The sequence below is a fragment of the Microcoleus sp. AR_TQ3_B6 genome (genome assembly GCF_036702785.1).
GTDB lineage: Bacteria > Cyanobacteriota > Cyanobacteriia > Cyanobacteriales > Microcoleaceae > Microcoleus.
In genome coordinates, this window is record NZ_JAUBVJ010000073.1 from 1 (window position 1) to 42,085 (window position 42,085).

A 42,085-nucleotide genomic window follows, 5' to 3' on the forward strand; every position below is an offset into this window, starting at 1 on the left:
GTAGGGAGGGGGCGATTCTTAAATTATTTAGTAAAAAAATCACAGTTTGGGAGTATTGTTGGTAATTCGATCGCACAAATGTCTGTCCTCCTCCTTGACATCGGCATTAGTTCGCAGGTAATCCCGGACGCGCGAGCACGCATAAGCCAGTTCATCGAGTTTGAGAATTCGCTCCACATCCCACAAAATCACAGTGCGATCGTCCCCAACAGAAGCAATCTGTTTACCGTCGGGAGTAAACGCCACCCCCCAAACGTTCCCTTCATGTCCGGTTAGCGTCGTTATTTCTGTACCGTCAGTTTTCCAGAGTTTGAGTGCGCCAGTTGAGCCTCCAGTCACCAGCATTTGACCGTCAGGACTGAAATCAACTGCCATCACGCCTCTAGTATTTCCCTTGAGAGTTTTGAGCAACGTGCCCTCGCTTGTCCAGAGTTTAATCGTGTCATCCCTGCTGGCAGTTGCCAAAGTGCGACCGTCTGGACTGATAGCAACTTCCCAAATCGGGCTGCGATGGCCCTTGAGAGTCTTGGAAAACTTACCGTCAAGACTCCACAACCGAGCAGTGCTGTCGCTACTGGCGGAAACCAGCCTCTTTCCGTCAGGAGTAAAGTCCACATCGTAAACCCTAGCCTGATGCCCTTGGAAGGTTTTCAACAAAGCGCCACCCTTGTTCCACAGTTTCACCGTTTTATCGTTGCTGGCAGAAGCGAATAGCCGATTATCTGGACTGATTGCGATATCCCAGACTCCTGCCCCAAGCCCTGTTATGGTTTTCAGCAACGTCCCGTCAAACTGCCAGAATTTAATCGTTTTATCTTCACCGGCAGCAGCAAGGATGGGGGCGTTCTCCGTATTGGTAACGTTAGTAGCAGCAACGAAAGCAACAGAGTAAACAGCAGCCTTGTCTCCGGCAAAAGACTTCAGCAACGTGCCGTCTCGCGCCCAAACTTTGAAGCTGCCATCGGAACTGGCTGAAGCTAGCATCTTGCCGTCCGGGCTGAAATCCACATCCCAAATCGTGCCGCGATGTCCGTGAAGAACTTTCGAGAAAGGGTTTGTCGGGTTCCAGACTCGTGCGGTATTGTCGTCGCTAGCCGAGACAACCATTGGACTGTTGGGAATAAAGGCAAGACCGCGAATTCCAGATTGATGCCCTTTGAGAGTTTTCAGAAGTGTCCCGTCCGGCTTCCAGAGGTTGATGGTTCCGTCGGCGCTGGCGGAAGCAATCACATCGCCTGCTGTGGTGACGGCAAGTTCAAACACTTCCGAACTGTGACCGCTAAGAGTTTGTAGCAGCGTTCCGTCGAGTTGCCAGATTTTGACAGTGTTGTCAGCGCTGGCAGAGACAATGGCGGGACGTTTGGTGCCGCTATTGTCTGCAAGTAAGGCGAACTCAACATCCCAAACGGCAGCGCTGTGTCCTTCCAGCGTTCTCACCAGTTCACCGTCTAAAGTCCAAACCTTGACCGTACCGTCGGCGCTGCTAGAGGCGAGGAGGTTTCCATCCGGACTAAAGGCAACACCCCAAGCCCCACCTTGATGTCCCTTCAGAGTCTTGAGTGGTTTGCCCTCGGCACTCCACAGGCGAATGGTGCTGTCTTCGCTGGCGGAGGCGATGCGCTCACCGTCAGGACTCACCGCGATCGCCCAAATAGCTGCGCTGTGTCCCTGAAAGGTTTTGAGCAGCTTGCCGAACCGACTCCACAGATAAATGCTGCCGTCCACGCTGGATGTCACGATGCGCTGGCTGTCGGGAGTAAAACCGAGGGCGTAGACGCTGCTGACCTTATGCTGGAGAGTGTGCAGCAAGGTGCCATCGGGCTGCCAAAGTTTGACCGTTTGGTCGCCGCTGCCGGTAGCGATTAGCTGACCGTCTGGACTGGCATCAACTGCCAGAACCGGGCTGGAATGCGCCGACAGGCGATTGAATTCAGCCGTTCCGTAGATAGCTTGTTGCAGCACTTGTTGAACTTGCGATCGCAACTGGGGGCTGGAATTAGCGAGACTGCAGAGCCTGCGTCTTGCTTTGATGGCGCTTACGAGGGCGTCTAACCGCTGTTGGGAGGCGAATTGTCCGGAGGAGGAGGAGGTGAGGGCTTGAACTTCGCTGATGCGGGCTTGCTGTTCGCTGGTGACGGCGCGGTGATATTGCCACAGGGCGAGAATCCCGAATGCGATCGCAACTATCAGCAACCCACTCAACGCTGCAATAAACTTGCGCTGTCGCTTTGCTGTCTTTCTTTCATAAGCTACGCGCTTGCGTTCTTCTACCAGTCGCGCTTCGACTTCTTTAACTCTTTCTGCTTCCATTGCTTGCTGCATTTCCAGCCTGTCTAATTCACCCGAAGCAGCTAAAAATTGATAGTCCAAATCGCTCAAACTTTTCCCCTGCGCCCAAGCTTGAGCGTCTTTCAAGGCTTGTCCTCGCAACAGTCGGGAATAATCTGTTTGTTTGGAAGCGATCCAAGTTTCAAAAGTTTGGGAGTAGGGACGTAGTTTTCCTAATTGTTTTTCTACCCATTCGAGGTTAAAAACTTCTGCATAAATGCGGTTTTTAACTTTGAGTAATCCTGCTTTTTTTTCGACTAATCCAGATAGCACCAGTTCGATTTGTTCGCGGCTGTCGTCGGCACCGAGCCCCCCTGCCTCCCTTAATAAGGGGGGTTCTGATTGCCCCCCCTGTTGATCGGGGGGGGTTAGGGGGGGTTCTGATTGCAAGATTTGCTGGTAAATGCCTAGCAATCTTCCGGCGCGTTGTTCGTTTCGCAAGATGCGATCGCGTATCGTTTTGAGATGCTCTGGCTCGTCTTGCGATTCCCAGTTATTGACGATGTGCGATCGCACCAAACTATCGACCCAAAATGCCTCTGTTCCCGGGGGAATATTTACAAATCCGTCCGCCGTTTCCCGGCTGGCTCTATAGGCCAAATAGCAAATTTTCTGGGTGAGGAATGGCTGTCCTGAACTCCAAGCTAATATTTGTTTGAGAACGGCAGGAGGATTACTGACTGCACTCTCTAATCCTTTAACTAATAGTTGGGCTTGGGCCAGTTCAAAACCCTGCAAATCTATAGCCTGACCGATATTAAAAGGAGTTCGCTTTTTGTCAGCTATTAAATCGCTCGGCGTCGCTACTCCAAAAATTGCAAAACTAATGCGGTTATACTCGGGATTAATCGCTCGCTGATTGTAGCAAAACCGAATCAGGGCGAAAAAATCATCCACCGCGAAATCTAAACTGAGAATGCTATCGATTTCATCGATGAATATAAAGATGCGATCTTGGGGAAATTGAACCAGTAGGATATCTTCTATAAAATGACTCAATCTTTGCAGAAACGAGACATCTTCAGAGTCGCGCCACCAGGTTTTTAAATTAACTTGTCCTAAAAGATTGAAGCCGCGCCACAGTTCCCCAATCATACCTTTATACCACTGTAAAGGAGTGATGTTTTCGCTGCCGATGCGGGTCATGTCGATCGTACTGCATTGAAAACCTTCTGCTTGCAGTCGGTGCAGGGTGCGGACCAAGAGAGAAGATTTGCCCATTTGCCGCGAGTTGAGGACGTAACAAAAATCGCCGTTTTTTAAGGCTTGGTAGATTTGGTCGTCAGCTTTTCGCTTGACATAAGTGGGTGCATCTGTATTGAGACTGCCGCCAATTTGATAGGTGATTTCGGTCATAGGTAATAGTAATATCGTTTCCGGTTGCAGGGAAATGATAAAGTCAAGGTCAATAATTCCACATTCCCCCACGGACGACGGACAAATCCCAACGGATCGTCCCGACCAGTGTAACCGGAATTGATATAAGTTTGGAGCCGGCGAATTTTTAATTATTTAGTAAAAACAATCACTGTTTTGAAGTATTGTTGGTAATTCGATCGCACAAATGTCTGTCCTCCTCGTTCACTTGAGCATTAGTTCGCAAATAATCGCGGACGCGCGAGCACGCATAAGCCAGTTCATCGAGTTTGAGAATTCGCTCCACATCCCACAAAATGACAGTGCGATCGTCCCCAACAGAAGCAATCTGTTTGCCGTCCGGACTAAACACCACCGCCCAAACATTCCCCTCATGTTGGGTTAGCGTCGTTATTTCCGTGCCGTCAATTTTCCAGAGTTTGACTGCGCCAGATGCGCCTCCGGCCACCAGCATTTGACCGTCTGGACTGAAATCAACCGCCATCATGCCTCTAGTATTTCCCTTGATGGTTTTGAGCAACGTGCCATCGATCGTCCAAAGTTTAATCGTGTCATCCATGCTCGCACTTGCCAAAGTCCGACCGTCTGGACTGACAGCCACTTCCCAAATTCCACTTTGATGACCTTTCAAAGTCTTGTTCAAGCGACCGTCCAAACTCCACAACCGAACTGTGCCATCTGCACTGACAGAAACCAGCCTGTTTCCGTCGGGGGTAAAGTCCACATCGTAAACCCTAGCCTGATGTCCTGTGAACGTTCGTAGGGGCGGTGCCCCCGTGCCCGCCCTGCCGTCTCGCTTCCACAGTTTCACGGTTTTGTCGTCGCTGGCAGAAGCGAGGAACTGACCGTCTGGACTGACGGAGACATCCCAAACGCTCGCCCCATGTCCTGTTATGGTTTTCAGCAGTGTCCCGTCGAACTGCCAGAGTTTAATCGTTTTATCTGTACCAGCAAAAGCGAGTACAGGGGAGATATCTTCTTTGGCAAAGCTAGCAGGAGAGACGAAAGCAACCGAGTAAACGGGGGCCTTGTCTCCCGCAAAAGACTTCAGCAACGTACCGTCTTTTGTCCACACTTTGAAGCTGCCATCCGAACTAGCTGAAGCTAACATCTGACTGTCCTGGCTGAAGTCCACATCCCAAATGATGCCGCTATGTCCGTACAAGACTTTCGAGAAAGGGTTTGTCGGGTTCCACAGCCGAACGGTATTGTCGTCGCTGGCGGAGACAGCGATTTGAGTGTTGGGAATAAAGATAACGCCGCGAATTCCAGATAGATGCCCTTTGAGGACTTTCAAAAGCGTCCCGTCCGGCTTCCAGAGGTTGATGGTTCCGTCGGCGCTGGCGGAAGCAATGACCTCGCCTGTATCGCTGACGGCAATTTCCAACACTTCCGAACTGTGACCCCTGAGAGTTCGTAGCAGGGTTCCGTCGAGTTGCCAGATTTTAACCGTGTTGTCAGCGCTGGCAGAGAGAATGGCGAGACGTTTTGTGCCGTCACTGTCTGCGAGTCCGGCGAACTTAACGTCCCAAACGGCAGCCGCGTGCCCTTCCAGAGTTCTCACCAGTTTGCCGTCCTTAGTCCATACCTTGACCGTACCGTCGGTGCTGCTAGAGGCGAGCAGGTTTCCATCGGAACTGAAGGCAAGACCCCAAACCCCACCTTGATGTCCGCTTAGTGTCTTGAGCAGTTTGCCATTAAAGTCCCACAGGCGAATCGTGCTGTCTTCGCTGCCAGTGGCAATGCGCGAGCCCTCCGGACTGACGGCAATGTCCCATATCGCAGCGCTGTGTCCCTGAAAGGTTTTGAGGATCTTGCCGTCTCGATCCCACAGATAAATGCTGCCGTTGAGACTGGATGTGACCAGGCGCTGGCTGTCGGGACTGAATTTGAGCCCGAAGACAGCAGCCGGGTGTTGCAGGTTGTGGATCAGCGCACCGTCCCGCTGCCACAGCTTGACTGTGCGATCGCCGCCGCCGGTGGCGATGAGTTGGGCGTCTGGGCTGACATCAAGGCCTAGAACCACGCTGGAATGCCCCGTCAGGCGATTGAATTCTGCTGTTCCGTAGATGGCCTGTTGCAGCACTTGTCGAACTTGCGATCGCAACTGGGGGTGGGAATTAGGGAGACCCTCGAGCCTGCGTCTGGCAATGATTGCAGTGACGAGGGCGTCTAATCGCTGCTGGGAGGCGAATTGCCCTGTGGAGGAGATGCTGAGGGCTTGTATTTCGCTTTTGGCGGCGCGGTAATATTGCCAGAGGGCGAAAATGGCGGATGCGATCGCAACCATCAGCAACCCACTCAACGCTGCAATAAACTTGCGCTGTCGCTGTGCTGTCTTTCTTTCATAAGCTAGGCGCTTGCGTTCTTCTACCAGTCGTGCTTCGACTTCTTTTACTCGTTCTGCTTCCAGTGCTTGCTGCATTTCCAACTTATCTAATTCACCAGAAGCCGCTAAAAATTGATAGTCCAAATCGCTCAAACTTTTACCGGGCGCCCAGGATTGAGCGTCTTTCAGCGCTTGTCCGCGCAACAGTCGCGATTCGTCTTGTTGTTTGGCAGCGATCCAAGCATCAAATAGTTGGGAGTAAGGGCGCAGTTGCCCTAATTGTTTTTCTACCCATTCGAGATTAAATACTTCTTGATAAATTCTGTTTTTTACCTGCAAATACCCATGTTTTTTTACCGCTAAACCCGATAGCAATAGTTCGACTTGTTCTCGGCTGTCATCTGTGGGGACGGGCGGGCAGGCGGGCACCGCCCCTAGGCTTTGTAAGATTTGCTGGTAAATGCCTAGCAATCTTCCGGCGCGTTGTCCGTCACGGAGGAGGCGATCGCGTATCGTTTTCAGATGCTCGGGCTCGTCTTGCGATTCCCAGTTATTGACGATGTGCGAGCGCACCAAACTATCGACCCAAAATGCCTCTGTTCCCGGAGGAATATTTACTAATCCGTCCGCCGTTTCAAGGCTGGCTCTATAGGCCAAATAGCAAATTTTCTGGGTGAGGAATGGCTGTCCTGAAGTCCAAGCTAATATTTGTTTGAGAACGGCAGGAGGATTACTGACTGCACTCTCTAATCCTTTAACTAATAGTTGGGCTTGGGCCAGTTCAAAACCAGGCAAATCTATAGCCCGACCTATATTAAAAGGAGTTCGATTTTTGTCAGCTATTAAATCGCTCGGCGTAGCTACTCCAAAAATTGCAAAGCTAAGGCGGTTATACTCGGGATTAATCGCTCGCTGATTGTAGCAAAACCGAATTAAGGCAAAAAAATCATCGACCGCGAAATCCAAACTGAGAATGCTATCGATTTCATCGATGAATATAAAGATGCGCTCTTGGGGAAATTGAACCAGCAGGATATCTTCTATAAAATGGCTCAATCTTTGCAAGAAAGAGACATCCTCTGAGTCGCGCCACCAGGTTTTAATATTAACTTGTCCTAAAAGATTGAACCCGCGCCACAACTCGGCGACCATACCTTTATACCACTGTAAAGGAGTAATATTTTCACTGCCGATGCGGGTCATGTCGATCGTGCTGCATTGAAAACCTTCTCCTTGCAGTCGGTGCAGCGTGCGGACCAAGAGAGAAGATTTGCCCATTTGTCGCGAGTTGAAGATGTAACAAAATTCGCCAGCTTTTAGGGCTTCATAAAGTTCGGAATCTGCTTGCCGCACTACGTATGTAGGCGCATCACTGGCGAGACTGCCGCCAATTTGGTATGTAACCTGGGTCATGCCGTTTGTGGGTTGATTTAAAATTGAAAGTTTAGTAAAAGAAGATGCAGTCTGAGCGTTGTTTTTGTCACCATCTCTACTAAATTATAATCCCTCGGTAAAGTTTAGGTTTCCCAAGTAATTGTTATTTAATAAAATTGACTAAGTAATAACTATAAGTTATTATATATAGCAATCCTAATGATTATACTCGTTACCAGGCTCTGCCTGGTAACGCATATCCGGAGGAAGAGCCTCCATAGTCTGGGCCGAGGCAGAGCCTCGCTTACATCGGTTAAGAGGCAGAGCCTGGAAGTTAAACCAGGCTCTGCCTGGTAACGAGTAGAATCATTTAGGATTGCTATAGCAATCCTAAATCATTGGTAAATTTCTTACTCCATCCCCTTTGTAAGGGGAGGGTGGGGGTGGGGTAAAAAAATTACGACTCCTGCAAGGATTGCTATACAATATAGCCTAATGTAAATTTATATTGACATTAAAATTAACAACAAATAAGGAGAATCAATATGCTCATTCAAGAACAGCCGATCCAGTCTAAACAAATGACCCTAGACGAGTTTCTGGACTGGTATCCAGAGGGTCAAGGTCGCTTTGAACTACATGATGGAGCCGTTATCGAAATGCAAGCAACTGGAACTCACGAACAAGTAGGGGGCTTCCTAGCCCTCAAAGTAGGTGTTCAGATTGAACGTTTGGCTTTGCCCTATTTCATTCCCCGCCAAGGAATTATTAAGGCTATTGATTCTGATAAGTCTGGCTACAGCCCTGATGTGATGGTGTTAGATTGGCAACAAATCGAAACCGAACCGATGTGGAAAAAACGCTCGACTATTACCCGAGGTGAAACTATCCGTTTAGTCATCGAAATCGTGAGTACGAATTGGCAAGATGACTACTTGATAAAGTTAGCCGAATATGAAAAATTGGCAATTCCTGAATACTGGATTGTCGATTACTTAGGGTTAGGCGGCAGAAGATATATTGGCAACCCCAAGCAACCAACTATTTCCGTCAACCAATTAGTTGACGGTGAGTATGTAGTCAATCAGTTTAGAGGTGATGATGTGGTGGGATCCCTTGCCTTCCCCGATTTAAACTTAACGGCAGAACAGATTTTTCAAGTGGGGCAATAACTAAATAAAGTTGTGCGAACCAAAATACAGGCGGTACAACTCGCAGCTTAGCGTACAGCGGTTATTATCGATATAAATCAACCCCATACTAACTAATTTAGAAGCTACTATCGGATCTAATTCCACGCCTTGCTCAGATTTTACCACTTGTTTAAGTGCCACCGCAAGTTCGGGATACTCTTGCAATGTCACCCAAAAACTCCGCAAGTAATCTTTATAAATTCCTGCTATTGTGGGAGCTTCTTCTAGTAGCTGATCTAGGGTTAAACTGTTTTGACAGAGGTGGTAAAAAGCGAGCCGCACCAGATAAGGATGTCCCCCCACCATTGCCATCAGTCGCTCGGCATCGGGCCTATCTGTCCAATCCAGTCCGTGACGCTGGGCTAAAGCAAGTATCTGCTCTTCTGTAAAATAGGGCAATTCCAGCGGCAAACCGACATTAAAAGGCGATTCAGTGAGCTTTAAAGGAATATAAATTTCTGTGGAGTGAAGAACAACTAACCGCAGTTTTGCCAAAGTTTTAATCCGCTTTGCTTCTTCATGCCAGCTTCGCAGCAGTGGCAAAAATTCTCGGGCAATTTTTGGATACTCGAAAATTCTATTTACTTCATTTAAAGCTAAGACAAGAGGAGTATTTATTTCTGCTAATACATATTGTTGCAAATAGATAGTACAGCTTACTTTGCTACCCATATCTTCATCCCAATAATCATCTAATAGAGGTGGCAATTGTAGGTAGCGGCTGATGTTGGCACAAAACCAGCGCAAGAATTTATCTAGGTTGTCTACAACAGATTCCTCGGCTTGCTGAAAATCCAAACTTACAGTTCGGCAGCCAAGAGAATTGGCGCGATCTAAAATCCTTAGCAGGAGGGAGCTTTTACCCATCTTCCTGGGAGCTTTAATCCGCAGAACACTTCCTGGTTTGCCAATCTCTTGATACGCGAGTTCTTCAATTAGCGGGTGATGTATATAAAATGGCGAACCGAGGGGTACGGGAGAGCCGGGATATTCTAAAACTGTTGCTAGGCATTGGCTGCGGGTGAATTCTTCAATTAATGCTCCTTCCTCTGCTGTTAGGGAACGCGATTCTAGAGTGGAACGAAAATTTGATTTGCTAATAGGTTTCTGCATGATTCCAGAGAGAGATTGCCATAAGCCAGAGGCGATGTTTCTGAGATAATGCTCTCCGTAATTAGAGGTATATGCGATGCTTGTATAAGTCTTTCCTTCCCAAACTTGGCGGAGGATAATTTCTTGTACTGGATGTAAATCTTTTTGCAATCGGGCACGAGTTAGCTGTACTACCTCATCTATGGTCATAAGTTGCCATTATTCTGTAAGTGTATGCTTGATATTATCACTTATGATTGACTCTAAAGCCGATCGCCTATTTGATTGTGACGCGAGCCTATAGCGATATTTCTCAGGGGATAACAGGTCAAATCCGTTCAATCTCACCGAAGCGCACCAATATCAATCAAGGATTCAGCGGTAACTGAGCGCCATCACCCAATTTCAAGAGGTGCTGGCGGGGGTCCTTAGGTAGCAGCGATTACTTTTTCTCGATCGTCAACAAAAATGTCATGCAGGTGTCACAGTTGGTCGTGAACCCACAATTAAATATGTGACAATTGACCTTGCGAAAGCTGAGTAGATGGATGTTATTTTAATTAAATCTAGTTTAATATGTCTGCATCTACTCCTCGCAAGTGTTAAGTATAAAATCCTAATTCTTCTTTTTGTGCCAGCAGGTTTTTTAATTTTCCTGTAAGCCCTGTTAAAAAGATTAGCAAATAATCGAGTTGATGTGATGCAAATGGTACATAAAATCTTTCCTAATTATTTTATTCCTCACGGCCATTGCTATTTGTGGAAGCCTGGGTTAGTGGGGCTGCACATTTTGTCCGATGGTTTGATAGCCGTGGCTTATTTTTTGATACCGATCACGCTGATTTATATTGTCAATAAGCGGAAAGACGTGCCTTTTGACTGGGTTTTCATGCTGTTTGGCTCTTTTATTGTCTGCTGCGGCATTACCCATCTTATGGAAATATGGACGCTGTGGCATCCTAATTATTGGTTCTCTGGCTTTCTCAAAGGGATTACGGCGCTGATTTCGCTATGTACAGCAGCAGTGCTGGTGGAACTAATCCCAAAAATCTTGGCTATCCCCAGTCCCGATCAACTGGCGGCGGCAAATTTGGCTTTACAAATTGAGATTGGCGATCGCCAGCAAGCTGAGGAAGCACTCTCCCAATTAATGCTGGAATTGGAAAAACGGGTTATGGAGAGGACGCTGGCTTTAGAAGTTGCTAATGAACTTTTGCAACAGGAAAATCGCGATCGCTACTTGGCTGAAAATTCATTGCGGCGATCGGAAGCTAAACTGCTAGAACAAACTCAGCAGCTAGAGAACACTGTGCAACAACTTAAAGGCACCCAAGCTCAACTCGTACACAATGAAAAAATGTCGTCTTTGGGCCAAATGGTAGCTGGCGTTGCTCACGAAATCAATAACCCTGTTAACTTCATTTATGGCAATCTGGTTCCGGCTGAGGAATACATTAAAGACCTTTTGGAATTGATTAAGGTTTATCAAGTTTATTACCCCACTCCTGCCCCGGAAATTGCAGACAAGATTCGCAGCATCGATCTCGATTTTATTTTAGAAGACGTGCAAAAACTTTTTGGTTCTATCAAGAGTGGAGCAGAGCGGATTAGCCATATTGTTAAATCTTTACGCACCTTCTCTCGCCTAGACGAAGCCGATATGAAAAAGGTAAATATCCATGAAGGTATCGACAGCACTTTAATGATTTTGCAGCACCGCTTGAAAGAACAAGCAAAACGTCCGCCTATCCAAGTTATTAAAGAGTATGGAGATTTGCCCGAGTTGGAATGCTACGCTGGACAGCTTAACCAAGTATTTATGAATATTTGTTCTAATGCTATTGATGCTTTAGAACAGATGGCGCAGCAGGGAGATTCGACCAAAGGCTATTGGCAAAAAAGATTCCCTGACCACTTACTATATACCCATTGCCCACTGCTAACAATTCGCATCCGCACGCTTTTAGTTGATGGCAAGTGGGTGCAGATTCGCATTGCTGATAATGGCAATGGCATAGATTCTGACGCAATCGCTAAAATTTACGATCCCTTTTATACGACCAAACCTATCGGTTCTGGGACGGGCCTGGGTTTGGCGATTGCTTATCAAATTATTCAAACCCATGAAGGTTATTTGCAGTGCAATTCAGAGCTGGGGAGAGGAACTGAGTTTATCATTGAAATTCCTTGTCGAGCGCCCCTGTGCAATCGCAATGTTGCCAACAAGCAAGCTGTGATGAACACTTCTTGTTGAGGCGGTAATAACTAATTTCTAATTCGGCGATAATGTTCGGTTTTTTTTACTTTTTTGCCTAACTTAGGCATCATCAAATTTATATTGTATGCCAACAGGAAAATATTATGTGGGAATTCGTCAAAAATATCTTTTCTCCAACTCAGTATATGCCGCACGGTCACTGCTATCTGTGGCAAACGCCTTTGGTGTGGCTGCACGTCACCAGCGACTTTTTAATCGCGATCGCCTACTATTCAATTCCGGCGATGCTGATTTATTTTGTTTTTAAGCGGCGCGATGTTCCTTTCTTAGGAATATTTGCTTTATTTGGTGCATTTATTATTCTTTGCGGCACGGGTCACTTGTTAGAAATTTGGACGCTGTGGCATTCCGCTTATTGGCTGTCGGGAATTGAAAAAGCAATTACTGCACTGGTTTCTTGTTACACTGCGGGAGCGATGGTAACGCTATTGCCCCAGTTTTTATCATTAAAAGCTCCCCAAGAAGTAGAAGCAGTTAATCTTAAGTTGCAGCGTGAAATCGGCGTGCGTGAAGATGCCGAATCAGCTTTACGCTGTGCTTATGAAGATTTAGAAATTAAAGTGCGAGAGCGCAATGCCCAGTTGATAGAAACCAACACTTGCTTAGAAAGGGAAGCTCGCGAGCGCCAGCAAGCCGAGTTAAAATTGCGAGCAGTCACCGAACGCTTCCAATATTTACTGGCGACGACTCCTGCAGTAATTTTTAGCTGCAAATTAGGCGGAAACCATGAGGTAACTTTTGTCAGCGAAAACATTGTTTCAATGATTGGTTACGAAGCGCAAGAATTTATGGATGGTTCCCTTGATTGGCATAGCCTCATTCACCCCAAAGATCGAGAAATTGTAGATACTGCATACGCTCAGATATTGGAAAAAGAATCGATTTCCTACGAATACCGCGAACTGCACAAAGACGGTAGTTATCGCTGGATATACGATGAGGTTAAGTTGGTCAAAGATGCTGCTGGGATACCTGTAGAGTGCGTTGGTTATGGAGTAGATATTACTGCTCGCAAACAGGCGGAACGAGCCTTGCAGCAACAACTAAAAAGGGAGCGGCTAGTGAATTCCATTCAAGAGCGGATTCGTTCCTCTCTTAACCTAGAAGAAGTGATGACAATGGCTGTGGAAGAAGTGCGGCAGTTTTTGTCAACAGACAGGACTGTTATTTACCGCTTTAACCCAGATTGGAGTGGATTTATCGCCGTTGAGTCGGTAGCAGCCGATACCATGCCGATTTTGGGAATTGACATTAACGATTCTTGCTTTCGAGAAGGCTACGTTTCTTTTTACCAGCAGGGACATCTTCGCGCCATCGACAATATTTATACGGCAGGTATTTCAGAGTGCCACATTAATTTACTGAGGCAGTTTGAAATTAAAGCTAACCTCGTGGTTCCCCTTTTGCAAGGTGAAAATTTGTGGGGGCTACTCATTGCTCATCACTGCCGCAGTCCAAGGTATTGGGAGTCTTCTGAGATAGAATCTCTCAAGCAAATTTCCGTGCAGCTAGCAATTGCCATCCAGCAATCCACTCTTTTTGAACAAGCCAAAACTGAAATTCTCGAACGCAAATTGGCAGAAACAGCCTTACAAAAAGCTGTCGTAGCTGCTGATAAAGCTAACCGCGCCAAGAGCGAATTCCTTTCTTCTATGAGCCACGAATTGCGTACTCCCCTGAATGCCATTCTGGGATTTAGTGAGGTGATGGTGCGCGATTCATCTCTAAACAATCAACACCGACAGCACCTAGAAATTATTAATCGCGCCAGCGAACACTTGCTTTCTCTAATTAATGACATTTTGGAAATGTCCAAAATTGAATCCGGCCGAACTCAGCTTAATGAAAGCAGTTTTAATTTAATCAAACTGCTAGAAACTTTAGAAGAGATGTTCCGATTGAAAGCTGTATCTAAGAAATTGCAGCTAAAATTTGAAGTGGCTGAGGGCGTACCGCACTTTGTTAATGGAGATGAATGTAAATTGCGCCAAATTTTGATTAATTTATTAGGAAATGCTATCAAATTTACAGAGACGGGTAGCGTTACCTTGCAAGTGAAAATGAAGGTAGAAGAAAGCTGGGCGGTTGAAACCGCAGAGTTTGCGGACATACAAACAAAACCCGCCGACGCGGGTTCTAATCATTCCGAAAGCTTGGCGGTGGAAACCGCAGAGTTTACGGGCCTACAAACAAAACCCGCCGATGCGGGTTCTGAACAGTGCGCCCATGGGGACTTTTATGGGGTAGATGCGGATTCTATTCGCCCGGTATTTTTACAAAAGTCGGAATTTTTACGCCTTCAGTTTGAAATTGAAGATACTGGTCCTGGCATTGCGGCAGAAGAAATGAATAAATTATTTGAACCGTTCGAGCAAACAAAAACAGGTCATAAATCTCACCAGGGGACTGGATTAGGTTTACCAATTAGCCGCAAATTTGTACAAATGATGGGAGGAGACATTACTGTCAGCAGTACGCCTGATTTAGGAAGTAAGTTTGCATTTGATATTCAAATCAGGTTGGCCGATCCTACCGATGTTAAAATGCTTAAACCGCAGAAAAAAGTAATTGGTTTAGCACCGGATCAACCAGAATACCGGATTTTGGTGGTTGACGATTGCGCAGATAACCGCCTAGTCTTAGTAAGATTATTGTCGTCCATAGGCTTGCTTGTCCGAGAAGCTGAAAATGGTCAAGAAGCTGTTGCTGTATGGGAGGATTGGCAGCCGCAACTGATCTGGATGGATATGCGGATGCCGGTGATGGATGGCTACGAAGCCACAAAACAAATTAAAGCTCATCCTCTCGGGAAAACAACCGTGATTATTGCTCTGACTGCTAGCGCTTTTGAAAACGAACGAAAATGTATTTTAGCAGCAGGCTGTGATGATTTTATACCTAAACCCTTCGAGGCAAAAATATTATTTGCTAAAATGGAAGAGTTTTTAGGAATCCGCTACGTTTACGACGAACCATTTGATACAGATGATACAAAACTAGAAAAGGAAAGCGAAATTAGCGGAGTTTCCAGCAATCAATCTGTAGAAGCACTGCTCGGTCAAATGCCTCGGGAATGGGTGGAGAAGATATATAATGCTGCTCAGCAATGTTGCGACGATAAAATTATTGAGTTGATTGAGGAAATGCCTAGAGAATTCGCTCCTGCTTCACAAAATTTAACTACTTTAGCGCAGAATTTCCTATTTGACGATATTATAGAGCTAGCAAAATCGGCAGTTACGGCAGGTCACTGTTAATATCTTGTATCTATAAAAAATACCGTGCTCCCATGAACAGCAATCAATCTGCTACACTTCCCGCCAGCATTCTAATAGTTGATGATACCCCAGATAACGTGCGGCTTTTATCTACAATTTTGACCGCACAAGGGTATCAGGTTCGTAAAGCGCTGAATGGGCAAAGGGCGATCGCTACAGTGCAGGAGTTTCCGCCGAATCTAATTCTGCTGGACGTGATGATGCCTGAGATGAATGGATATGAGGTTTGTGCACAGTTGAAAGCTTCACCAAAAACCAGTTCTATTCCAATCATTTTTTTAAGCGCCTTAGATGACGTTTTAGATAAGGTGAAAGCCTTTGATGTGGGAGCAGTTGATTATATTACGAAACCTTTTCAAAATAAAGAAGTATTGGCACGAGTGGCAAATCAGTTAACAATTCAAAGTCAGCAAAAGCTACTTCAAGAGCAAACGCAGCAATTAGAAGAATTTGTCGAACGTTTGCAAAACGAAATTAAAGAGCGGCAGGAGGTGGAGCTAGCTTTACGGGTTGCTCAACAAGAATCCGATCGTTTATTGCTAAATATTTTACCGTCGGCGATTGTTGAAAATTTGAAAAAAGGCGAGGGTGCAGCAGCCGAGAGATTTGAGTCAGCAACAGTCCTATTTGCCGATATTGTTGGTTTTACGTCTCTTGCTGCCAGAATTTCAGCTATGGAAGTGGTAAATTTCCTCAACCAGATTTTTTCAAAGTTTGACGAACTAACTGAAAAACACGATTTGGAGAAAATTAAAACAAGTGGGGATGCTTATATCGTAGCAGCGGGGGTGCCGGTGCCGAGGGCAGATCATGCAGAAGCGATCGCGAATATGGCCTTGGATATGCAGGAAGCGATCGCTGATTTTAAAACTGAAACGGGCGAACCCTTCCAAATTCGGATTGGCATTAATACAGGCCCAGTAGTTGCTGGCGTCATTGGCACTAAAAAATTCATCTATGACTTGTGGGGAGATACTGTTAATGTTGCTTCTCGGATGGAATCTCAAGGATTACCGGGGTATATTCAAGTTACTACTGCTATTTACGAGCTGTTAAAAGATCGGTATGTATTTGAGGAAAGAGGCGCGATCGCGGTTAAAGGTAAAGGAGATACGATCGCCTATTGGCTAAAGGCTAAAAAAGATGATGCGGCGGTTGCAACCTATTCTTGTCACAGGAAGTCCACTCCTAGCGAAGTAAGAGAGTACCCAGAGGCCCGAGTTCTTTAAGAAGTCGGGCATCTAACGCAGCAGCTAGCGATCGACCTCGCACTAATCCTTAAAAAATGAAAATAATTTGCAGTTTCCAATTGGTATTTTCCCCGAGGATCTCAATGCGATCGATAAACTCTCGAAAATAGAACCTGCGTTCCGATTCCGACAAGTCCAGCCAAAATTGGGGAAGAGAAACAGTTTGAGCTATTTCTCGCAAATTCACTGGCGGCAGTTGGGCTAATTTGCTTTGCAGTTGGGCAATTTCCGTGCGGATTTTGTAGGCTCTAAACTCTGCCGTTTCTGTGTCTAAAATGCCGCTTTCAATCAGGGCGGGAAGTTGCTCTAGGATTTCTTGTTTCGATGCGATCGCTTGTTCAGTTCCTGCTTTGATTCCGTTGAGATCCGGCATTTGCAGCGCGGCGACAGCAGCGGGCAAATCCCGACAGATTCCTTCAATGGTTGATTGCAATATTTCTTGGTAGGAAAAGCCACTGCATTTAGGCTGAAACTGACAGTTAATCGGCCGCAAATAAAGGTATTCTCTATCTTTGCGGTAGGAGGTGACTTTGGCAACTGTCATGGGCGATTTGCATTCGGCACAAATGGCTAAACCTGCGAGGGAACGCGGGGCGCTGGCACTGCGGGGAGAAAGGCGGCGGTTGCGGCGCAGCAATCTGTCTATTTGCGCGGCTTCTTCTCGGGAAATAATCGGGACGTGGGTATTAGAAATTACTTGGCCGTTTTGATATTCCAAATCGCCTCGGTAGGCGGGATTTGTCAGCCAGCGGCGGCCTGTGCTGACGGAGATTTTTTTGCTGTATTTCTTGGCTAAATACCGCACGGAACCGCGCAGGGAACCGTAGATTAGAAAGTGTTCAAAAAAGTCTTTGACGGCGGCGGCGGCCGATCGATCGATCGTGTAGCGCTCTTTGCCGCGCCGATAGCCGTAGGGAGCCTTACCCGGTGGAATCCGGGATTTGATGCGGTTGCGGGCGTGTCCTTTGCGAATGCTGCGGCTGTGTTGGCTGCGCTGGAGTTCTGCGAGGATTTGCAGCAAGTTTTTGCGGTTTCGGGGCTCTGTTTCTGTTTGTACGATGATTTCGACGCCGAGGTTTTCGAGTTGGGCCAGGTGCGAACACACTTGCTGTAATGTGTCGCCGAGTTCTTCAAAGCGCTGAATTAACAGGTATTTGACTGGTTCTGTTTGGCAGTCTTTGAGGAGTTGTTGCAGTTGTTGCCGCCCTCCTATGTCTTGATATATTCGATCGACCTCTTGGCCCCAAATTTCCGGTGCTGGTGCTGCTTCTAGTAGCGGTTCGGTGTAAGAATAGGCGATGATTTTCATCTGTTACTCGCTGAGTTCGATGATGTTGCCGTCGGGATCTTGGGTAAATAATGCCGCTCGACCTGACGCGCTCATTTGGAACGGGCAATTGTGAGCCATTAATTGTTGTTTGGCTGCCTCTAAGTTGGCAACTGAAAATGCTAGATGTCGGTTGCGTCCTAATTTTTCATGGTCTACGGCATCTGGTATAATTGTTGCAGCTACAATTAGGTGGATCTGGAAGTTGCCGATTTGATACCAGCTACCGGGAAATTTTAATTTTCTATCTATTTTTGACAGTCCTAATATGCTGCTGTAAAATTGTTCTGATTTTTCGATGTTGGAAACGAGTATGGCGCTGTGGAGGGCTTGAGTAATTTGCATTTTTTTGGGTGGGGTTGGTTTTTTTTACCGCTGATGTAGGCAGATGAGCGCTGATTAACGCAGATTAGTTGATGTTTTTGGGGGTTTTAATATGATAACATTTTCCCTGGCTCTTAACATATCCAAAGATGTAAATAGGTCAGGGGAAAAAACCATAATTGAAAATCGGGAATTGTAGAGGCGCTTTTAGTGAGAGTCTATGGTAGCACCTAGTTTACTACTGCAAAACCCGCTCTCTCCCCATGTTATATTTATTTGTACTCGGTTACTTATAAATTATGAAAGGCTAAGAAGTATTGTTGGCTGGTTCGACGGGCTGAGTTTGACAAGCGAATTTCAAAGGTGGTACCCGCCACGTGATTTATCCGTGGAATCAATCCCTTTTCGAAAATCGAAAATCCTCAAGCCCCGGCATTTATCCGTGGGGTCAATCTAAAATCTAAAATCTAAAATCTAAAATCGATTGACTGTGGGTTGGCGTGGGGGCGAAGAGCAGGTTGGACAATTGGTGGCTTGCTGTGCTGCTAAAGCTGGAGTGGTGGCGCTCACAAAGGCGATCGCAAATAAAACAAAAGGTACTAATATCTCGGCTAATACAGTCCTCTCCAGTGCGATCTATCCTCCGACAAATCGCTCGGCCATGGGTTCGGAAAATGCTCACCAATGGGTGAAATCTCAATCTCTAGCTCAAGTAATTTGCTTTCTTGGTTCGGAAGCTGCCAAAGATGTTCGCGGCGCCGCTATGGGGGTTTACGGCAGCATTTGAAAAGTTAATCAACCTATTGTAAACTGCCCGGTGGGAGTGTTTTTAACAATGGTTTCTCAAAAAGGTGCGATCGCGTCTGGATCGGGCAAATTGCGTCTGAGCAATGTCTTGGTGGTTCCCTTTGTACTCCAAATTTTGGCTGCAGTTGGCTGCGTGGGATATCTGTCTTACAGAAACGGAGAGCAGATAGTCAACGATATTGTTAGTCAGTTGCGGCACGAAGTGAGTGCGAGAGTTTACGAACGTGTCCAAACCTATCTGGAAGCTCCGCCACTGGTGAATCAGATCAATCAGGATGCTTTACCTTTGGGGGTGTTGAACTTTGACGATTTGGAGCAAGCTCGACCCTATTTTTGGAAACAAGTTCTGCAATTTAAATCGATCGGCTACGCGGGAATTGCCAATGAAAAAGGTCAGTACCTGCGTGTGGGTTGGGTAAATCGGCTGGTTGGACTTGAACAACCTCAGCTTGCCCAGCAACTGATTCCGGGGGGTGGCGACTTGATATTTTACAACCTTGACTCTAAGGGAAACCCAACAACAATCGACAAAAACACGCCCAATTATGACGTTCGCACGCGCCCTTTTTACAGCGTTGCTGTTGAGAAGAAACAGGCAGCTTGGAGTGAAGTTTATATTAATTTTGGCTACGGTACGCTGCAAATTAATGCGAGTCTACCCTATTACGATGCCGCAGGGAAACTAATTGGCGTGCTGACTTGCCAGATGGGACTAGATCAAATTCGCCACTTCCTGCAAACCTTAAGCGTGGGTAATTCTGGTCAAGTATTTATCATTGAACCCCACGGTGAGTTAATAGCCACTTCGGTTAAAGAACAGCCTCTTTCGGTAGGAACTGGCAAAGATACAAAACGGATCAAAGCACAGGAAAGCAGCAACCCGCTGATGCGTCAAAGTGTGGTTTATCTGCTCGAACGCTTCCAGCATTTGGAAAACATCGATCAAACTGTTCAACTTGACTTTAAGCTGAACGGTGAGCGGCAATTTATTCAAGTTTCTCCGCTAACTGACAAATACGGTCTCAATTGGCTGATTGTAGTTGTAGTTCCTGAAGCCGACTTTATGGGGCAAATTTATGCTAACACTCGCCAGACCATTTTGCTGTGTATTGTGGCTCTAATTGTCTCTGTTGGAGTGGGTATTCTCACTGCTAGCTGGATTACTCGCCCCCTGAACCAAATTGCTCGAGCTTCAGAATATCTAGCAGGTGGTGTTCTCAACCAGAACGTTGATTCCAGTCGGATTTTTGAAATTAAAACTTTAACAAGTTCCTTTAACAGCATGGCGATACAACTGCAAGAATCCTTTGAAACTCTAGAAGATAAAGTCAAAGAACGCACCTCTGAACTCGCCACAGCCACTCAACAAATTGCCGATCTCAACCAGCGCCTGAAAGCGGAAAACCTCCGCATGAGTTCCGAACTCGATATCCTCAAACAAATGCAGCAGTTAATTCTGCCCAAACCTGCGGAATTAGCAGCAATTGAAGATTTAGAAATTGCCGGATTTATGGAACCAGCCTCGGAATTAGGTGGTGATTACTACGACGTACTTTGTACTAACGGGGTTGTCACGATTTGCATCGGCGATGTCACCGGACATGGCTTAGAAAGCGGTATTTTAATGGTGATGACTCAAGCTGCTGTCCGCACTCTTCAGGAAATGCCCGAATCCGACCCGGTGCGCTTTTTAGATACTCTCAACCGCACTATTTATAAAAATCTCCAGCGCATGAACTCCGAAAAAAATCTGACGCTAGCTCTGCTCAACTACGCCGATCGCACAATTAGTATCAGCGGTCAACACGAGCAAACTATTGTGGTCAGAAAAGGCGGTCAAATCGAGCAGATAGACACAATAGATTTAGGATTGCCGCTCGGCTTAGATGAGGATATTTCAGAGTGGATCGGTCATGTTTTAGTAGACTTAGAGCCGGGGGACGGGGTGGTGCTGTACACCGACGGCATCACGGAAGCCAGAAACACCAGCAAACAATTCTACGGGATCGAAAGACTCTGTGAAGTGGTTTCTCAAAACTGGCATTTGAGCACCGAACAAATCAAGCAAGCCACCATCGAGGATTTGCGAGAATTTATTGGAGAAGAAAAGGTATTTGATGACATTACTTTGCTAGTTTTGAAGCAAAAGGGCAATATTGTGTATAATTTGTGATTGACTCTCATCAACCCGGTTTCTCATATCGCTCTTTGATTTAGTGCCGAAGCATCGAAGCCGAAGAAGCAGAAGAAGCAGAAACCGGATTTCTCGATCGGCCCGTGTAAGCTGTAGTAATTTACAGCGAGCGAATGAAACAATTTTGTGCTCCCAGATTCGGGAGGAGAAATTATGAAACCCCAAATAAATGTAGCAGAATTTACATTTCCCGAAAAATTCACTACGCAGCTACAGGACTTGATGCAAAAACTTGAGGAAGTCGAAGAGGAAAAAAATATCTATGAAACTTTAGTAGAAATTATCACGCAACACTCTACGGATCTTGAAAACCAGATGCGTGATAAAAATCGAGAGATGCAGACTTACATTCAGCAGGTCAAAAAGGTGATAGATGCAGCTATTGCTGTGAAAAATAACAGCTTTGAACCCCAGATATTGTCAGATGTGGCAGCGCGTAGTGATGCACTGGGAGAACTGGCACAGGTATTCTCGCATATGGTGGAAACCGTGAAAGCGCGGGAACAGGAATTAGAGAAACTTTTGCAGGGCTATGGGCGTTTTATTCCGGATGAATATCTGCAATTTCTCGGCAAGCAGAGCATAGTTGATTTCCAGCTTGGAGATCACGTGAGCAAAGAGATGGCAATCATGTTTTCCGATATGCGTTCGTTCACCACGATGGCGGAGCAAATGACTCCTCAAGAAAACTTTGACTTCATCAATACCTATTTACAGCGAATTAGTCCCGAAATTCGCAATCACAACGGTTTTATTGTCAAGTATATAGGAGATGGAGTGATGGCAGTTTTTCCCGAGGGCGTTGATGATGCTATTCAGGCAGGAATTGTGATGCTGGAACAGTTGCAAGAATACAATCAAAGCCGTCAAATAAATGGGTACATACCGCTGAATATTGGCATTGGTATCCATGTCGGTGATACAATGGTGGGGATTATTGGAGACGCGAACCGGATGCAAGCCGATGCGCTATCCGATCATGTCAACCTCACGGCGCGTCTGGAAAGTTTAACTAAGTATTATGGCGTATCTTTATTAATTTCAGGAGATGTGGTACAACGTTTGAGTCAACCAGAAAAGTATCATATTCGATTTTTGGATCGGGCTATTGTCAAAGGTAGACAAGAAGCGATTACTGTTTGCGAGGTGTTAGATGTTGAACGAGAACCAGTGCGATCGCTCAAAATTCAAACTCTGCCTATTTTTGAGGAAGGACTCGAACAATATTGTCAGGGAAATTTTGCTAATGCCAAAGTTTGTTTTGAACAAATAGTGGCAATAAGTCCCGCCGATGAACCAAGCAAACTTTACCTAGAACGCATCCAAGCACTTTTAGAAAATAGTATTCCCGCTAACTGGAATGGCGTGTGGAAATTTACCCAGAAGTGATATCAATTTCGGTTACACCGTTCGGGATGGTCCGTAGGTCCGTGGGGTAAGGGGGAATGATTGACCTTGGCTTTATCATTCCTATCCAACCGGAAACGATATGACATACAAATTAATTGGGAGTATAAAAAAAATGACATCTGGAAGCTTACAAACTGTGACAGAAATCTGTGGAGAATTCATTGACCAATTTCCTCCTGAACACGACTCCCTAGAACTTACTTTTACGCCGAGCTCTCGTCCCATCAAGCAACGCTGGCGCAACAACAGGCTTTCGGCTCATTTTGTAGCCGATTATTTGTCCAGCTTTCTACCCATCGACGCCGAGGATGCTAGCAGCAAGAAACGGATTAAACAAAGCAAGGGAGTTGTGAGCTATGTCGCCAACGAACTGTTAGAAAATGCGATAAAATTTAATAAGGATGATACGAATTACAAAGTCAAATTTGGCATACACTTTATTTGTGGAACAGAGGTGACGGCGGTAATTTTTGCCAGTAATACTGTCAATTCAGAAGGGGCGAATAAGTTTAAGGAGTTTATTAAAGAACTTCAGGCTTCCGATCCCAATGAATTTTATTTGCAGCAGATTGAAAAGAATGCTGAATCTGAAAGCGACAGCTCGGGATTGGGATTGCTGACTATGATTAATGACTATTCAGCTAAGATAGGCTGGAAATTCGAGCCAAGGGCAGAAAGTGATACGATCGCTGTTACGACTGTGGTTCAAATTAAGGTCTAGTTTCAACCATTTCAATATTTACTCTATGAGTGCGATCGCAGTATTTTATTCAGGTAACTAAAGAATAATGGGTATTCAAGAAATTAAAGGTAAAGATTACAGCATTCAGTACGATCTAGAATCAGTCACAGTCTGTTTCCAAGGCGAACTCAGCCTGGGCGGGCCAGCAGAGTATGCACCAATAGCCGAATTGTTAGATGAGGTCGCAAATGCCGCACCGCCTACTATTACCTTGAACCTAAAAAACTTGAAATTTGTTAACAGTTCTGGTATCAGTATGCTGTCTAAGTTTGTCATTAGCGTCCGGAAAAAGAAAACGATTCAACTTTTGGTATTGGGTTCAAATGATGTTCTTTGGCAACAGAAATCTCTCAAAAATTTAGAAAAGCTGTTGCCCACTTTGAAGCTAGAATTAGCATAGGATATATGTAATTTTTAACTACAGTTAACAAAGGCTGGACGGCTGTCGCACAATTAACACAGGCGGGAGGCCTGTGGCACAATTAACATACATAAATTTGGATGTTTGTAAATTGCTTAACTTTGCTGTACCGGCAGTTCAATGATAAACTCGGTTCCCTGGGAGGGTTCAGACTCGCACCTGAGCGTTCCTCGGTGATTTTCTACTAAGATTTTGTAGACAATAGACAATCCTAAACCGGTACCTTTACCGATTTCTTTGGTGGTGAAAAACTGCTCGAACATTTGTTCTTTTATCTGTGCTGTCATTCCCGCTCCCGTGTCAGCAATCCGCACTCTCACGCGATCGGGCCCAGCTAATTCTGTGCCGATCGAAATTTTTAGCACAGCATTGGGCTGATTTTTTGCTGCCTCGTCCAAAGCATCGATCGCGTTGGTAAGTAGATTCATAAATACTTGATTGAGCTGTCCGGCATAACACTCTACAGCAGGCAATTTTCCATAATTTTTAACTACTTGAATGTCGGGACGGTCTATTTGAGAAGTGAGACGGTTTCGCAAAATTAACACGGTGCTGTCAATGCTGTCGTGCAAATCGCACAGGCTCATGTTACTGTTATCTGTTCGCGAAAAGCTGCCCATAGATTTGACAATTTCGCGAATGCGATTGGAACCCATTTGCATGGAAGACATAACTTTAGGCAAGTCTTCAACTAGAAAATCAAGATCCATATCTTCGATTTGAGCTTGGATTTCGGGAGAGGGATTTGGACAGTATTCTTGATAGAGACGCAGCAGGTGTAGCAAATCTTGAATATAAATTTCCGCATGGCTCAAGTTGCCGTAAATAAAACTAACTGGGTTATTAATTTCGTGGACTATGCTAGCCATTAGCGCTCCCAGCGAAGACATTTTTTCTCTGTGGAAGAGTTGAGCTTGAGTGTGTTTGAGGTCGCCAAGTGCGCGCTCGAGCTCGGCCGCTTGAGCTTCCGCTTTCGCGGTAGCAGCACAACTTTCTTGATAAAGTTCAACCTGTTTGAGGTCGATTTCAAATTGTTCGATGTCGCTTTCTTGCTGGTATTGACTCACCACGGCATCGAAAGCTTCTAACAATTCGCCGCCCGCAGCTTCGACAATGTACAGCAGATGGGGATTTCCCAGCTTGAGTTCGGCATCGGGAACTTGCACGAATGCTTTAATTCGATCGATATATTCGCGGACTTGTTTGTCTAGATACAGTGGCGCCTCAAAATACATTGCCTCGATGGTTAATGAAGGGCGACTCACTAAGCTGATGCTGCTGCCAGTATTAATTAAGTCGCGATGCGATTTTTCCATAAGCTCGATCGCCTCTAACAAATTCCCGCGCAGTTTTTCTCTTTCTGCCGCATTCGAGGAGCAAACTAACCTCATGCAAAAAAAAGCCGTTCGTTGGGAAAGCATTCGCTGGCGACCGCTGATATTAATTACCGCAGCACTAATTTTTCTGGCTGTCGTAATTTCTTCCAGATTAAAGTAGTTGTTCAGTCTCGCCATTGGTAATGCCCCCGACTCAACTAAATGTCTGTAGCTTTTGCTGACACAAGATTTGAGAGCCATAAAATTTTTTTGTACAATACACTAACCAATATATTCTATTTTTCATACTAAAGCAGTATACTAAAACACAATTATTTTCAACTTGCAGTTTATCACAATTTTCCGGATTCGGTTTTTTGCACAGTTTTTCTTAATTATCCAAAAAGTTACTAATCAACTTAGCCATGATTTAAGCTTGAGTTTGGGGCAACCCGTGAGTGGAATTGGGAATAATTACTAACTCGGTCCCCGCTATCTCGTTGGTGTAGGTTTCACAGTGCTACAGAGAAATTGTTTGGTCGCTATCTGCTGCGATGACTAAGGTAGGAATTTGCAATTGCTGAATTTCTTTTTCTACTGTATCAACAGCCTCTTCCGGTTGCGTCCGGCTCATGAAAAATGACCTTGCTACTGGTTGAGACATTAACTCCCTCCCGCACCTGGAAATTTCCTGCAATTTCTCACTTTTTCCCGCTAAACTAGCAAAAGGTTTGGCTAACTGCAAGGCCCAATCCACGGCTGGGGTTTCCCACAGCAGCGGTCGCAAAGCATCGTATCGATCGCAAAAACTGTCCTCCCGAATTCCCCCTGGTGCTGCTAACACTAAACTGCTGACCGAATTAGGATATTTTAGGGAATATGCAGAGGCCACCCAACCGCCAAAAGAATGTCCGATGATGCAGGATAGTTCGATATTTAGTTGTTCTACAACTTATCGGACAAAAGCAACTTCTACAGCTACATGGTAGCGGATTTCTGGTTTGCTGGATTCTCCAAAACCCAACATATCTAAACTGATACACCGAAACAGAGATTGCAATAACTCAATTAATGGCAGCCTGCAAGTCTTTTCTCCAAAGAAACCGTGCAGCATCAATAAGGGTCGGCGGCACCCGATGTCGAGGTAGGCGGCTGTTTGGGTGGTGCTATTGACAAATGTACTTAATGTGTGCTTCTGTCCTACAAGTGCTTGATGCTGCATGGGCGATCGACTCCTGAGAGGTAAGCTCCATTTGTAAACAATTGTAACAAAACAGCAGTTGAAAGGTTAAACTTCATTACGGAGTAGAGAATTAGAAATATAGCGTGATAGTCTCTATTATTATTAGAAAATGCTGCAAACTCAAGGCAGGAGAACACTTTGAACTCTACTTTAAAACAGTACCCGGCTTGCTCTCTTCGCGAAGATGTCAGTGAGTACGTAGCACACCTACAGCTTCACATGACTTTACAAGCTCGCAACTTGCTCCCTACCATTACCACCGCCAAAGATAGTCGCGAACAACTGTTGCAGCAGACTCAGGCTCATTTTGAGAAACGAGTTTCTCGACAAGCTCTTTAAACAAATTTTACGATCGCCCGCGGTCGATCGTATTTTCCCAAATTTCAGCATCGCAGAAACCCGGTAACCTCAAAAATACCGGGTTTCTTTTCGGCTAATTATACAGGAGGCCCGGTTTTGGGTAATATGCGTTGGGTGTGCTTGAGTTTTATGTCTATGCGAATTCCAATTATTGCAGTTTTGACATGGGTGGCGCCCGCGGGCGGTGAATTGGCGGCGCGGGCGATGGATCCGACATTCGCACCGACTCAGGCCGAGTTGAGAGAGGGAACCGCATCCATTGACAGGCGAGACGCCTGTGCCACAAGTGCACAGACGGAGGATGAGGTGAGTCTCACATCTGGCACCATTCTCAATAAGGGGCAAGATGCCCGTTCCACAAGAGATGAATTGTTTTGTGGAACAGGCATCTTGGCTGTTGATAAAAAGCTGATTGAGAATGGGGCAACCTCTCAGGTGAGTCCAACTGTGCGGGATTTGTCCGCATCCGATGATCTCGCAGCTTCAAAAGAAGTACGCGGGGCGCAGCTATTCCCTAGGGAATCTCCCTCATATCGTTTCCGGTTGCACCACAATAATAAAATCGAGTCAACAGTTAACACTCAACCATTGAGTTTTTCCACCCCGAGTCAACACTCAACACTCAACACTCAACACTCAACAACAGTTAACACTCAACCATTGAGTGTTTCCACCCCGAGTCAACACTCAACACTCAACACTCAACACTCAACAATCATTCCGGTACAACCGGAATTGATATCACTCAAGTCCAGCCACCATACAGATTTTACATCTGTGTTAAAAACTCCGGCGACGCTGGCGGCAAAAGCCGAAATCCCCGAAGCAGTAAACAGCAACGCCCCACAGCTAGGCGGTACTCTACAAATCAGTCAAGCGGGCAATACTGAGGGCGTTTACGTTGCTGAGGTGAAAATTCGCTTTGTCAATTCCAGAGGCGAAGCAGTTGATAAAAAAGGGAATCCCGTTGAGGGCAGAATTTCGGAAGATTTTATCCGAGGCGAGCTCAAACTCAAGGCGGGGGATAACTACAGCCAGTCCGTTGTACGATCGGATTTGCAGCAGTTGCAGCAATTGGGATTGTTTGACAAGGTTACGGTTTCGATCGAAGAAGTTGGCACGGATATTAATGTTATCTACAATGTTCAAGAGCGATCGGCTCGCTCTTTTGGAGTGAGTGCCAGTCTTAGTGATGATATTGGCGTTGCTGTTCCTCTTTCATATACCGATCGAACTTTCGCCAGAAACCCGCAGCGGCTGGAGGTGGAACTTCAGCCCAGCCTCCGAGGTATCCAGTACGATGTCGAGTTTATCAGCCCTTACGTTGCCGCCCCCGACCGTTTGGGATACAGTGTGAGAGCTTTTGGCGATCGCAGAATATCGGAAATTTTCAACAAAGATATTGATTTGCCCAACGGGGACCGGGTGCGGGAAATTCGGATGGGGGGAAATCTCAGGTTTACCAGACCTTTGGGCGACTGGCAATCGACTTTGGGGTTAAATTATACAAATATCAGCACGCGCGATCGCAACTTAAATATTGCCCGCCGCGACGAACTCGGCAATCCCCTCACATTCAGCGGCAGCGGCGTTGATGAGTTATACACTGTTTCTTTTGGCGCTATGCTCGATCGGCGGGACAATCCCTTCAACCCCACCAGCGGCTCGATTCTCAGCCTCAGCACCGAGCAGTCGATACCTCTGGGGCGAGGCAACATTGTGAGCAACCGCCTGTTGGCAAATTATATACAGTATGTACCAGTAACTTGGCTCGGCCTTTTGGAGTCCGAAGCCTTGCCCGAAATGTTGGCTTTTAACTTGCAAGCGGGGACAGTAATCGGGGATTTGCCGCCAACAGAAGCTTTTCGCCTCGGCGGCCGCAATTCTGTGCGGACTTACGATAGCGGGGATATTGGCAGCAGCCGGAGTTATTTCTTGGCTTCCGGCGAATATCGGTTTCCTGTCGGCAGGGATGTCGGCGGCGTGATATTTGTTGATTTTGAGTCGGATTTGGGAACGGGAGATAGCGTACTGGGAAAACCGGCCTCCGTCAGGGACAAACCGGGGACTGGGGCGGGTGTTGGGGTGGGTGTGAGGGTGCGATCGCGCTTTGGATTAATTCGCTTAGATATGGGGGTTAGCGACTCCGGCGATCTCAAATTTGTGCTCGGTACAAAGCAACGTTTTTGAATTACTCATCAGTCAGTAGTTAAGTGTAGGGGCGGGTTTCACCAATCATCTATCTCAGAAACCAACAATATAATCAACCCGCCCCCAGGAACAGGAATTAAGTGTAGGGGCGGGTTTCACCAATCATCTATCTCAGAAACCAACAATATAATCAACCCGCCCCCAGGAACAGGAATTAAGTGTAGGGGCGGGTTTCACCAATCATCTATCTCAGAAACCAACAATATAATCAACCCACCCCCCACGAATACGAAAAATCCGAATCTGCATTTTTTGGATTCGATCGAACATCAGGTTAATCTGGGTTATCGGTTGTGTGGGGGCGGGGTTACAACATTGTTTGCGGTTCTCAAATATAGTTGGTAAAACCCGCCCCTACAGTATGGGTGAAGATACAAGAAGCGATGGAAATCGCTTCTTGCTAAAAAAGGTTTCAGCCTAGGGTTTTAAACTGCGGCGTGTCGGTGATTGTTGCTAAGGATTGGGCGAGTTGTCCATCGCATAATTGAGTTTGATTTCGTTCCCCAACCCAACATCCAAAGTGTTCACTATATGTTTGTGGTAGTAATCCCAATAGAGTGCAATAAAGCACCTCGGTAAGGACACAACAATGCTGTATGCCTACTGTGTTGTAGGTAATTGAGAATTGCTATATGTATGCTAGTAACTACTTAACGCTTTGGTTTCTTCACATCAACAGTTTTCGGCTTAGCCGCCGGAGTGCGCGGATAAAACTTAAACTTATTGAGCGCAGCACTTGCCGATTTAGCCACACCCCTATCTGTATCTCGCAAAGATTTTTGTAGCAGCGGAATCACTTTTTCAGACTTAAACATTGCTAGTGCTTCCACAGCAGCTTCGCGTACCTCCGGGTAAACATCTTGAGCTAATTTTCCCAAGGTTTCTATTGCTCGCTGACCTTCTGCTCTCAAAGCATTAGCAGCAGCCATTTGACCTAAAGCAGACGCTGCAAACTTGCGGGTTTCTTTGTCCTGACTTTGAACACATCCCATCAACTGCGCCACCGAATAGCTTGGTGCTTGTCTGGCAACTGGAAACTGTTGCTGGGCTTCGAGTTGAGGTAAATCAATCGATTGTGGTTGCGAAAAATCTGTGTAATTTAACTCTAGTTGAACTGCTGTTTGATTTAACTCACTTGACTGTTCCTGCCAAACTTCTTGTTGTGGTAAACCTTCTCCAAATTCTGTTAAATTTAACTGACTGAACTGCTGCGGCGGGACTTCTTGTTGTTGTAAATTACTCTCGTACTGCTCTTGTAAAGACCTGATAGTAGCTTGCATCTGAGCTTCATGAGCTTTCAACTGCTCGTTAGCCGCTTGCAACTGACTCTCGTATTGCTGTTGCAAAGCCTCCATATTTAACTGCATCTCAACTTCGCGGTTCTCATATTGCTCGGCAGTTTGCCTCAAGCGAATTTCGTGTTCGTGTTGCAGGTTTTGCAAATGTTCCTCGATCTGAGCTTGATAATTTAGATGCAATTCGTCAGCTACTCTGAGTAAATGATGTTCGTGTTCTGCTTGCAAAGCTTGTATATTTTGCTCCAGCCTAGCATTGTTAGCGGCTTCTAATTCCTCGCTGATTTGTCGCAGCTCCTGCTGGTGTGCGCCAGCAACTTGTTGGAGCTGAAAATCGCGTTCTGCCAGAACTTGTTTGAGCTGATTTTCGTATTGGGTAGTAACTTGTTTGAGCTGATTTTCGTATTGGGTAGTAACTTCTCTGAGTAAATTTTCGTGTTCGATAGTAGCTTTTTTAAGCTGATTTTCCCGTTCTCCTTGCTGAGTTTCGACAGCTTGTTGCACGCGAGACATCTGAGCTAATTCTATTTCCTCAGTAATTCTGTGAGTTTGCTGCAAGTATTCTTGCTTTTGCTTGTTTAACCGCTTTTCATACAACGAGTAAGCAACTGCTATCCCTGCCAAAAAACCTACGATCGCTCCTATGATACCCACAACTGACATCCTCCCGACAAAATAGTTATGCTGGACTTTTTACATTTAACCATACAGCCTCCTGTAACCACCCAGTAGCAGCAGCCAGGCTGTCACTGCCAGCCAGTGAACCGCCACCGCAGGCCAGATAGAACCGCTTTGCAGGTATGCGATGGAGCACGCAACTCCCAAAATTGCTGCCAGCAGCAAAAACACTGGATTCATAAAGGTCGATCGACCAACCGGGTAAAAAGTCAGCGCGTTCAGCGGGTGGTAAACTACAAAAATCGCCAAACTCGCGCATCCCCAAAACCACAGGATTAACCCAGAAGCATTCTCGACCGGGTGCGGCAGCATTAACACCCGGAACAATAATTCCTCGGTGATGCCCGGACTTAACAAACAGCCAATGAGCACTCCCACAATTGTACGCCGAGAGGTTTGCACGTCTAGTTTTAGAAATCCCGACCAAAAACCCACGGAAAGAGCGATAGAAGCGTAAACCAGCGCGAGCATAGCTGCAACCAGCCAATCAGTGAAATCGGGAATAGTTGAAAAAGCTAGGGTGACGCGACGTATCAGGAATCCCGGCAGCGCGATAGCACTAAAATTTAACATAATCAAACTGATCCTTAAAATTTTCAAACAGATGTTAGCAGTAAGTTGACCCCTTTATGCAAAACCAATCACCCCCGCCCGTCAGAGTCCGGGTTTTTGTTTCCGGAGTAGTTCAAGGAGTCGGATACCGATATTCAACGATGGATCGAGCAAAGTATTTCGGCCTGGGCGGCTGGGTGAGAAATCTCCCCGACGGCCGCGTCGAGGCTGTCTTTGAAGGATCCAAAAAAGCTGTAGAAGGAATGATTTGCTGGTGCCGCCGCGGTCCCACCGGTGCTAGGGTTAGTGAGTTGGTTTTGGAATACGAAGACCCGGAGGGCGATCGCAATTTTGAGATCCGCCGATAAAAAAATAAACGGCATAAACTGCCGTTGAAACCGCTACTATACAAACGAAGTCTGCCTAACCTACGGCAGACTTCGCCCATGCAGACTAAAGAATGAATCGGATAAACAGCGCGAATTTTGTATTGCCAATTATCAATCATTAGCAAGTTGACTTAATGAGAGCAAACAACTGAGCAACTTTGGTCAAATCCTTATCTCCCGGCGCTTTTTCTACGCCGCTAGAAAGGTCAACACCGCTGAAGTTATTGCCGATTACGCTATCAATTGCATTTAAAACATTATCCGCTGTTAAACCGCCCGCCAGCAGCCAAGGACACTGCGGTCTAAACTCTGCTAACATCATCCAGTCGATCGTTTTTCCTGTACCGCCGAGTTGATGGGGATGGTAAGCATCGAGCAGTAAAGTATCGACACGAACAGCGTAAATAGCCGCAGTCTCTAGAGTTTCAGGAGTCTTAACTCTCAAAGCTTTGATAATTTCAATTCCCGGCAAACACTCCCGCAGCCGTGAGCAATATTCCGGTGTTTCATCTCCGTGCAACTGCACCCCGCTTAAATTTGACTCGGCTGCTACTTGACATATATTTTTTATTGTGGTATTCGCAAAAACGCCGATGCGATCGACATTTTCCGGCAACTGCTCGACAATGAGGCGAATAGTTTCTGGGCGGACATAGCGAGGGGAAGCCGGCACGCAGATAAACCCCAAAGCTTGGGCTCCCAAGCGGGCGATCGCAATTCCTTGGTCTAATTTAGTGATTCCGCAAATTTTAACCCGCACTCTTCCTCCTCGGTTCCGAATTTGTATCAAAATATCAACGAATTGTTAACTATTAAAACAAATCTTAGTTTAATGCAAACCGCTTTTTATAATCTGGGAAATCAATTTATTTCTGAAATCAGGAGATAAAAACATGATCGACTCATCTTTGCTGTTAGCTGTACAATCTACCGCTCCCTCAACGCCAGAGTGGTCGCCAATGGTAGGACTGACAATGATTTTATGCAATTTGCTGGCGATCGCGATCGGCTACTACGGCATAAACAAGCAAAACCGAGGCAAGGGCCCAGCTTTACCCCTTGTAGTACCTGGAATCTTCAAAGGCTTCGGCATACCAGAATTGCTGGCCACAACCAGCTTCGGCCACTTGCTCGGAGCCGGAGTAATCTTGGGCTTGGGTAACGCCGGAGTTCTGTAAAAATCTGGGGAAAGGCAAAGGCAAGGGGCAGAAAAGATATAATAGAAACTCTTTCTTGCTCCCCTTTCCCAGGAAACTTCATGCAGACAGGTTGGCGAATCGGCTCTTTATTTGGCATTCCCCTAGTTATAGATTACTCGTGGTTTATAATTTTAGCCTTAGCAACCCGCGAATACGCCAGCAGTTACCGCGTGTGGGGGCCTGGGCTCTCCTGGAGTGCGGGGTTGGCAATAGCTCTGCTGCTGTTTGCTTCCGTGCTCTTGCACGAACTCGGACACAGCTTGGCGGCGATATCGCAAGGCATTAAAGTTAATTCTATTACCTTATTTTTATTTGGTGGAATTGCATCAATCGACTCGGAATCAAAAACTCCCAGTCAAGCTTTTCAAGTAGCCATTGCCGGCCCTCTCGTCAGCTTGGCGCTATTTTTAATCCTCGGTTTGGGTTCTCAAGTTCTCCCCCCGAAAAGTTTGCTGGCAATGGTCACCGAAAGGGTAGCAGTAATCAATCTCGTTTTGGGATTATTTAACTTAATTCCGGGTCTGCCTTTGGACGGAGGACAAGTTTTAAAAGCAGCAATTTGGAAAATAACAGGCTCTCGATTTGTCGGCGTTCGCTGGGCGGCAAAAACAGGACAAGTTTTAGGTTGGCTGGCCGTTGCTTTGGGTCTGAGTTTATGCTTGTTAGCGCGCGAGTACGGTGGCTTGTGGATTGCGCTGATCGGCTCTTTTGCGATTCGTAATGCCCTAGCCTACAGCCGCCTTGCCGGATTGCAAGAAGCCTTGATTAAAATTAAAGCCGGCGAGGCGATGAGCCGCGAGTTTCGAGTTGTAGATGCAGATTTGACTCTGCGAGAATTTGCCGATCGATATTTGTTAGAAGTCAATCCGTTTCCATTTTACATTGCGGCAACCAACGGCCGGGATTTGGGCTTAGTGTTGATCGACGATATCCGCTTCACAGAACGCAGTCAATGGCAACTTCAGACATTGCACAACATTTTGAAACCCCTAGAAAAAACCCCCACAGTCTCCGAAAAAGCATCCCTCGCAGAAGTAATTAACAGCATGGAAGCCCGTCAACTCCCCCGAATCATCGTCCTCTCGCCGATTGGTTCAGTAGCAGGGACGATCGATCGGGGTGACGTGGTTAAAGTTTTGGCAACATTCCTCAAACCCCAGATTTCAAGATCCGACATCAAGCGCAGCAAAGAAGAAAACAGCTATCCGCAGGGATTGCAGTTAAGTGCGATCGCCAAAACAGTACAAGACAATTAAAAATTAGGCATCGGTAAGGGGCATTACTGACAAGTTAAGAGGTAGCACACTTTGTCAATGAACGTTCAAACAAAAATGTTTATGCCCAAATTCTTTGAGAGAATTTATCATAAATTGGGGGAGAGATGCTGGCAACAATTAACTCATTCCTTCGCCTTCGCTGACTTGCAACCTCTTGTTATTACCTGCATGGCCGTGACGGTAACTCTATTGGGAGTGCGGCATTTAGGCGGGTTGCAGCCACTAGAATTAAATGCTTTCGACCTCATGGTGCAGTTGCGGCCCGATCCGGGTCCTGACCCCAGGTTGCTGATAGTGGAAATCACAGAGCAAGATATTAAGGCTTTTAAAAAATGGCCGCTTTCCGATCGAGTTTTAGCAAAAGCGCTCGCCGAAATAGCGCGTCTTAAACCCACCGCTATTGGCCTCGATATAATTCGCGACATTCCTTACGAGCCGGGGCATGCAGAATTAGCAACTCAATTGAAAAACCCCAAAGTATTTCCGATTACCTTCATCGGCAACTCAGAGTACGATCGAGTGCAGCAGCCTCCCAATATACCAGACAAGCGGGTAGGATTTAACGATGTAGTCCTCGATCCTGATGGTAGAGTGCGCCGCAATTTGATGTTTGCTAGCGATGGTAAAACGACACTTGCTTCATTTTCAATGCGACTAGCTTTTGCCTATTTGGATAGCAAAAAAATAGGTTCTAAACTCACAAAAGAATCAGAAATTGAGGCAAATAAAACAGTATTTTCCAAGTTGCGGTCGAACTCAGGAGGTTATCAAAACATTAATGCCGAAGCCTATCAAGTCCTACTAAATTATCGCTCTGCTGAAAATATAGCAAAGAGCGTAACACTAACTCAAGTTTTGGATCGAAAAGTTGATCCTAAATTGGTGAAGGGTAAAATAGTGCTAATAGGCGTTACCGCCATAACTGTAAACGATCTCTTTTCCACCCCTTACAGCGCTACTGCAAGGGGAAACCGCCTGATGCCTGGGGTATTAATTCACGCCACGGCCACCAGCCAAATTCTCAGTGCAGTTTTAGACGGCAAAAAGCTATTTTGGTATTGGGAGGAATGGCAAGAAATTCTCTGGATCGCTGTTTGGAGTGCGGTGGGTGGCTGTTTAGCTTGGCGCGTCGAAAAATCGCTGAATTTGATCGGACTCGGGATCGCCGCTGGCGGCTCCTTATTCGGATTCACCTTTTTCCTATTCCTGCAACAGGGGTGGATACCTCTAATCGCTCCAGCCCTGGCACTTTTAATCACCGCAGGAGTCGCAGTAATCTATAAGTACGAGCAGTCGAGGCAACAGCAAGGGATTGTGATGAAATTATTAGGACAACAAACTTCACCCGCGATCGCAAATGCCCTGTGGAAAGAACGCGTCCATCTACTCGAATCAGGGTTATTGCCGGGCCAAAAAGTTACTGCTACCATCATCCTCACTGACTTGCAGGGTTTTAGTACAATCTGCGAAAAACTACCGCCAGAAGTAGTAATGAGTTGGTTAAATGAGTATTTATCCGCAATGGCCCAAGAAGTCCAAGCACATCAAGGCGTGATTAATAAATTTACCGGAGATGGAATGCTGGCAGTATTTGGCGTACCCATTCCCCGCACCACTCCAGAAGAAATTGCAGAAGATGCTAGCCTCGCCGTATCTTGCGCGCTAGCCATCAGTTCCCGCTTGCTACAAATGAATCAAAATTGGAGCGATCGCGGTTTGCCCTCGGCAAAAATGCGAGTAGGCATCTTTACAGGGCCTGTGATGGTGGGTAGTCTCGGAGGCACAACCCGTTTAGAATATGGAGTGATTGGCGACAGCGTAAATATTGCCTCTCGGCTCGAAAGCTGCGAAAAGCATCGGCAAGAGGACACTTGCCGCATATTGATTGCAGAAGAAACCTTACTGCATCTGGGAGACAAATTTGAAGTAGAATCTTGGGGAGCTTTGCCTTTAAAAGGCAGGGAACAAAAAGTTAATGTCTACCGGATTTTGCGAAGTAAAAAGAAATAAAAAGAGAGAATCTGTCCCTCAAAAATCATGAAACTAATGAAAATAATTACTAAGTTTATCCTCAATCTGACATCAGTTGGCTCAATAGTATTGATCGCCACACTTAACCCTTCCCAATTTGCAGTTATGGGACAGGTGATTCCAACCTTACCAAGCGGCGACAAGCCAGACACTCGATCGGGAGGGCCGCGCTTCATTCAGCCCCGTGAAGATATGGATGCTCCGTCCACTGGAAAAGTAAGATCTGTGCGCGGTGGCTGCGCGAGCCGCAATCAGGTAAGTCTCACAGCCTTAACGCCTGAAAATAAGAGGGGACGAACTGTTTCCGACTATCCAACATTCTTTTTCTACTTGCCTCAAACAGACGCGGAATTAGCCGAATTTATCCTAGAAGATGAAAGGGGCAACCAGATTTATCAACAAGAACTCACAATTAAGAATTTAGCAGGGGTGATCGGCGTTAGTATCCCCGCTAACAAAAATGTGCCGCCCTTGGAAGTAGGCAAAAATTACACTTGGAAATTTTCAGTGGTTTGCGACGCTGAAGACAGATCGAGCGATCAGTTCGAAAGCGGTATTGTACGGCGAGTTGAACTCAGTCCAGATATCCTCCGTAAATTAGAGAATGCCGATCTGCCCCGGAAAACCTTTATTTATGCTGAGAATGGAATTTGGCAAGATGCTCTGAGCACTTTAGCTGCTGCTCGCCGTGCTAATCCTAATGATACAGATTTAGCTGCTGATTGGGAAAGCTTGCTGAATTCTGTGACATTGGACGCAATTGCCAAAGAGCCGATCGTTGAAATGGAGGCGCAGCCATAACCAAATGCCCAGAGTCCCAAATTCTTGAAGAAGTCGGGACTCTAATATATTAATTTTATTACAGTTTCAATCAAATCATTCCCATCTTCAGATAGAGGTAAATTCACAGGAATTAATTGGTATCCAAAAACTTGAGAAAAGAAATCAAAATCCGGCTGTAAACCCATAGAACCCTAATTGAAAGAATGTTTAAAAAATGAAAAAAATTACTAAGTTTCTCCTAACTGTGACATCAGTTGGTTCAATAGTATGGATCGCCACACTTAACGCCTCCCAATTTGCAGTTATGGGACAGGAGATTCCACCCCAACAAAGTCCCAAGCCAACCACTGTATCGGCAGGGCCGCGCTTCATTCAGCCTCAGGAAGATAGAAATATCACAGATGGTCCGCCCACTCTACTAACACCTAGCAATGAACCACCAACTTTGCCTGGAAGACCACGATTTGTGCGCGGTAAGTGCGGAAACTTTCCTCAGGCAAGTTTCACAGCCTTAGTGCCTGAAAACAAGAGGGGACGGACTGTTTCCGACTATCCAACATTCTTTTTCTACTTGCCTCAACCAAATGCGCAATTAGCCGAATTTACCCTAGAAGATGAAAACGGCAACCTGATTTATGGACAGGCTCTGACAATTAAGAATTTATCAGGGGTAATCGGCGTTAGTATCCCCGCTAACACAAATGTGCCGCCCTTGGAAGTAGGCAAAAAGTACACTTGGGTATTTTCACTGGTTTGCGACCCTGAAGACAGATCGAGCGATCGGGTCGAAAGGGGTATTGTACGGCGAGTTGAACTCAGTGCAGATATCCTCCGTAAATTAGAGAATGCCGATCCGCGCCGGAAAACCTTTATTTATGCTGAGAATGGAATTTGGCAAGAAGCCCTCAGCAATCTAGCTGCCACTCGTCGCGCTAATCCTAATAATCCAGTGTTCCAGACTGATTGGGAAAGCTTGCTGGATTCTGTGACATTGGGCGCAATTGCCAAAGAGCCGATCGTTGAAATGGAGGCGCAGCCATAACCAAATACCCAGAGCCCCAACTTCTTGAAGAAGTCGGGGCTCTAATATATTAATTTTATTACAGTTTCAATCAAATCATTTCCATCTTCAGATAGAGGTAAATTCACAGGAATTAATTTCTCTCCAAAAACTTGATAAAAAAATCCAAATTCGGCTGTAAACGCATAGAACCCTAATTGAAAGAATGTTTTAAAAAATGAAAAAAATAACTAAGTTTCTCCTAAATGTGACATCAGTTGGCTCAATATTATCGATCGCCACACTTAACGCTTTCCAATTAACCGTTGTGGGACAGACGACTCCAAACCTAGATGGTCAGCCAATCACTCAACCGGGAAGGGTGCGCTTCGTTGGGCCTACTGAAGATAATTTGTCATCACCGAACGATCGACGAGTACGGCCGAGCTACGCAGGATCTACATGCGACGAGAGAAGTAAGATAAAGCTAACAGCCTTAGTACCAGAAAGTCTAATCGGACGGACTGTTTCTGAATATCCTGTATTTTTTTTCTACTTGCCTAAATCAGACTTCGACGACACGCAAGCCGAGTTTGCCCTAATAGATGAAAAGGATAATTTCATATATGAAACTCCCCTAAAAATTAAGAATTCACCAGGAGTGATGAGCGTTAGTATTCCCGCCAATAAGAATGTGCCGCCCTTGGAAGCAGGCAAAAATTACCGTTGGTCTATTGCATTGATTTGCTACCCTGAAGACAGATCCACAGATGTGGTAGCAACAGGTATTGTGCGTCGAGTTGAACTGAGTGCAGATATCCTCCGTGAATTAGATGCGGCAGATCCGCCCCAGAAAACCGTTATTTATGCTCAAAATGGGATTTGGCAAGATGCTCTGAGCACTTTAGCTGCTGTTCGCCGTGCTAATCCTAATAATACAGATTTAGCTGCTGATTGGGAAAGCTTGCTGGATTCTGTGAAATTGGGCGAAATTGCGGCTGAGCCGCTCCTTCCAATTGAACCGCAGCCCTAGAGGAATTTTCCGATTTTAGATAGGCGATGTTAGCCAGATACCGGACTTCTTCAAGAAGTTGCGTATCTAATATATTTTCCTTCTTCCTTCTTCCTTCTTGCTTCAACATCTGCTATAGCCTGCCATTCCTCATCCGAAAGCGGCTGCACCTCCAAATCAATTTCAAAACAGCGACAAGCCGCCGCACTCAAAACATCAATTACAGTTGCAATTAAATCATCCCCCCCTTGAGATAGAGGTAATTGCACAGGAATTAATTCCTCCCCAAACACTTGAGAAAACAAACTAACATCCGGCTGCAAACGCATCGAACCGTGCTGCAAAATAGCATCACCCCGTCGCAATTGCGCGCTACCAATTAACTTGCAGCCATCAAGTGTAACTAAATCGGCACCTGTGGCAGTACCAAAACAATTCGGATTGTGAATATAACCCCGTCCAGCTTCCCCGTAGTGCAAATCCAAACCCATCGCCCTCCAACCCTCAATCAAAAACTCGCAAATAGTCTGATAAGCTTTCAGGCGGCTGCTGGCAAATCCCGACGCCACAACTGCATAAGTTAAATCACCCTGGTGGAGCACGGCACGCCCGCCGCTGGGCCTCCTCACCAACTCTACAGGCATTCCGCGCCAAGACAACTCCTGCCAAAACTCCGGCCATCGCCGCTGGTGGTAGCCCAAGGAAATCGCCGCCGGTTGCCAAGTGTAAAATCGCAGAGTTGGCGGAATTTTCCCGGCTAGATGCTGTTCCAGTAGCCATTGGTCGATCGCCATCTGCACCCTACCAGACGCCGACAACAGTGGAATTAAACGCCATACAGAATTATCCATCAGTCCCCTGTCCTGAGTTTGCACTCAATAATTCACAGAATGTTTTAAAATTAGTAACAGTTTTTTGGGCCTGTCTTCTGAGTTGGTGCAAGTTTCACGCCCGCCGGTGCTTTAGAAATAAATAGAAAAAATAATCGCAGAACCATGAGCAACAGTGTAATTGTCATTAACGACGAAAAATTTGAAACTGAAGTCCTGAAAGCAGAGCAACCAGTGCTTGCCTATTTTTGGGCTAGTTGGTGCGGGCCTTGCAAACTGATCGCGCCTTCGGTAGACTGGGTGGCTGCCAACTACAGCGATCGGCTGAAAGTGGTTAAAATGGAAATTGACCCTAATCCTAATACTGTCAAGCAGTATAAAGTAGAAGGAGTCCCAGCTCTCCGGCTGTTTAAAAATGCCGAGGTAGTGCTTTCTCACGAGGGAGCTATTACCAAACAAAATTTGATCGGTTTGCTCGACCCTCACTTATAAAGTTTTGAACTGATTCGGGAGTTTCCAACTCCCAAATTACCATTATAGGCATCGCAAATATTTTTTTAACATCTGTCTTTTCTCCTCGATATTCCTCTATACTCTGCGCCCTCTGCGCTCTCGGCGGTTAGTCAAAAAAATCAAAAAGCCAATAAAACTGCCAGCTATTAAATAATAATTAACCCGATAAAAGCCTTCATAAAAAACCCAAAAACTACAAAAGATATGCAATTAGCTAAACGTTTAGAGCCACTGAAATTTAATGTATTTGCCGCTATGGATCGGGCAAAAGCTCAAGCCAGAGCAGCAGGGCAGGATGTGATTGACTTGTCTCTGGGTTCTTCGGATTTGCCGGCGGCTGCTCACATTACAGATGCGATCGCCCGATCGTTGTCTGACTCCAAAACTCACGGTTATTTGCTGTTTAACGGGACAAGAGATTTCCGGGAAGCGGCAGCTTGCTGGTACGAGAAAAAATTTGGCATTTCAGTCAATCCAGAAACAGAAGTGCTGCCGTTAATTGGTTCCCAAGAAGGCACGGCGCATCTGCCTTTAGCTGTACTCAATCCCGGAGATTTTGCTTTGCTGCTCGATCCGGGCTATCCTTCCCACGCGGGCGGCGTGCATTTGGCAGGCGGTCAAATTTATCCGATGCCGCTGCGCTCGGAAAATGCGTTTTTGCCGATATTTGAAGATATTCCGACAGCAGTGCTGGCTCAGTCGAAGATGATGGTTTTGAGCTATCCTCACAATCCTACAACTGCGATCGCCCCCCTGGCTTTTTTTGAGAAAGCTGTGGCTTTTTGTCGGGAACACCAGCTTGTTTTAGTTCACGATTTCCCTTATGTGGATTTGGTGTTTGACGCTCGCAATTCTGGATCTAAAATAGAGGCCGGGCCTCTGGATATGCATTACCAGGCAGAGCCTGTTAATGAGGAAGAATATCGAAAATTGATGGCGCCGTCAATTTTTATGGCAGATCGAGATAAGAGTGTGGCGATCGAGTTTTTTACACTATCCAAATCCTACAGTATGGGAGGTTTTCGAGTCGGATATGCGATCGGCAATTCCGAACTAATTGCAGCACTGCGACAGGTAAAAGCCGCAGTGGACTTCAACCAATACCGAGGGATTTTGAACGGAGCAATCTCCGCATTAACTGGCCCTCAAGATACCGTCAGAACCAGCGTAGAAACCTTCAGAAAACGGCGGGATGCCTTTGTAAACGCGCTACAGGGCATTGGGTGGCTAGTACCCGTACCAGAGGCAACCATGTACGTTTGGGCTCCACTGCCGGGACCTTGGGCTGAAGATTCCGTAAAATTTTGCACTCAGCTAGCACAGAGTACAGGAGTCGCCGCTTCCCCCGGTGCCGGTTTCGGGAAATCAGGAGAAGGCTACGTGCGATTTGCCTTAGTCGAGTCGCCAGCCATTTTGGAAGCAGCAGTTAGAAAAATTGCTGAGTTTCAAAATAGAGCGATTTGACACTCAAGCGGGGTGGGGCCGCGATTGATTCAAGAATCGAGGATGTGCCACCCTCAAAGGCATTGTGAAGGTACTTCCTTACGCTCAAAACAACTGACGTTCGTCGCTGCAATTGCGCTTACTTTTGATATTTGAAATACTCACCGGGCTAAAGCCGCAGTGATTCTTGACGCTTCGCTGGGTTCTGCTACCGAAGTAGTCTTACAAT

30 protein-coding genes and 1 pseudogene are annotated in these 42,085 nt (G+C 46.0%); 20 read left to right on the forward strand and 11 right to left on the reverse strand.

The genetic code is table 11. The annotated features are described in order from the left end of the window. Window positions 1-39 precede the first annotated feature (39 nt). Together QUB56_RS27085 and QUB56_RS27090 are read right to left on the reverse strand one after the other, a co-directional pair. Complete coding sequence (locus tag QUB56_RS27085; protein WP_332959364.1) at window positions 40-3,684, reverse strand: AAA-like domain-containing protein; 3,645 nt, start codon at window positions 3,682-3,684, stop codon at window positions 40-42. Between the two features lie 169 nt (window positions 3,685-3,853). Further along, complete coding sequence (locus QUB56_RS27090; RefSeq protein ID WP_332959366.1) at window positions 3,854-7,447, reverse strand: AAA-like domain-containing protein; 3,594 nt, start codon at window positions 7,445-7,447, stop codon at window positions 3,854-3,856. A gap of 506 nt (window positions 7,448-7,953) precedes the next feature. Here QUB56_RS27090 and QUB56_RS27095 point away from each other — a divergent pair. Beyond that, complete coding sequence (locus QUB56_RS27095; protein WP_332959367.1) at window positions 7,954-8,580, forward strand: Uma2 family endonuclease; 627 nt, start codon at window positions 7,954-7,956, stop codon at window positions 8,578-8,580. Here QUB56_RS27095 and QUB56_RS27100 read toward each other — a convergent pair whose 3' ends face one another. Next, window positions 8,581-9,903, reverse strand: a complete 1,323-nt coding sequence (locus QUB56_RS27100; protein WP_332959368.1) for an AAA-like domain-containing protein — start codon at window positions 9,901-9,903, stop codon at window positions 8,581-8,583. Between the two features lie 490 nt (window positions 9,904-10,393). On the opposite strand from QUB56_RS27100, the gene QUB56_RS27105 reads away from it, so the two are divergent. The 3 genes from QUB56_RS27105 to QUB56_RS27115 all read left to right on the forward strand — a co-directional run bounded on the left by QUB56_RS27105 (window position 10,394) and on the right by QUB56_RS27115 (window position 16,478). Next, window positions 10,394-11,947 (forward strand): ATP-binding protein, encoded by a 1,554-nt coding sequence (locus QUB56_RS27105; RefSeq protein WP_332959369.1) that lies wholly within the window; start codon window positions 10,394-10,396, stop codon window positions 11,945-11,947. Between the two features lie 107 nt (window positions 11,948-12,054). Further along, window positions 12,055-15,228, forward strand: a complete 3,174-nt coding sequence (locus QUB56_RS27110) for an ATP-binding protein (protein ID WP_332959370.1) — start codon at window positions 12,055-12,057, stop codon at window positions 15,226-15,228. A 32-nt stretch (window positions 15,229-15,260) separates the two neighbouring features. Beyond that, entirely contained in the window at window positions 15,261-16,478 is a 1,218-nt protein-coding gene (locus tag QUB56_RS27115) for an adenylate/guanylate cyclase domain-containing protein (RefSeq protein WP_332959371.1), read from the forward strand. 49 nt (window positions 16,479-16,527) lie between these two features. Here the strand turns inward: QUB56_RS27115 and QUB56_RS27120 are convergent, their stop codons facing one another. Further along, on the reverse strand, window positions 16,528-17,808 hold the full coding sequence (locus tag QUB56_RS27120; protein WP_332959372.1) for a recombinase family protein: 1,281 nt from the start codon (window positions 17,806-17,808) through the stop codon (window positions 16,528-16,530). 3 nt (window positions 17,809-17,811) lie between these two features. Next, complete coding sequence (locus QUB56_RS27125) at window positions 17,812-18,171, reverse strand: VOC family protein (protein WP_332959374.1); 360 nt, start codon at window positions 18,169-18,171, stop codon at window positions 17,812-17,814. 469 nt (window positions 18,172-18,640) lie between these two features. Here QUB56_RS27125 and QUB56_RS27130 point away from each other — a divergent pair, with 469 nt between their 5' ends. The 5 genes from QUB56_RS27130 (at window position 18,641) to QUB56_RS27150 (ending at window position 23,703) form a co-directional block, all read left to right on the forward strand. Beyond that, window positions 18,641-18,937 carry an SDR family oxidoreductase gene (locus tag QUB56_RS27130; protein ID WP_332959402.1) on the forward strand — a complete coding sequence of 99 codons (297 nt, stop codon included), beginning with the start codon at window positions 18,641-18,643 and terminating at the stop codon, window positions 18,935-18,937. 48 nt (window positions 18,938-18,985) lie between these two features. Further along, window positions 18,986-21,130, forward strand: a complete 2,145-nt coding sequence (locus QUB56_RS27135; RefSeq protein WP_332959375.1) for a SpoIIE family protein phosphatase — start codon at window positions 18,986-18,988, stop codon at window positions 21,128-21,130. A gap of 174 nt (window positions 21,131-21,304) precedes the next feature. Continuing rightward, complete coding sequence (locus QUB56_RS27140; protein WP_332959376.1) at window positions 21,305-22,540, forward strand: adenylate/guanylate cyclase domain-containing protein; 1,236 nt, start codon at window positions 21,305-21,307, stop codon at window positions 22,538-22,540. 133 nt (window positions 22,541-22,673) lie between these two features. Beyond that, window positions 22,674-23,282, forward strand: a complete 609-nt coding sequence (locus tag QUB56_RS27145) for a DUF6272 family protein (RefSeq protein WP_332959377.1) — start codon at window positions 22,674-22,676, stop codon at window positions 23,280-23,282. Between the two features lie 67 nt (window positions 23,283-23,349). Further along, window positions 23,350-23,703 (forward strand): slr1659 superfamily regulator, encoded by a 354-nt coding sequence (locus QUB56_RS27150; RefSeq protein WP_332959378.1) that lies wholly within the window; start codon window positions 23,350-23,352, stop codon window positions 23,701-23,703. Window positions 23,704-23,819: 116 nt separating this feature from the next. Here the strand turns inward: QUB56_RS27150 and QUB56_RS27155 are convergent, their stop codons facing one another. Both QUB56_RS27155 and QUB56_RS27160 read right to left on the reverse strand, forming a co-directional pair. Next, a complete protein-coding gene (locus QUB56_RS27155) occupies window positions 23,820-25,301 on the reverse strand; it encodes an ATP-binding protein (protein ID WP_332959379.1) in 1,482 nt (493 codons plus the stop codon). 259 nt (window positions 25,302-25,560) lie between these two features. Then, window positions 25,561-26,262, reverse strand: a pseudogene (locus tag QUB56_RS27160) (alpha/beta fold hydrolase). Between the two features lie 159 nt (window positions 26,263-26,421). Between QUB56_RS27160 and QUB56_RS27165 the strand changes: the two are divergent. Together QUB56_RS27165 and QUB56_RS27170 are read left to right on the forward strand one after the other, a co-directional pair. After that, on the forward strand, window positions 26,422-26,622 hold the full coding sequence (locus QUB56_RS27165) for a hypothetical protein (protein ID WP_332959381.1): 201 nt from the start codon (window positions 26,422-26,424) through the stop codon (window positions 26,620-26,622). A gap of 156 nt (window positions 26,623-26,778) precedes the next feature. Continuing rightward, entirely contained in the window at window positions 26,779-28,833 is a 2,055-nt protein-coding gene (locus QUB56_RS27170) for a BamA/TamA family outer membrane protein (RefSeq protein ID WP_332959383.1), read from the forward strand. Window positions 28,834-29,504: 671 nt separating this feature from the next. Here QUB56_RS27170 and QUB56_RS27175 read toward each other — a convergent pair. Further along, window positions 29,505-30,803, reverse strand: a complete 1,299-nt coding sequence (locus QUB56_RS27175) for a HEAT repeat domain-containing protein (RefSeq protein ID WP_332959384.1) — start codon at window positions 30,801-30,803, stop codon at window positions 29,505-29,507. A gap of 45 nt (window positions 30,804-30,848) precedes the next feature. Beyond that, window positions 30,849-31,400 (reverse strand): CPBP family glutamic-type intramembrane protease, encoded by a 552-nt coding sequence (locus tag QUB56_RS27180; RefSeq protein WP_332959385.1) that lies wholly within the window; start codon window positions 31,398-31,400, stop codon window positions 30,849-30,851. A gap of 56 nt (window positions 31,401-31,456) precedes the next feature. Between QUB56_RS27180 and QUB56_RS27185 the strand changes: the two genes are divergently transcribed. Continuing rightward, window positions 31,457-31,747 (forward strand): acylphosphatase, encoded by a 291-nt coding sequence (locus QUB56_RS27185; protein WP_332959386.1) that lies wholly within the window; start codon window positions 31,457-31,459, stop codon window positions 31,745-31,747. A 139-nt stretch (window positions 31,748-31,886) separates the two neighbouring features. Here the strand turns inward: QUB56_RS27185 and QUB56_RS27190 are convergent, their stop codons facing one another. Beyond that, window positions 31,887-32,528: a phosphoribosylanthranilate isomerase gene (locus QUB56_RS27190; RefSeq protein ID WP_332959388.1), complete on the reverse strand. Its 642-nt coding sequence runs from the start codon at window positions 32,526-32,528 to the stop codon at window positions 31,887-31,889. A 133-nt stretch (window positions 32,529-32,661) separates the two neighbouring features. Between QUB56_RS27190 and psaK the strand changes: the two genes are divergently transcribed. From psaK to QUB56_RS27220, 6 genes are all read left to right on the forward strand, one after another. Beyond that, window positions 32,662-32,946 carry a photosystem I reaction center subunit PsaK gene (psaK, locus tag QUB56_RS27195; RefSeq protein WP_332959389.1) on the forward strand — a complete coding sequence of 95 codons (285 nt, stop codon included), beginning with the start codon at window positions 32,662-32,664 and terminating at the stop codon, window positions 32,944-32,946. Window positions 32,947-33,026: 80 nt separating this feature from the next. Further along, complete coding sequence (locus QUB56_RS27200) at window positions 33,027-34,223, forward strand: site-2 protease family protein (protein ID WP_332959390.1); 1,197 nt, start codon at window positions 33,027-33,029, stop codon at window positions 34,221-34,223. Window positions 34,224-34,280: 57 nt separating this feature from the next. After that, window positions 34,281-36,254 (forward strand): adenylate/guanylate cyclase domain-containing protein, encoded by a 1,974-nt coding sequence (locus tag QUB56_RS27205; RefSeq protein ID WP_332959392.1) that lies wholly within the window; start codon window positions 34,281-34,283, stop codon window positions 36,252-36,254. A 36-nt stretch (window positions 36,255-36,290) separates the two neighbouring features. Next, window positions 36,291-37,076 carry a DUF928 domain-containing protein gene (locus tag QUB56_RS27210; protein ID WP_332959393.1) on the forward strand — a complete coding sequence of 262 codons (786 nt, stop codon included), beginning with the start codon at window positions 36,291-36,293 and terminating at the stop codon, window positions 37,074-37,076. 196 nt (window positions 37,077-37,272) lie between these two features. After that, a complete protein-coding gene (locus tag QUB56_RS27215; RefSeq protein ID WP_332959395.1) occupies window positions 37,273-38,100 on the forward strand; it encodes a DUF928 domain-containing protein in 828 nt (275 codons plus the stop codon). A gap of 196 nt (window positions 38,101-38,296) precedes the next feature. Next, window positions 38,297-39,091 (forward strand): DUF928 domain-containing protein, encoded by a 795-nt coding sequence (locus QUB56_RS27220; RefSeq protein WP_332959396.1) that lies wholly within the window; start codon window positions 38,297-38,299, stop codon window positions 39,089-39,091. Between the two features lie 50 nt (window positions 39,092-39,141). On the opposite strand, the gene QUB56_RS27225 is transcribed toward QUB56_RS27220, so the two are convergent. Further along, window positions 39,142-39,921, reverse strand: coding sequence for a biotin/lipoate A/B protein ligase family protein (locus QUB56_RS27225; protein WP_332959398.1), 780 nt, complete (start codon window positions 39,919-39,921; stop codon window positions 39,142-39,144). Window positions 39,922-40,065: 144 nt separating this feature from the next. Here QUB56_RS27225 and QUB56_RS27230 point away from each other — a divergent pair, with 144 nt between their 5' ends. After that, complete coding sequence (locus tag QUB56_RS27230; protein ID WP_332959399.1) at window positions 40,066-40,392, forward strand: thioredoxin domain-containing protein; 327 nt, start codon at window positions 40,066-40,068, stop codon at window positions 40,390-40,392. Between the two features lie 225 nt (window positions 40,393-40,617). Beyond that, entirely contained in the window at window positions 40,618-41,877 is a 1,260-nt protein-coding gene (locus QUB56_RS27235; protein WP_332959401.1) for an LL-diaminopimelate aminotransferase, read from the forward strand. Window positions 41,878-42,085 lie beyond the last annotated feature (208 nt).

Coding starts and splice junctions, on each gene's coding strand:
- QUB56_RS27085 (WP_332959364.1), bottom strand. CDS start 3,684: ATGACCGAAATCACCTATCAAATTGGCGGCAGTCTCAATACAGATGCA.
- QUB56_RS27090 (WP_332959366.1), bottom strand. CDS start 7,447: ATGACCCAGGTTACATACCAAATTGGCGGCAGTCTCGCCAGTGATGCG.
- QUB56_RS27095 (WP_332959367.1), top strand. CDS start 7,954: ATGCTCATTCAAGAACAGCCGATCCAGTCTAAACAAATGACCCTAGAC.
- QUB56_RS27100 (WP_332959368.1), bottom strand. CDS start 9,903: ATGACCATAGATGAGGTAGTACAGCTAACTCGTGCCCGATTGCAAAAA.
- QUB56_RS27105 (WP_332959369.1), top strand. CDS start 10,394: ATGCAAATGGTACATAAAATCTTTCCTAATTATTTTATTCCTCACGGC.
- QUB56_RS27110 (WP_332959370.1), top strand. CDS start 12,055: ATGTGGGAATTCGTCAAAAATATCTTTTCTCCAACTCAGTATATGCCG.
- QUB56_RS27115 (WP_332959371.1), top strand. CDS start 15,261: ATGAACAGCAATCAATCTGCTACACTTCCCGCCAGCATTCTAATAGTT.
- QUB56_RS27120 (WP_332959372.1), bottom strand. CDS start 17,808: ATGAAAATCATCGCCTATTCTTACACCGAACCGCTACTAGAAGCAGCA.
- QUB56_RS27125 (WP_332959374.1), bottom strand. CDS start 18,171: ATGCAAATTACTCAAGCCCTCCACAGCGCCATACTCGTTTCCAACATC.
- QUB56_RS27135 (WP_332959375.1), top strand. CDS start 18,986: ATGGTTTCTCAAAAAGGTGCGATCGCGTCTGGATCGGGCAAATTGCGT.
- QUB56_RS27140 (WP_332959376.1), top strand. CDS start 21,305: ATGAAACCCCAAATAAATGTAGCAGAATTTACATTTCCCGAAAAATTC.
- QUB56_RS27145 (WP_332959377.1), top strand. CDS start 22,674: ATGACATCTGGAAGCTTACAAACTGTGACAGAAATCTGTGGAGAATTC.
- QUB56_RS27150 (WP_332959378.1), top strand. CDS start 23,350: ATGGGTATTCAAGAAATTAAAGGTAAAGATTACAGCATTCAGTACGAT.
- QUB56_RS27155 (WP_332959379.1), bottom strand. CDS start 25,301: ATGGCTCTCAAATCTTGTGTCAGCAAAAGCTACAGACATTTAGTTGAG.
- QUB56_RS27170 (WP_332959383.1), top strand. CDS start 26,779: ATGCGAATTCCAATTATTGCAGTTTTGACATGGGTGGCGCCCGCGGGC.
- QUB56_RS27180 (WP_332959385.1), bottom strand. CDS start 31,400: ATGTTAAATTTTAGTGCTATCGCGCTGCCGGGATTCCTGATACGTCGC.
- QUB56_RS27185 (WP_332959386.1), top strand. CDS start 31,457: ATGCAAAACCAATCACCCCCGCCCGTCAGAGTCCGGGTTTTTGTTTCC.
- psaK (WP_332959389.1), top strand. CDS start 32,662: ATGATCGACTCATCTTTGCTGTTAGCTGTACAATCTACCGCTCCCTCA.
- QUB56_RS27200 (WP_332959390.1), top strand. CDS start 33,027: ATGCAGACAGGTTGGCGAATCGGCTCTTTATTTGGCATTCCCCTAGTT.
- QUB56_RS27205 (WP_332959392.1), top strand. CDS start 34,281: ATGAACGTTCAAACAAAAATGTTTATGCCCAAATTCTTTGAGAGAATT.
- QUB56_RS27210 (WP_332959393.1), top strand. CDS start 36,291: ATGAAAATAATTACTAAGTTTATCCTCAATCTGACATCAGTTGGCTCA.
- QUB56_RS27215 (WP_332959395.1), top strand. CDS start 37,273: ATGAAAAAAATTACTAAGTTTCTCCTAACTGTGACATCAGTTGGTTCA.
- QUB56_RS27220 (WP_332959396.1), top strand. CDS start 38,297: ATGAAAAAAATAACTAAGTTTCTCCTAAATGTGACATCAGTTGGCTCA.
- QUB56_RS27225 (WP_332959398.1), bottom strand. CDS start 39,921: ATGGATAATTCTGTATGGCGTTTAATTCCACTGTTGTCGGCGTCTGGT.
- QUB56_RS27230 (WP_332959399.1), top strand. CDS start 40,066: ATGAGCAACAGTGTAATTGTCATTAACGACGAAAAATTTGAAACTGAA.
- QUB56_RS27235 (WP_332959401.1), top strand. CDS start 40,618: ATGCAATTAGCTAAACGTTTAGAGCCACTGAAATTTAATGTATTTGCC.